The following is a 57,671-nucleotide window of genomic DNA, read 5'->3' as shown; positions in this document are numbered from 1 at the left end:
TTTCTACTTACGAGATAAACTTGATTTGTATCAGCACCCATGACACCTGTACCATCTAGTTGAAGAGAAATATCATTAGCAAGAATGAAATCAGCTCCTTTTTCAACACATTTTTTTTGCGCATTGGCAATGATATCACATGTTTCTGCAGCAAAACCAATGACCAGTGAGGGGCGGTTTGGAGCGTGTCCAATCGTTGCTAAAATGTCAGGATTTTCGACCATATGAAGGGATGGTGGTATTTTATGAGCATTCTTTTTAATTTTGTGTAAAGACTGCGTTTGACTGCGCCAGTCACAAACAGCGGCAACAAAGATGGCGCCATCAGCAGGCAATGCGGTTTGAACGGCTTGTAACATCTGTTGTGCTGTTTCAACATGAATGGTTTTTACTTCTTGTGGGTCTGCAAGATTAACAGGTCCACAAATAAGTGTTACTTTTGCACCCAAATGCGCAAGAGCGGTTGCGATGGCATGACCTTGTTTACCTGAAGACCGATTAGCAAGATAACGTACTGGATCAATTGGTTCATGGGTAGGGCCAGAGGTAACGATGAAATGGCGGTCAGAGAGAGGTTTTTCATGCCCATTCAAAAGAGCCTCTATGGTAGCAACAATAGTTAAAGGTTCGCTCATACGCCCATATCCTATCTCGTCACGTTCAGCCATATTTCCGATTTCTGGTCCGATGATATGAACGCCATCTGCGCGCAGTTGTGCAACATTGCGAATAGTGGCAGGATGCGCCCACATGGACGGATTCATGGCGGGTGCAATTAAGAGTGGACAGCGTGCCGCTAAAAGAATGCAATCAGTCAGATCATCTCCTATGCCATTGGCTATTTTTGCAATGCGATTGGCTGTAGCAGGGGCTAAAATAATAAGGTCAGCATTACGTGCTAATCGGATATGTCCAATATCATGTTCTTCTTCGCGTGAAAATAAATCAGTATATACAGTACCACCGCTTAAAGCTTCAGCGGCTAAAGGCGTAATAAATTTTTGCGCTGCTTTTGTCATTACAACTTTTAAGTGTGCTCCACGTTCTTGTAAACGGCGAATCAAATCAAGTGCTTTATAGGATGCAATACTTCCACCAATAATAAGAAGGAGAGATTTTGATTTCAATGATTTCACTTCAACAGCACTAGCATGAAGGGGTTGTGTGGTGAGAGGAGTGGGATTGCTTAAAAGGCGTCGGACTTCTTCTTCCATAGAAATACCATTTTGCGCGGCGCGTATGCGCAAAGCTTCTTTGGTTTCAGGAGACAGGTTACGAATGGTAATACTGGCCATAAAATACCTCCAAGAAATAAAATGATTGCAATGATTTCATTGTTGATATTTTTAGCATATTAAGGAGATTAGAAAAGATGAAAAAAGTAAAAAGTAAGAAAAGTGCAACAAAGTGCAATGATGAAAAGGCTATAACGACCATAACGGTTTCGATGACTTTGTTCCACAGCAAGTTGTTTGAGGGTAGTAGGAGAAAGATTAAAACCTGTTTTTCTCATTTGATTAAAATCTTCTTCTATCCGTTGGAAATTTTGAACCAATTGTGGTGTTTTGCGTGCCAGCGAAAGGAGAGCTTGTGCTCCTTCACTAAAGTCTTTGGCAACGCCTACGGGTCCTAAATTTTTACTAATCCATTCTTTGACAACGGGTTCAGAAGCTTTCCACATATTAAAAGTGGGGTCTAATGTGCGGGCAACGCCTTCCACAACAACCATCGTTTTTTGCAACAATAAAAGTTCAGGTCGCGTTTGCATGTCAAATAATTCAGTGACTTCAAACAATAAAGTGAGCAATTTAGCCATGGAAATGCTTTGTGCTGATTGTCCGTGAATTGGTTCACCAATAGCGCGGTTGGCTTGCGCAAAGCTTTCAATATTATGGTGTGAAGGAACATAACCTGCCTCAAAATGGGCGCGTGCAACCCGATGGTAATCGCGGGTAATAAAGCCATAAAGGATTTCAGCAAGGAAATGCTTTTCTTTTTTACCAAGCCTTCCTGTAATGCCTAGGTCAACAGCAACAATACATCCTTTTTCATCTACAAATAAATTACCAGGATGCATATCGGCGTGAAAAAAACCATCACGCAATGTATGGCGAAGAAAAGATTGAATAAGCGTAATAGCGAGCGCCTTCAAATCAAAACCTGCTTCTTTAAGTTTGGAAATTTCGGATATTCTTATACCATCAATCCATTCCATTGTAAGGACATTCCGTCCTGTCCGTTCCCAGTCAATACGTGGAACCCGAAAGCCTGTATCATGTTGAATATTTTCAGCCATTTCAGATATAGCTGCTGCTTCTAGGCGTAAATCCATTTCAAGCCGTGTTGTTTGTGCTAAAGTATCTACTACACAAACAGGACGAAGCCTTCGAGAGGCAGGGATATAGCGCTCTTGTAAATGAGCAATGAGATAGAATCCTCTAAGATCTTTAGAAAAACGTGCTCTGATATTGGGACGAATAACTTTTACAGCACATTTTGTCGTATGGCCAGTTTCATCACTGTATTCAGCTGGATGAACTTGAGCAATAGAAGCGGCGGCAATGGGGGGATAAAAATTTACGAATAAATCATCAATAGAGCGACCAAGAGAACTTTCAATTTGAGCAATAGCGGCGGTACAAGAAAATGTTTGGACGCGATCTTGTAGTTGTGACAAATCTTTCGCAATATCATGGCCGACAATATCAGGCCTTGTTGCAAGAAATTGACCAAGTTTTATGTAAGAGGGTCCAAGCTTATTAATGGCATACGAAATATTTTCAGATCGCTGTTTCTTTTTTGTTTTGCGTCTTGCTAATGCGCCCGCTATACGATGACATAGCGCTGGAAATCCTTGAAGATCATCATGAGGAAGAGCACTTAAAACACCTTCACGTGTTAAAACCCATCCTGCACGCATCAATTGAAAGTAAGGGGAAATTTGCACCATTTTTAAATTTTCCAACCTGAATGCAGCGCTGCAATCGCACCGGTGAGATTGCGGTACGATACCCGCGAAAACCCCGCATGCTTGATCATATGGGCAAAATCATCTTGCTTAGGAAATTTGCGGATAGATTCAACCAAATAACGATAAGCATCGCCATCATTTGCGATAAATTGACCCAGCGTAGGGATAGCATGGAAAGACCAAAGATCATAAATTTTATCGAGCCAAGGCATCTCGACATTTGAAAATTCTAAACATAAGAAACGTCCACCGGGCTTTAAAACACGAAAAGCTTCTCTAAGAGCTTGATCAATATGAGGAACATTGCGAATTCCAAAAGCAATCGTGTAAGCGTCAAAGCTTTGATCTTCAAAAGGTAGATTTTCTGCATTGGCTTCAACAAAATCAATCAGAGGGGCAAGACCATTTTTTTGTGCGCGTTTTTTGCCAACGCTGAGCATTGAGCCATTAATATCAAGTACTGTAGCATGGGCTTTTTGGCGTGAAGCATTAAGAATACGAAAAGCAATATCACCTGTACCGCCAGCGACATCAAGAACTTTCCAATGAGAAAGTGCTGGTGGGGAAAGCCAAGCAACCATGGAATTTTTCCACACACGGTGTAGCCCTAAGGATAAGATATCATTCATCTTGTCATAATTTTCAGCGACAGAATGAAACACACCATCCACCATGGATTGTTTTTGCGTTTCATCTACTCTTGTAAAACCAAAAGAGTGCTCCATGCCACCCTTGGTTCCTACACGTTCTGTTTCAATTGCCATGTATATGATCTTCCTTATTTTTCTTTTATCGTAAATGAAATAGAGAGGGAATGTTCAACTACGAAAAAACAACGTATAAAACTACGACATTTACACAGCCAAAAACAGAAGAGTACCTTTAGATATCAAGATTGGCAACGTTTAAGGCATTGTCTTGAATAAAAATACGTCTAGGTTCAACTTCATCACCCATGAGACGAGAAAAAAGTGAATCTGCATCGGTTGCATCATTAATTTTTACTTGTAAAAGAGAACGTGCATTGGGATCAAGCGTTGTTTCCCAAAGTTGTTCAGCATTCATTTCCCCAAGACCTTTATAACGTTGAAGAGTAACACCTTTTTTACCGTTTGTAAAAATGCTTTCTAAGAGGCTCATAGGACCAAAAATACGCTCTGTTTTATCTTTGCGACGTAAAAGAACAGGAGGATGATATATGTCGATAAAATTTTGGGAAATGCGATCAATTTGACGTGCATCAGTTGAATTTATAAGTCCCACATCAAGCGTAACAACATCTTTAACACCACGCAAAATACGCTCAAAACATAAACTTCCATCTGCTGTATATTGTCCACTCCAACCTTGTTCCATATCATCAGCAATCAGATTAAGGCGGTGTGCTATAGTATCTGCTATTTTTTGCGCTTTTTCTTGTGATGCAAAGACTTCAAGATTAAAAGCGCCAACAATTGCTGCTTGTTCAACAATATTACGATCATAACGGGTATGAAGACCATTTAAAAGTTGACGTAATATACGAGCATCTTTAGCGAGTTGATACAAATCAGCCCCTGCACGAACTTCTCCCGTTGAAAGCTCAAGCGTTGTTTCTTCTAATCCAGTATCGATCAAGAATTCTTCAAACGCTGCTTCATTTTTAATATATTGGGAAGATTTTCCACGCGATACTTTATAAAGAGGAGGCTGAGCAATATAAAGATGACCACGTTCAATCAATTCAGGCATTTGTCTAAAAAAGAAAGTAAGCAGCAAAGTTCGAATATGGGCTCCATCAACGTCCGCATCCGTCATGATAATAATCTTATGATAACGTAATTTATCCGGTGAAAATTCATCTTTACCGATAGATGTTCCAAGAGCTGTAATAAGTGTTCCAATCATATCAGATGAGAGCATGCGGTCGAAACGTGCTCGTTCAACATTGAGGATTTTACCACGAAGGGGTAAAATTGCTTGATTTTGACGTGAGCGCCCACTTTTTGCTGAACCGCCAGCCGAATCCCCCTCGACAATAAAGATTTCTGATTTTGCAGGATCACGTTCTTGGCAATCGGCAAGCTTTCCTGGCAGAGAAGTGATATCAAGTGCCCCTTTTCGTCTTGTGAGTTCACGTGCTTTGCGCGCTGCTTCACGTGCTGTTGCAGCTTCTACCACTTTACTAATGAGAAGTTTTGCTTCATGAGGATGTTCTTCCAGCCATACTGAAAGACCTTCATTGACCAAATTTTCAACAATAGGGCGCACTTCAGAAGAGACTAACTTATCCTTTGTTTGTGAAGAAAACTTTGGATCAGGAACTTTGACAGAAAGAATAGCTGTTAATCCTTCACGGCAGTCATCACCGGTTAAGTTCACTTTTTCTTTTTTAGCAATACCTGAAGATTCAGCATAGCCATTAATTTGGCGCGTAAGGGCACTTCTAAAACCTATCAAATGAGTTCCACCGTCACGCTGAGGAATATTATTGGTAAAACACAAGACCTTCTCATGATAGGAATCATTCCACCATAGGGCAACATCAACGCTCATACCATCCTTTTCACTTGCAATATAAATAGGATTATCAAGCAGGGCTTTTTTTGATTGGTCAATATATTTGACAAACTCCGTTAATCCACCTTCATAATGCAATTCAACTGATTTAATATCAGCATGACGCTCGTCAACAAGAAGAATATAAACCCCAGAATTTAGAAAGGCTAATTCCCGTAAGCGGCGCTCCAAAGTTTCAAAATCAAACTCAACCATAGTAAAAGTTTCAGAACTTGGTAAAAATCTGATTTCTGTTCCACTTTCTCTATCGCAATCGCCAATAACTTTTAATGGAGCATCAGCTACCCCGTGGGTAAATGATATTTCATGAATTTTACCATTGCGTTTGATTTGCAATTTAAGCCAAACGGATAATGCATTCACAACAGAGACACCAACACCGTGTAATCCGCCTGAAACTTTATAAGAGTTTTGATCAAACTTTCCGCCGGCATGAAGCTGTGTCATAATAACTTCAGCTGCAGAAATACCTTCTGTTGGATGGATATCTGTCGGAATTCCACGTCCATTATCACGAACAGAACAAGAACCATCAGCATGGAGCGTGACGTTTACAAGAGTAGCATGACCGGCTAGAGTTTCATCAATAGCATTGTCTACAACTTCATAGACCATATGGTGTAAACCCGATCCATCATCAGTATCACCGATATACATACCAGGACGTTTGCGTACAGCATCAAGACCTTTGAGAACTTTGATAGAAGCGGCATCATAGTTATTGCTTTGTACTGGTGAGGTTATTTCATCACTCATAAGTTAGTCCATTCCTGTGTTCAATTTACAATATTTTATCCGCTTTTTTCAAAGCTCAATGTTCTGATCAGTTATTTATGGAATAACCACATTAAATATTTACCGTATATCAGATCTAGATTCAATATCTGTCGATATATAATGGAGAGAATGATGAAATGATAGTGTACTGTTATGCTGTAAAACACGAGGGCGGTGATATAAGGCGAATAAACACTTTTGACTTATACAAAAAGTTGTTTCATAAAACGATGCTATTTACTTTGTTTATTTTTGCATATGCGTAATGTTTTAAAATTAGTTATGCATTTTTGTGTTACTCTAACAGAGGTCTTACTTGTTTTATCCATAAATCAATTTTCAATCCTAATTCTACCATATATTTAAAACAAAGGTTACGAGCTCTCTAAGCAGTTCAAACTTTTGTATGTTAGATTGAGGCGAAAATATTGTGTATATTGGTTTGTGTCATCTTTAAAATGTGAAAAAAGCCTCATTTGAGGAAAATATAAACGCGTAAATATAAAAATACGTTTCCACGATCATCTTTTATATTCAACTTTACAATTTTAAAAAACGTCTACGGTGATGTTTTTGAATAATGAGGGTGATGACGCATTGTCTTACGCTTTATGCTTTTCTCATTTCTGTAATGGAGGTTACGTCCCTCATTTAAAACAAAGCACCATTGCGCTGATATTCTCGCGCTTTTTTAAGGAACATCTCTCCATGTTTCCAAACTCATTTTACAACGATGTTTGAATAATATAGCGCAAAATACCCTGTGAATACTACAAGATTCATGTCTCCCACCTTTCCCATCTTGACAATAAAGCACAAACCAGAATCATCATTTTATTTTTCAACTCTTAAATGTTGATGCAACCTTAATGTTGAGAAAAACCTCGGCATTTGAGGGGTATTTTTACTCTTTTCTTCAATAGTATCTATATACTTCCCTAGTTGTGATACGCAAGGAAATGGTCTTAATATTTTAAGATACGCGAGATATTTTGATAAAATAAAGTGTGCCACTAAAGTATATACAGCCTATTTCTTATATTTAAAAAATTAAATCGCCTTTCTCTAAAATTACCTTTTATATATTTATTTTGGAAAATTAACATCAGAAATCTAAGCATTTTCAATGGTTTCAAAAAAAATATATGAAAACTGTTAAATTTTTTAACAGTTTTAAAAAATAGCAAGAATTTTATTTATTAAACGCCAGATATTTTGGTGAAGTGCGTTAGATAATAGTTAAGAAGAGTTGCATCTTAGTTTTGAAAAATGGGGGAGAGATTTTGAAAATAAAAAAATCTATATATGTAAAACATCTTCAATTGCGTTTACGGTATCTTTTATTCAATAATCCATACAATATTTTTATTCGTATTTTATTTGTAGCAGGGGGGGTTCTATTTTCCTCTTACGCAGAAGCTGAAAGGCTGCCTTCTTTTTTTGATTCGCATGAACACTTGGTACAACCTGATACAACGGATATCTTTCGTTTGCGTTTTGTAACAACTTTTGATTTTCCTCCTTTTAATTTTATTGATCAGACGGGGCATCTTGCAGGTTATAATATCGATTTATTGCGCGCTATTTGTTCAAAATTAAAATTAGAGAAGCTTTGTGAAGTAGAAGTGATTCCTTGGAAAGAGCTTGTAGAACATGTTGAAAATGGTGATGCGGAAGTCATTATTGCGGGTTTAAAAGCAACAAGTAAAACCCAGCAAGATCTTGTTTTTACAAAGTCATATTTACGTTTTCCAGCGCGATTTGTTGCTTCTCGACGTTTAAATCTCGATGAGCCAATAAGCGATCAATTGATACATTTAACCAGTGGTGTTTTGTCTAAAAGTGTTCACGAAAAACTCTTTCAACATTATTTTCCTAAAGCCAAATGGCAAGGATTTAAAAAGAGAGAAGAGCTCTATAAAGCGTTACAAGAGCGTAAAATTGACCTTATTTTTGATGATGGATTTGCTTTATCATTATGGTTCAAAAAACAAAAATCTGTTGATTGCTGCCATTTTGTTGGGGGGGCATATATGGCGCCACAGTTATTGGGGCAAGGAATGCAGCTTGCTGTTGCAAAAAAGAATGAAAAATTGGTTGATATACTCAATTATGCGCTGAAATCACTAGAAGAAGATGGTAAACTTACAGAACTTTATTTGCGTTATTTTCCAATAAGTTTTTATTGATGAATAGTTTTTTAATTAAGGGCTGTTAATCTTTCTGCGCCTAGTCGATAGGAAATAGCTTCTGCGAGATGATAGCGTGAAAGAGTATCTGATCCGTCAAGATCAGCAATTGTGCGTGCAACTTTGAGAATGCGATGATAAGCGCGTGCAGAGAGGTGCATTTTTTCACTCACATCTCGTAAGAGTATGGTCGCACTTTTATCAGGAATGGCAATCTGTTCTATAATTTTGGCAGGGCAATCGCCATTGGTACGAATATGATCAAACCCCATTGTTGAAAAACGTTTAGCTTGAATGGTACGGCATCGTGCGACGCGTTTGGCAACGTCGCAGCTTTTTTCTGATTGTTCTGGTTGCATAAGGTCCATAGCTGTCAAAGCAGGGACATCAATCCGTAAATCAATTCGGTCAAGCAGAGGACCAGAAATACGGGACTGATAATCGATTTGACAGCGTATTCCTTTAGGGCAAACATGGTCTTTTTCGCCTGCCATACCACATCGGCAAGGATTCATTGCGGCAATGAGTTGGAAGCGAGCAGGATAGCTAATATGGTGATTAGCGCGGGCGATAACTGACTCCCCACTTTCTAAAGGTTGACGAAGAGAATCAAGAACCTGCGGAGAAAATTCAGGCAATTCATCAAGGAATAACACACCATTATGGGCAAGGGAGACCTCTCCCGGTCGTCCTTTAAGCCCCCCACCAATCATTGCGGCCATGGAAGCAGAATGATGTGGGGAACGAAAGGGGCAATGAAGTGAAATGGTATTATGAACCGTTTCTCCTGTAATAGAAGCAATCAGAGAGACATCTAAAAGCTCACGGCTATCAAGAGGTGGCAAAATGGAAGGTAAGCGTTGCGCTAACATAGATTTCCCAGCACCAGGGGGGCCTACAAACAAAAGGTTATGGCGTCCAGCAGCACAAACTTCTAAGGCACGTTTGGCTGTTTTTTGTCCTTTGATTTCGCAAAGATCTGGAAGTTCAGTTTCGATAGTATATTGGCGCGGTTGTGGACGTTTTTGAATTTGGGTTCCTTTGAAATGGTTGACTATAGTGAGCAGAGTCTCTGGAGCAAGAATATTTATTTCTGCATTTGCCCATGCTGCTTCAGGTCCACATTGGAAGGGACAAATCAGCCCTTTATCGAGTGATAAAGCTGTCATGGCGGCTGGTAAAACACCATTAACAGCGGTAAGCGAACCATCCAGTGATAATTCTCCTAAAATGATATAGTCTTGTGCTACTTCAGGAGGGAGGATTCCCATAGCAAGCATTAAGCCTACGGCGATTGGCAAATCATAATGCGATCCCTCTTTAGGCAAATCAGCTGGTGCAAGATTAATCGTAATTCGTTTAGTAGGCATAGAAAGTCCACAAGCGTGGAGGGCTGCTTGTACACGTTCACGGCTTTCTGCAACTGCCTTATCAGCTAATCCAACAATAGCCATTCCTATTTTACCAGACGAAATCATAACCTGTACATCGACAGGGACTGCTTCTAGACCGCGAAAAGCAACAGTTGTAATACGTGCGATCATTTATTTATTTTCCCCCTTTAGACTTGGTAGAGACAATCATATCTATTTATAAAAATCAAGAAGCATCTCTATGGTTTTTTTTATAGAGAGATCTATATACATGGGCAGTTTTTAGCGTTCTCATGGAAAGTCATTTGTACAAATTTAACCATGATAATATGGGACGCAATAAAACATTTATAATAAGCTAAATAAATATGTTAAGAAAAAAAGAATGAGGCTGTTCGTGTTATACAACAGTGCAGAATTTTATGAAAATATAAGGGGAGGGTGACGTTATGTATCGCAGAGTGTTATTTGATGTGATAAAACGCGTAAAATGTGCAAAGTAATTATATTTACCTTTCTTATTTTTATATTATTTAAAGCGTAGTAGATGCAAAGTGTATTATAAGGTATCTGATTTTATGGTATACCAGACAAGAATTTTGTTAAAATCAGGGACTGTGCGCTGTGTCTTTATAGGCTTGTGTTTTTCTTTTTCTTTTCCACAGCCTCTTGCTGCATTTGATTTTTTCGGCATTCCTCTTTTTGGTAAAAAGAAAACAAATTCTCCTTCACATTATGCCAAAAGTACAGAGAGATTTTATAAAGTTGATGTTGTTGCACCGCCAGGTGCGCCATTAGAAGGTATAAAAATAGTTAAATCTGTTTCTTCTCTTGTTGCTGATAAAGAGAAAGCATCCGCCAGTTCTTCTGGTTTGCTAGCCAAGGCGCGTTCAGATTATCGAGCAATTCTTTCTGCTCTTTATGCTGATGGACGCTATGGTGGTGTTATTAGTATTAAAATTAATGGCTTAGAAGTCGCTGATTTAAGTCCGGTAACTCAACTTCCAGCACAATCGAATATCGTTATTACAATTAATGCTGGTCCACAATATGTTTTTAGTATTGCCAATATTGATAAAGTAGCTCCGTTTGAAAAACGTAAAGCGCATAAAATGTCCACAATTGAAGAATTGGGCTATAAAGTTGGGGCTATTGCTAAATCTGAAACCATTTTGAAAGCAGAAAAATGGGCGATAGAAGGATGGCGGCAACAAGGTTATGCTAAAGCTAAAATTATGAAGAGTGAAGTCGTGGCTGATCATGCTACATTGCGTGTTGAAGGACGGATTGTTGTTGGTCCTGGACAAAAGGCTCATTATGGTCCTTTAAGTGTGCGTAATATAAGTAAGAAACCACGTGTAGATTCAGCTTATATCGCGTGGATGACTGGATTGAAACCAGGGCAGATATACGATTCCGATGCGTTAGCTAAGGCAAATGAACGTCTTGCGCGCCTTGGTGTTTTTCGTGCTATCAATATACGTGAGGCTGATACTATTAATCTAGATGGTAGTTTACCGCTTATGCTTGTTGTACAAGAACGTAAACCGCGTCGTTTTGGTGTAGGCGGTAGCTATTCAACATTAGATGGTGCTGGTTTTGAGACTTATTGGATGCATAACAATCTTTTGGGTCATGCAGAGACTCTTAAAATTGAAACAAAAATAAGTGGTGTTGGTAGCAATAAAAAGCAATCATATAATTTTAAAAATTTTGATTATCTTTTCGGTGGCACGTTTATAAAGCCTGGGGTACTCACGCCAGATACAGATCTCAGGTCAGAATTAAAAATACAACAAGATGTTTTAGAAAATTATACGACAAAAGCCATCAAAGGAAAATTAGGTATTACGCATATTTTCAATGGTAATCTATCGGGACAGGCTGCTGTAGAAGTTTCAAATGGTTATTCACGTGATATCTATTTTGGGAGCCGTAATTTTACAACAATCGGTTTCCCTAGCGGCTTGATTTACGATAGTCGTAATAATAAGTTTAATGCAACAAAAGGTTTATATGGTGAAGTTTTCATTGAGCCTTTTTATGAGATGCGTTTTAGCAACTTTGTTGCAAAAGTAACAGCAGAAGGTCGTTCTTATTGGGCGTTGGATGAAGGGGATCGTTTTGTTGTTGCTGCGCGGGCAAAGCTTGGTACAATTCTTGGGAATGATACAGCACAAGTACCCGCAAATACGCTTTTTTTTGCTGGTGGTGGGGGCTCTGTTCGTGGTTATGCTTACCGTAATATTGGTATCAAAATAGAAAATGATGCGGTTGTTGGTGGACGGGCGCTTATTGAGGGATCGGCAGAATTGCGTGTTTCTTTAAATGATAAAATAGGGGTTGTCGGTTTTCTTGATGGAGGTTTAGTAGGGGAAAAGGCGAATTTTGATTTTTCTCAAAAAATTAAATGGGGAGCCGGTATAGGAGGACGTTATATGACGGGTCTTGGTCCTTTACGCGTTGATTTAGCCTTTCCTTTAAAGAGAGAGAAGGGTGACCCTCGCATTGGTTTTTATGTGGGTATAGGGCAAGCATTTTAATGAAAAAAGGTGTACGTTTATCAGCTTTCTTCTTTGTATTTTTGTTTTTTGGGGTGGGTGGTTTTGTTTTTGCGCAAAGAGGAGACATTCTTCCCTCTAGCGAAATGAAAACAGATGATCGCTCATGGTTTGTTTCTTTAATTGAACGAAAGCTTTCAGCGCCTAATCGTCAAGTTCGTTTACACAATATGCAAGGGACACTGTCTTCTCAAACATCAATTGATACTATTACTGTCAGTGATAAAAAAGGGGTTTGGCTTAAAATTACCAATGCTAAAATGGATTGGAATCGTCTAGCATTGCTGAGAGGGCGGATGGATATTAACCAGCTTTCGGCAGAACAGGTTACATTTTTACGCAAACCGCAAGGCAATTCTTCTTTTGTTTCTTCCCTTGAGACGGGTAAGTTTTCTTTACCAAAATTGCCGCTTGCTCTTTCTATCAATACGCTTACTGCTCAACATGTGACATTTGAACAGAATCTTTTTGGTTTTTCTGCTGATATGTCCTTAAAAGGCAATTTCACCTTGGCTAGTGGTAATTTTGATGTCGATATAGCGGCGCATCGTTTAGATGCACCGGGTTCTTTTTCTGTTCTCACCAAGATATCTGATAGTAATCGTACAGCTCAAATTGATATTTCTGCTAACGAACCACAAAATGGTATTTTGGCAAATATTTTTAACATTGAACAATGTCCAGCATTAAATCTCGTCCTGAAAGGTGATGGTACTTTTGATGATTTGGTTATCAAACTTTCTTTAGAGTCTGATCATCATTCTATTGTAGATGGTAATGTTATTCTTGCAAGTGTTCCAGAAGGACAGAGTTTTTCTACGAAACTAGAGGGAACACTGAGCCCTTTAATACCTTCTCAATATCGTAGTCTCTTCGAATCTAATATAACATTAAAAGCAAAGGCAAGAAGAACAAAAGAAGGTGTGACACACCTTGATCAGATGGTTATTCAGAACAAAGCAATGAACGTTATAGCCAATGCTGAAATAACCGCCGATGGATTTTTGCGACGGCTTTTTGTTGATGGAAAAATGGCTCTTGATAACGAAAAGGATTCTGTTCATTTACCTATATCAGACGTGCCAAAATCTGCGAATACTCTTGCTTTGAACATTGACTATGGTCGCGAAGGTCAACAATCTTGGAGTGGGCGGTTGGTTGTAAATCATTTAAGCAATAAAAATATTTATATTCGCGATGCAATTTTTGATATGGGAGGAGTAAGCGAAAATCTTGATAATGCAGCTTCTCGTCATGTTGGTGTTCAGGTTAAAGGGACGCTTCAAGGGGTTAAAAAGATTAAGGGAGCGTTAGTAGAAAATTTAAGCCAAGCGGTTCATGTGCATTTAGATACGGATATTGTTTCGAACAAACCAATTTTGATTCATGATCTGAGTGTTACGGCTCAGGGTTTTTCTTCTTGGTTAAAAGGGACAATGGAGAATTTTGTTTTTAAAGGCGATCTCGGTTTAAAAGCTCAAACATTAACTCCTTTGGAAGTGTTCAGTAAACAATCACTTTCTGGTAGTGCAGATATTAAAGCCAAAGGAACGATCAGTTTATTGAGTGGCATTTTTGATCTCCAATTATCAGGAATGGCTGACGATATGAAAATAGGCATGCAGTCTTTTGATCGTTTATTCAAAGGAAACATCACTCTTTCAGGTGGTGTTACTCGAAATACGAGGGGTGTCATTTTTCGTCATTTTAATTTGAAAAATCAATATACAAACATAGAGGCTAATGGTTATTTTTCAGATGAAAGCGCTAAAATGGATCTATCTGCTCAAATATCTGATTTGTCCAAATTAGATCCAAAGATAAGCGGTGCGCTTACAATTCAAAGTACGGCGAGAGGGCGCAATAGCCATATAAAACTAAATACACGTGCCCATATTGCTGAAGCATTAATTGTAGGGAAGAAACTTCAAAACACAACACTTAACATAGATGCATTTGTAGATAATACAGCACCAATTACTTCTTTAACGGGGGTGGTAAAAGGTGAAGGGATTTTTGCTAAGAAACCTTTGCATGTATCGGCCTCTTTTGAAGATTCTCATAAAATTCGAAAACTTAAAAATATCGATATTAGAGGGGGAAGTGCAAAAATAACGGGTGATCTTTCTCAACAACTTGGCGGTTTTTTGAAAGGAGCGCTGCATATTGATGCCGATGATATTTCCGTACTTTCAGCGTTATTTTTGCAGGATGGTAGTGGAAAAGTAAAAGGAGATTTTATTTTTGATGAACAAAATGGCAGACAAAAAACCAATGTGAAGGCGCATGTTAACCATTTGAATTTTTCCAAGAATAAAATAAAAAAATTGGCAATAGATGCTGACATATTCGATCCTTTTGGCATGACTCAGTTTGAAGGAGTTATCAATGCAGAACATATTCAAACACCTTTGGTAATGATCAATCGTTTAAATGCTCACGCTGATAGGAATAATGGACAAACGGTTTTTACTGTCCAAGCGATGTTGCATGATACTCTCAATGCACGGCTTTCTGGTCGTTTAATGGTTGAGGAACTTCCAGAAAGTATAAAACGAGAAGTGCAAATTGAAACTGTGGACTTAAAACAACATACTTTTCATGCAACATTGCCGAAGCCATCCATAATTGCTTTTGATAAAGATGGAATGACAATCAATGAATTAGGAATTGCAATAAATGGAGGCAACATCATCTTAGCAGGGAATATTCAAGATACCATGAATTTGCAACTTACAATGAATGCGCTTCCTGCTGCTTTAGTCAATCTGTGGAAATCCGATCTTGGAGCAGCAGGGAGTGTAACAGGGCAGGTTATGATTCGTGGTCATTTAAAAAAACCTAATATAACTTACGATATAAAAGGTGAGGGACTGACAACCGTTGCTTTTCAAGATAAAAAAATTATGCCTTTTTCTCTTTCTGCTACGGGGAACACTGTAGATCAAAATCTTACTTTGAATGCAAATTTAACAGGAGAAGGAGTACAAGCACAAGCTCAGGGGCATGTATCTCTAGAGAAAAATGCGCTTGATTTTCATATTAATTTGCAAAATTTATCTGCACGTTTGGCGAATGGTTTTATTGCAGGACAAGCGCTTGATGGGACAGTGATAGGTAAAGTTGATATTGGTGGAACAATGAAGGATCCATCTGCTCATTTTGAGCTTTCTAGTCAAAATTTAACCGCTATGACGCATAAAGGACCGATGTCAATCAATATAAATGCTCGTGGTTCTTATAAAAAATCGACATTTCATATTGAAAATATGATAGCTACTGGAGATAAAGGATTAGATCTTTCCATCCATGGGCCTGTGTCTCTTAATGGTTCAGAGGCAAAATTAGACGTTAAAGGGATAATGCCTCTTGATTTTGTTAATCTCTTATTAGCCAAGCGTGGTGCACATATAACGGGTACAGCAAGAATTGATACAGCTCTTAATGGGGCGTTATCAAAGCCACAATTGTTAGGAAATATTTCTATAGGCGACGGTAGCTTTTTTGATTCACAAACAAATGTAGGATTGAATAATATAAAGCTTGAAGGCAAATTGAAAGGTGATCATATCCTTATAGAGAAAGCTTCAGCTTCTTCGTTTGAGGGGGGGGGGGATTTCTGCTTCAGGTCGTATCTCTAATAGTCTAGAGACAGATTTGATATTTCATCTTGATAATGCCAATTATAATGATGGTTCTATGATTCTGGCAACATTATCAGGTGAGATGACAATGACAGGTCATTTTTTAAATAATCTTGTTCTTGGTGGTGATATCATCGTTGAAAAAGCTGAAGTTTTTGTTCCTGATCATTTTAAAAGTGCCAAGTTTCTTGATGTTAGAAATAAGAATTTAACTAAATCGATTCAAACAACACTTGAACGTGCTGATGTTAAGAACACGAACAAAAGCAAAAGCCGTATAGTTACACAAGAATCGTCATCTGTCGTGCTATCAAATATGCGTATTACAGCACGCAATCAATTTTTTGTACGCGGAAAAGGCTTAGATGCTGAACTGGGAGGACGCATTAATCTAGCAGGTCCATTGAATGATGTGCATCCAGTTGGTGAATTTAGAATGATTCGTGGACGTTTTGATATCCTGTCGCAACGTCTTAATTTTGATCAAGGACAAGCGAGTTTTAGTGGTAATCTTAATCCTACGGTTTATTTTGTAACCAACAATAACAGTGGTGATATTCGCGTCACTGTAACTGTAAGTGGGACGGTTGATAATCTTGATATTAATTTTTCTTCACAACCAAATTTGCCTCAGGATGAGATTTTGGCTCGTTTGATTTTTAATCGCTCTCTTAATGAATTATCACCATTTCAGATTGCTCAACTTGCAGCAGCAGCGGCTGATCTTGCAGGTGCTTCTAATACATCTTTGTTGAATACTTTACGAACTAAAATTGGACTTGATGATCTTGATGTTATCGTTAATGAGAAGGGTAATACAGGCTTACGTATTGGACGCTACATACACAATAATATTTATTTGGGCTTTGAAGCAGGGTCTGATGGAACGACGAAAGGGACAATTAATTTAGATATTTCGCGTCATCTCAAAGCTAAAGGTGCTATAGGAAATGAACAAAATTCTAGTATAGGTCTCTTTTATGAAAGAGATTATTAAAGATTGAATTTTAAAAAAACAATTTCTTCGTTTTTTGTCTTTCATTTCTAAATCTGAGGAAGGAGGCATAGACTAGAAATCCTATAAAAGAAGAAGCTTTTTGTTGAGGCGTGAAGAGATATATCTGAAATATTCGATTTTTTGTTATGCTATTCTCTAAAGGGACAAAATCTTCACGAAAGATAGTATGTTATTTTGCTGCTATATATTTATTTTAGAGAAATACCTTACCTTGTTTTCAAGCCCATATCGTGCTGTTGCCTAAAGAATGTAGTGTGTGCAATATATTGATTTATAAAGATAATTTATTGTTATTCAACTTGAATTAGAACTTTGAATATCGTACGAATCTCTTTCGTATTGAATCAATCAAAACCATTCGGCTTGTATGCTACAAGCGGGGAATCCTGTGTGGATAAAACTATTAAGAAATGACTAAAAATGCCTCTTATGAATCATCTCGAGAGCTAAGAGCTGTCGCAACATTAGGGACTGGCAGAATAGTGTGAATGGTGCCGGTTTATTACTCCATAAGCGTAAAGATAGAGGGGGTTAATGGATTTATCGTTATACAGTTCACGAATGTTATCGCGAAATGGGCTTAGGGAAGACTTTGAGAAAGGTCTCTTTAAAACAAGTACGTGAATTTGCAACACAATGGCATTCTGTTTTTACGTGAAGGACATGATTCCATTAAAGACCGTCAAAAGCATGAGGCAAGCAGAGAATTCATAAGATATCGATTTTATTGTCAAACGCATTTAAAGCAATATTTTTTAATAATAAAAATTACCTATTATTTTAGATTTTTGTTTATTGTGTCTTGAATGAGATCACTTTTCTTATAACGAATAGCTCCCCAAACAGAATACTCCAAAATATAACATTATTGTGTTGCAAGTTTATGTACTTGTTTTAAAGGAACATTTCTCAGTGTGCGCTTGAGTCTATTTCATAAGATTGCTTGTGAAATGGTATAAAGTACCTCTTATGAATGGTATAAAATTCATACTACCGTTATTAATAAAGGTATAAGTATTTGCTAAAGCTATAAGCCAGCATTATCATTCTATTTTCCAGCTTTTCATGTTGCTGACAATCTTTTCACTTGAAAGTGTAGAGGTATTTTTATTGCTTATCTTAAGAGTTTTTATGCATATACCAATATCTCTTATGACGTACAACAAGCGCTTTTGATTGATTCATCATAAATATAAAGAAAATTTGCAATAAGCAAATTACATCTTATCTTTTGCATTCAACAAAACAACGAGTAAAGTTTTCATCTAAATCCAAGAATTTTATTTTCAATAAACCATAAATTCTTTACCAATTCTTGATTGAAGTAATGCTTTTTCTTGATAACAAATCTTTTTTTATAAATGGAGCATTACCTTCTATCCATTTTTTATTTCAAATCTTATTTAAGGATCTAGAAATTAGGAGGTATGTTTTTTGAACTGGATATTATGAAGTTTTTTATAAAACCCATTTTCTTTTGCTAGCAATTCTTTTTGAGTACCTTGTTCAATTAGTTGTCCATTTTGTATGACCACAATTTTATGAGCACGAGCAATCGTTGAAAGGCGATGAGCAATAATGATCGTTGTGCGTCCTTTAGTAAGATGGTGAATGGCTTCATTAATTTGTGCTTCGGTGTGTGAATCGAGCGCACTTGTTGCTTCATCAAGAATCAGAATTTCACTATCGTGAATCATTGCTCTAGCGATAGCGAGTCGTTGTTTTTGCCCCCCTGAAAGATTACAGCCATTATCACCTATCTGTGTATCATAACCATTTGGCAAACTCATAATAAAGTCATGAGCATTTGCTGCTTTTGCTGCTTCGATAATTTCGTCATCACTAGCTCCTTCTTTTCCAAGCCCGATATTATATTTAACAGTTCCTTGAAAGAGAAAAGTATCCTGTCCTACATAGGCCATCAGGTTTCTCAGAGAGCGAAATGTTGTGTAGCGAATGTCTTGATCATTAATCAATATGCGTCCTTTTGTGGGGTCATAGAGGCGCATAATAAGGTTGATAAGGGTTGATTTTCCCGAACCGGATGGTCCCACCAATGCTGTCATTTTTCCGGCTTCTATTTCTAGGTTGATGTCTTTCAATATCATTTTGTTATTAGTGTATGCAAAAGAAACATGTTCGAAACGAATAGTTCCTTGCGTTTTATTCAGATCTTTAGCTTCTTTATGTTCTACAACTGTAAGGGGACAATCGAGTATTTCAAACATCGTACGGATATTGACCAAGCCAGATTCAATTTTAACACGTACATTTGCTAGTCTTTTTGCGGGTTCATAAGCTAAAAGTAAAGCAACAATAAAGGACATAAATTCACCTTGAACACCTGCGCGTTGGGTTGCAAGATAACCGGAAAAACAAATAATACCTGCAATGGCAACACCCGTGAGTGTTTCCATAATTGGATTGGTAATAGCTTCGAGTGTTGCAATACTGTTTGTTTGTTTTTCAACATCACAAATGGCTTTGTCCATCCGTTTTTTCATGACTTCTTCTAGTGAAAAGGCCTTGATGATTCGAATACCAACAGCCGTTTCCTGTACGATTTTGATAATTTCACCAAGTGAAAGGAGCTCTTTTTCCATCAAGCTGCGAACGCGTTTTAAAGCCATTCGAACGCCTAAAAAAGCTAGTGGTCCTACGATTAAAGTAATGGAGATTAACACAAAGTTTTGAATGAACATGACAAGCAACAGACCACTAACGGAAAGCAAATCACGTACAAAAGTTGTGATAATAGTATCAATTATATTACGTACGGCTGTTGCATTATGAGTTACACGAACAAGAAGATCAGATGAAGTATTATTATGATAAAAAGAGACTCCTTGTTCCATAAGTCGTGCAAAAATTTTACGCTGTTGTTCAGCAATGATACTGTTGCCTGCTTTGTTTAGAAAGTAAGTTTGGAAAAAAGTTGCAACTCCTTTGAGAATAAAGATAAAAGCAATGAAGCTAGAAATCAAAACAATCATAGGAAAATTTTGTGCATCAATAATCTGATTAACAACATCCCGCATAATCCATGCACTGGTTGCTGTGGTACAAGAAATGATGATCATTGAGAAGATAGCCGCACTGTACCAACGCATATGTTTACGAAAATTTTCTCGTAAAAGGCGGATAATAAGATGTTTGTCGAAAGAGGAAATTTGTTTTTTAGCCATGAAGTGCTTCTATATTCTCTCATTATTTTATGCAAGATTGAAACACTCTTAATTAAAAAGCCCCTTAATCTTTTTTACAAAAATAGTCTTTTCTTTCAAGGCTCATCATATCAATTTCACGACGGCGAGAGTGAAGAATGTAGTGCAAAGTTTCTGTAAAAGGTATAACGAAAATTCGTTGTTCATCATTATTTTTAGTTTTCAATAAAAGATACCGGCGAGTTTCACTATTGTATTTACCAATTTCCGTATTGTGATAGCCTTTGGCACTTGAAATGGCTCACAAAAAACATTTCTGCTTTTTTAATAATTTTTTATGTATCATCTCCATTTGTGATGTGTAAGCAAACAATTTCGCCGCATTGCATGATAAGAGTGCTTGAAATAAGAAGGCCTTACGATGTTTGAGCTTTCTCATTTAATATGCAAAATAACGAATTCTTCTTATAAATCGATCAAGCATTATTAAACTCTTAAAAGGCTTTATACACATTTATAAAACCTTAAAAGCACCACAAAAACTCTATGTGGTGCTTCTAAAAATACCATACGCCCATGCTAATGAGTTGCATGCGAATATTATTCCAATGCAAAACTATTTAGGTGCTATCACCATCATCATTTGCCGGCCTTCAAGCTTTGGCTCCAATTCGATTTTGGCAATTTCACTTGTATCTTCTTTCACACGCTGAAGAAGCTTTAATCCAAGATCTTGGTGAGCCATCTCACGACCACGAAAACGCAAAGTAATCTTTACTTTATCACCATGATCAATAAAGCGATGAACAGCCTTGAGCTTGACTCCATAATCATGGACATCAACATTTGGGCGCATCTTAATCTCTTTGATTTCGATGACTTTTTGCTTCTTACGTGTTTCAGCAGCTTTTTTTTGGGTTTGATATTTTAATTTTCCCAAATCGATGATTTTACATACGGGTGGCTCTGCATTTGGTACAATCTCAACCAAATCAAGTCCCGCATCTGCAGCCATAGCAAGAGCTTCTTGTATCGCAACAACTCCCTGATGTTGTCCCTCATCATTGATAAGCTGAACATGAGGTACCCGAATATCCTTATTTGAACGTGGTCCGTCTTTTTGGGTAGGTGTCATTTTAAACGGTTTACGAATGGTTTATGCTCCTTAAATTTTGATTCAACTACAGTTAATTTAATATACAATTATGCACCTAAAAACAACTATAATTCGTGTTATTTTCATTATTTGATTTATTACTTTTTGGAATGATTTAGATTATAAAAGTTTTCTCTTAATTTAAAGAAATTGTTTTATGGAGGATAAAGAATCATGGATCAACATATTCCTTGTCAGTTTTTTTCGTTTGAGAACACCACACTTGCAGTACGCTATCGCAAGGGGCGCCAATCTCCAGGTTTGGTTTGGCTTCCTGGCTATCAATCCGATATGTTGGGAAGTAAGGCAACGTTAGTTGATCAATTTGCTCAGAAGAATGATTTGTCTTGTTTACGTTTTGATTATTCTGGACATGGAGAATCTGAAGGTGATTTTTTTCAAGGAACAATTTCGCGTTGGGTTAAGGAAAGTTTAGCGACTTTTGAAACCTATTGTGAGGGTCCACAAATTTTGATTGGTTCCTCTATGGGTGGGTGGATTGCACTAAGGCTTGCTATGATGCTAGCACACAAAAATAAGAAGCTTGCTGGCATGATATTGATTGCTCCAGCGCCTGATTTTACACAAACATTGGTGGAACCAAAATTAGGCCCAGAAGAATGGAAGATTTTGGAAGAAAAAGGCTATATTGAACGACCTGCTGTTGATGATACAGAGCCAATGCCCTTTACAAAAAAATTAATTGAAGATGGGCGCGAAAATTGTGTTATGAAAGGATGCATTGATGTTGGGTGTCCAGTCCATATTCTACAAGGGATGGAAGATGAAGATATTCCCTATCAGCATACATTGACTTTACTTGATCATTTACCTCTCCATGATGTAACGTTGACACTTGTTCGTGATGCAGATCATCGCTTTTCTCGTCCACAAGATTTAGATTGCCTTGAAACAGTATTGAGATCTTTTATTAATCAGATTAATGCAAAATAAGGGGTACATTTATTGATGAAGATAAAAATATATGAGCATTTCTAAGCAGCATTTTATTTTTTCTGATCGCTCTGTACCTGTACGGGTGCGGGAAAATAAGTATGCACGCCGTCTTACCTTACGTATTGATGCCAGCAGTCAAGAGATTTGTGTAACAACACCACCAGCGATAAGTCTCTGTACGATTCAAAGTTTTATTGAAAAGCATCGATCTTGGATTGAGGCACGTCTTGCTCGTTTACAAATCTCTCATGAAAATGCTTATCTCAAAGAGGGGGCAATGATTCCTTTATTAGGTGTTTCCCATACCATAAAGCATAGAGAAGGGCGTGGGGTAACAGAAATCCTTACAGCAGATGCGGAGCAAGGACCTAAAATTATTGTTTATGGTCAATTAGAATACCTCCCAAGACGCATTGCTGACGTTTTGAAAAAACAAGCAGCACTTATTATAACACCTTTGGTGGCACATTATGCCCATAAAGTAGAGCGTAAAGTCAAATCAATTTGTTATAAAGATACGAGAAGTCGTTGGGGATCTTGTTCAATAGATAAGCGTCTTTCTTTTTCTTGGCGCCTTGTTATGGCACCAAAAGAAGTTGTGGAATATGTTGTTGCTCATGAGGTTGCTCATCTTGTTGAAATGAATCACGGACCGAGATTTTGGGCTCTTTGTGAAGAGCTATGTCCTGATAGTAAAACGTACCGTGCTTGGTTGAAGGAAAATGCCCATAGATTGCAAGCAATTAATTTTGATTCATATAATTTAGAGGCGTAAAAAACTTTCAAATGAAGGCAACATTTAACGGAACTTTTTGTTGAGTGTTTTGTTGTGTGTGTGCTTGCTCATGTATAATGAGGAAGCCATTGAAGCTCTCAGCACGATTGTTCTCCCCTGCTTGGTTTGCTGAGTGTCTTCAATGTTTTTTCTTTATCTTTTTTGTAATTCAGCGTAATAACCTTAAGTTCCGATGACTTATAAAAAATGGGAAGGGACCTTATGCCTGTTCTTACAGATCCACTTCAGCTACTAAAGAGACTTATCCGTTGTCCTTCTGTTACACCTCATGAAGCGGGGGCTTTATCAACTTTGGAACAATTTTTGAAAAAAATGGGATTTCACGTCGAGCGCCCTATTTTTACGGATAAAAATACAGATAATGTTGAAAATCTTTATGCAAAAATGGGAAATGAAGGACCCCATCTTATGTTTGCGGGTCATACAGATGTCGTACCACCAGGTGCATTGGAAGATTGGACTTATTCACCTTTTGAAGCTGTCATAGATCAGGGGAAATTATATGGGCGGGGTGCTGTTGATATGAAGGGCGGAATCGCTTGTTTTATTGCGGCGCTAGCGCGAGTTCTTGAGAAACGATCCATTAAAGGAATGGTAAGTTTTTTGATTACCGGTGATGAAGAGGGACCTGCTGTTAATGGTACCGTCAAACTTCTCAAATGGGCAGAAAAAAAAGGCGAAAAATGGACCGCGGCTCTTGTGGGGGAACCAACAAGTGTAAAGACTGTTGGGGATGTCATCAAAATCGGTCGCCGCGGATCGATTTCTGGTATCATTACCGTGAAAGGTCGCCAAGGTCATGTTGCTTTTCCAGAGCGGGCTGCTAATCCCTTGCCTTTGGTAAGTAAGCTTATTCAAGCATTGACACAAACTGCTTTAGATAAAGGGACAGAGAATTTTCAACCCAGTAATCTAGAGCTAACAAGCATTGATACTGGTAATTTAGCGGTCAATGTTATCCCAGCGCAGACAACAGTTCATTTTAATATACGCTACAATGATCTTTGGACAAAAGAAACACTGATGAAGGAAATTGAAAAGCGTCTTGCTTTGGTGCAATCAAAAAACAATGGTGACCAATATCCCTCTTATCAGCTTGAATGGATTCCAAGTTTAGGAGATGTTTTTTTGACCAAAAATGATAAACTCATTCAAACTTTATCCAATGCTATTAAAAGTGTAACAGGGAATATACCAGAATGTTCCACTTCTGGTGGTACTTCAGATGCGCGATTTATTAAGGATTATTGCCCAGTGATTGAATTTGGCTTACCAGGGCAAACGATGCATATGGTAGATGAGTGTGTGGCCCTTGATGCAGTGGAAACTCTTACTACTATTTATGAGCGTTTTATTATTGAATTTTTTGCATAAAGAAAAGATTTTTGGTTCAAAAATACCTTTATCTTGTTGAGCTATAAGATATTGACATTTAAGGTGTGGTGATATGAGTCTCGTAAGACTTAATATATTAAGTGGTTTTAGAGTAAGTGATGAATATTCTTAAGTTGGGATTCTTGCCTGTAGAGTTTTTAGTTAAGTGAATTACATAATTGGAAAGCCAAGAGAGACCTGCTGGAAGAAGTAGAACTGTTTAGACCATATTGGATTGAAAATATTCGTTCTTTAAAGTGTAGAAAGGAAGTCACACGCAATCATATATGGAAAACAATGAATATTATATCATCATTGTGTGATGACAGGTTGAAGCCATAAAGACACACAAAAACATGCTGCTATTGTCAAAAGTTCGTACAACATAAATGCGCTCATTCACAGCTCATGTTTTGATATGTTTTCTGCACTCTCATAAAAGGTACTTCTTGTTCCAATTAGACTCTCTTAGAATAAAGCCTATAGGAAAAGCGCTTTAAGTTTGTTTTATTTCATATATTTTGCCATGCTTTTTTTGTCCCCAAGAACTTCCGTTGCAAAATCATTACGAGATAGAAGGTGAGCTTATTTAATCAGCTTTAATCTTGGTTATGATAAAGATACACAGAATTTTTTGTAGCAGCACGTTGACTTCTTGAGCCAAGGATTGTCCTAGTATTATTCTCAATTTTTTAATAAAATAACCTTAAAGGACGCGTACAGATACTCATAAGCATTATGCATACAAGTAAGATTATATGGGATTAACGTCGTTTCGCTCGCTAACAAAGCAATCTCGATTCATATCGGGTATATTTGCCATTTGAGTGCATTATTTGTTTAATAAAGCTCGTGATTTTGCTGTGACCTATAAATCAATACCAATCATACAGCCGCGTATCTCAAATAAATATTGGTTCAGTACTTTTTGCGATAACCGCTTTTACATGCCAGAATAGGATAAAAGTATTGCGTATATCTATTTTTTATAATCTCTGAAACAGACATACAATTTCATTGAGGAAAAATATAAAGGTATAAAGGTGAAAATCAGCGTGCTTTTTTACTTTCTTTTTTATTCGGCTTTACGGTTTTCAAAAGTAAATAGAGTAAGATCTTTTTAAATAATCAGAAATTGATGCATGGCTTCATGCTTATTTCTATGGTTCTTTTAATGGTGCCACGATTTCATAAAGAAAAAATACATTATCGTGTTATGCATTCACGTATTTGTTTTAGAGAAATTTTCTCAATGTTTGTCACATTTGTGCTACTACGGTGCTTATGAATGTTGTAATATAAAATCTATAATGCCTCCCCATCTTTATGTTTATGAAAAATAAAGTTAGAGCACCATACACTTTCTAGCTCAAAATATTGCAATAGCTTTTAGCACTTAAGAGTGTTCATAAGAGGCCTTTTTACTCCTTTTTTATAGTTTTTATCCACATGCTTCTCTATTTTTAAGGTGTAAGCAAATGGCGATAACTAACTTGCTATAAATAGTTTTGAAATGAGAGAAGCTCACAATATTCTAATCTCACCTTGCTATGAAAAATGATAATTATGATTAAAATAAGTATGTTGTTATAAAAACTTTAATTTGCAAGTTGGCTGATGATGTGATCAAGAACAATACGTCCTTTGGTTGTTGCTTTTAAGCGTTGGTTATCCACCATTTCTATCAATTCTTGGTGTTGTAAATCGATCAGTTTTTCCATTGGGATACGTTTAGGGCTTAAGGTTTCATAGCGTATAAGTTCTAAGCCTTCGCAAAGGCGTAATCCCATAAGGAGCATTTCATTTGCCTGTTGTTCAGTGGTTAAATGTTCCGTTTCAATACAGCCATGTCCTGTTGTTTCTACCAAATTAAGCCACTGTTCGGGATGCTTTTCATTTATTGTGACATAACGTTCGCGGTTTTCAAGGTGTGATGACAATGTTTTTGAACAGAAAGAGGAATGATTCGATGCGTGCTCAATGAAACGTCCATGTGCTCCTGGACCAAAGCCTGCATATTGGTGATAACGCCAATAAAGAAGATTGTGTGCTGATTCGGCACCGGGCATTGCATGGTTTGAGATTTCATAGGCAGGAAGTCCATGTAGTGCCGTTATTTCTTGAGTAAGATGATACAGATCTGCTGCTAGCTCTGATGGGGGAAGGATAAGTCTTCCTGCATCATGAAGCCGTTTAAAGGCGGTTCCTTCTTCGATCGTCAATTGATAAAGAGAAAGATGGTCCGCTGCTAAATCAATTGCTTGTACAAGTTCAGATTTCCATTGTTCAAGGGTTTGTTCGGGGCGGGCATAAATGAGATCAAAGGATAAACGTGGAAAAATTTGTCGTGCTAAAGCAATGGCACAAAGAGCTTGTTCCACATTATGGAGTCGGCCAAGTTTGCGCAATGCTTTATCATTGAGCGCTTGTATCCCTAGAGATAAGCGATTAACACCTGCCGCACGGTATCCACGAAAGCGCTCTGCTTCCACACTGGATGGATTAGCTTCTAATGTAATTTCAACTTTATCATCGACTACCCATTTTTTTGCAAGTGCTTGCAATAGGGCATCGACAGTTTGCGGCTCCATAAGGGAAGGGGTTCCTCCACCAATAAAAATACTTGTAATATGGCGTGGGCCTATTTTGTGGTATTGCGTTTCTATTTCGCGCTTAAAGGCGGTGACAAAACGTGGTTGATCAACACCATGGATGCGAACATGCGAATTAAAGTCACAATAAGGACATTTAGCTGCACAAAAGGGCCAATGAATGTAAATGCCAAAAGGTTCATTCATGAGAATGCTAAAAGGTTTTCTGCCAAAAGTTTGAAAGCACGTGCGCGATGTGAGAGAGGGGGAATATCATTACGTTTCCAGTTGTGTTTTTGCTCTGTTGACATTTCTCCAAAGGTATTTTCACATCCATCGGGTAAAAAAATAGGATCAAAACCAAAGCCTTTATCTCCCCGTGGAGGCCAAATGAACGTTCCTTCAACGCATCCACGGAAGTAATCTGCATGAGCATCAGGCCATGCAATGCAAATGACGGATATAAAACGGCATTTCCGTTGACTTTTTTCTCGTGCTCCGACTTTTTGGAGTTCATTTTCTATTTTTTTCATAGCTTTTGGAAAATTACGTGTACCATCGGCTTGAATTGCCCAATCAGCGGTATAAACGCCTGGCGCACCCTCCAATGCATCTACCTCTAAGCCTGAATCATCAGATAGGGCAGGAAGTCCTGTTTTTTTTGCTGCTGAAAAAGCTTTAATATAAGCATTTTCTTCAAATGTTTTTCCCGTTTCTTTTGGTTCTGGCAAGCCCAGTTCTTTTGCCGATTGTATTATTAAACCGAAAGGCGTAATTAAAGTAGTGATTTCATGCAATTTTCCGGTGTTATGTGTAGCAATGACAAGTTTTTTATCTGCTATGCTTCTCATATAGATTTCTCCAAAAATGAAAGGGGAATTATTTTTGTGCTAAAAACCGACTTTAATGCTCATACACACACATTTTACATGATATGATTATTTTACACGTTTAATGATATTTTATTCCAATAAAATTTTTTATCTTGTATGAAGATAACCTTGCAAAGATATGAAAGACATCTCTTTATTTATGATAGCATTTTTATGGTAAATTTCCAATTTCCTGCTTGCTCTAAAGGGTGAAATTTTCTATCTACAACGGTTTTTAATCAATCTAGATTCTCTTGATAAGTCCCTACAGCAGACCACTTTACAGATCAACTCTTATCTTAAATATTTCTCACACACTCTAACAAAAAATATTTCCTGCGTAATTTATCAAGCATCACTCTGAAAGGTAGCATTTTACAGCTCAATAGGATAATATATTTTTATACTACTTTAGACTATTTGACCAAACCTTGACAAAACTTATATAAGAGATGAGGATTTTAAAAGTAGTGAAACAATTGTGATGAAGCACAAAACTATTGATAATGAACTAAAATATCTTGATGAACGTTCGCGTGATATTTTTCGCCATATTGTTGAAGCTTATCTTAATGATGGTGAACCTGTAGGGTCACGTAATCTTTCGCGGCTTTTACAACAGACATTATCGCCTGCGACGATTCGCAATGTGATGAGTGATCTTGAACATCTCGGTTTGATTTATGCACCACATGTTTCTGCGGGTCGAATGCCGACACAATCAGGTCTACGCTTTTTTGTTGATGCATTTATGGAAGCGGGTGATTTGCCAAACGAAGAGCGAGAAAATATTGAAATGCAAGTCAAAGAGGCTGGTCATGCACAATCGGTTGAACATTTTCTTGTTCAAGCAAGCCGAGTTCTTTCAGATCTTTCACGTGGGGCAGGGCTTGTTTTAGCAACAAAACAAGAAGGAACATTGAAACATATTGAATTTGTGCGCCTTGATAGGGAGCACGCTCTTGCCGTTTTGGTGACTCAACAAGGTGAAGTTGAAAATCGTATTGTTCATTTACCAGAAGGGGTTACCCATGCACAATTGACGGAAGCAACGAATTTTCTCAATGCCCATATTCAAGGGCGTACATTGAGTGAAGCTAAAGGGGAAATTGCCCGCTTATGCGCAGAAACAAGGGCCGCACTTGATGATTTATCACATCATCTTGTTGAAACGGGATTAGCTCTTTGGGGAGGAGAAGATGCTGATCATAAAATACACCTCATTGTTCGCGGGCGTAGCAATTTACTTGAAGATGTAAAAGCAGAAGAAGATTTAGAACGGTTACGCCATTTGTTTGATGATCTTGAAACGCGCGAGAGTATGGCACAGCTTCTCGATTTAACGGATGAAGGTTCTGGGGTTAGAATTTTTATTGGTTCAGAAAATAAGTTATTTTCTCTTTCTGGTTCTTCTTTAGTTGTAGCACCTTATCGAGATTCACAACAAAGAGTCATTGGTGCTTTAGGTGTTATTGGTCCTACACGGCTTAATTATGCAAGGATTGTGCCCATGGTTGATTATACAGCTCAACTTGTGTCACAGTTATTGCGTTAAAACGATGCAAGTAAGTATTTGTACTATAAAAGCTCATTGTATTATATACATCGCTACCCCTTGATTTTTGTCTGTAGAATTTCGATATCGAGAATAACGAATCTTATGAAGGAATAAAATTTTTATGTCTGATGAAAAAAACAAATTTACTGACGCTTCATTTGAAAATTGTGATTTAAAAAATCCAGCTGATCGTAATACACTTAAACAGGCAGCCGATGAATTTTTAAAAACACATAAAACAGAGGAACACGAAGTCGTTGAAACAGAAAGCAATGAGGTTAGTGATCTTTTAGCGTCTTTGCAGGATGAAAATAAAGAACTGAAAGATCAGCTTTTACGTCTTGTTGCAGATATGGAAAATCTTCGACGCCGTACTATGCGAGATGTGGCGGATGCAAGAGCTTATTCCATTGCTAATTTTGCACGGGATATGTTATCGGTTTCTGACAATCTCAATCGTGCTTTGGAAGCCATTCCAGAAGGTGCACGGGAGAGTGATGCTGGTTTGAAATCATTGGCAGAAGGCGTTGAAATGACTGAACGTGCCATGATGGCAGCATTAGAACGTCATGGGGTGCAAAAAATTCATCCAGAGGGGCAAAAATTTGATCCTCACTTTCATCAAGCGATGTTTGAAATTCCCAATGCTGATGTTCCAGATAATACTGTTCAACAAGTGGTTCAGGCAGGTTATATTATCGGGGAAAGGGTGTTACGTCCAGCTATAGTGGGTGTAGCTAAAGGAGGAGCAAAAGAAGCTTCTGTTGAAGCTGATTCGGCTTAAAACACATCAATAACAAACCTCTATCGTAAAATGCAGTATTCCCTGCAGTTTCATATATATAGGGTCTTTTCTCAAAGAGTTTTTAAAGGGTGTGACAAACACCCTTTTATTTTTGAAGTGGCCAATTTCCTTTTACAATATAGGGAGCCTTATTTAAGGGAGAGGCCGATAACAATAAAACAAAATGATCAACTTCAAAAGGAGGGACAAAAAAATCATTTTGAAAAGATAGATAAGAAGAAAGATCTTTAAGATTAATATCAAATATTCGTGCAAGAGTGATATGCGGAATAAACAGTCTTTCATCAGGCTTTAACTCTAATTTATTCCGAATATATTGCATCTTTTCATGTAAAAGAGTAAGCTTTTCACAAGGTTCAATGCGAACCACAAGAGAATGGGGAGCATTTTCTGAACCAAAAACTTCAAAACCCTTTATCTGTAGCGTAAAAGAAGGAAGTTCTATAGTGTTAAAGGTATGCATAATTTCATCTGCTGTAGAACTTTCAACTTCGCCAAAAAAAGATAAGGTGACATGAAAATTTTGCGGGTTGATCCATTGCGCTTTTGGTAAGCCATTTTGCAATGATACGAGGGCTTTTGTTGTTTGTTGAGGAATCTGGAGAGCACTAAATAGACGACCCATGATATTATCTCCTTATAATGAAAGATGCTATCCCAAGCGCAATATAGATAATAAGGGCGGGGCACGTACCACATAAAACAAGGCAATAGTATAGAAAAAGAATGTCTAAAAAATGCTTACTATAATTATGAGCGTACAAAGCTTATTCGTTTTAAGAAAATGGTTATGACATTGATAAGAATTGCGTTTTCATGATCTGTATCACAATGATGTGCAATGGAAGATTACTTGTGTATTATAAAGGCTACAAAGTTAGCAGAAAATAAGAAAAGTTGATAGATTGTTGATGTGCGAAATTATTTTGACATTTATCTTTAGCCTAAAATAAAGCATATTATAATACAAGGTGAAGAGTTCTCTTTTCTGTAAAGATTTAATTATATGATTAAGTCGGGGAATAGCCATAATACGCAAAACTATTCAAATTGGTCAAATAATATTAGGAAAGGAAGAAAAAAACCAGCATAACAAAATTACTATAAGCTTTTACATTTATGATAATTATACCAATCCATAATGGATATGAATATTGGTATAAAAGCGGGAAGAGAAATTAAAATTCAAAATAATGATGGAAAGTTCCTATTTTCTAAGAATTATCATCCTTGTTTATGATGAAAAAGCACTAGTTTTCCTCTCCAAAGTTGTTATTGATGAGCTTTTCAAGAGCATTAAGAGCATCTGTTGCTTCTGGTCCTGAAACACGAATGGTGAGGTTGCAACCGGATGAAGCCGCTAGCATCATAAGTCCCATAATTGATGATCCGCCAACAATTTTTCCATCTTTTTCAACTTCAACAGTAACATTAAAATTGTCAACAGTTTGTACAAATTTTGCAGAAGCACGTGCATGTAACCCACGTTTATTACAGATATTGAAATGACGACTTATACACGGGAGGGTATCTTTGGAAAACATTGGTATTTTATTATCCGCTAATCATACTTGGTACATTAATATATTTACGCCCTGCTTCTTGTGCTATTCTTAACGCGTCTGATAATGAAATATCCGGACATTTGCGAATAGAAATCAGTTTAATAAGCATGGGCAAATTAACACCCGCAATCATTTCAACGCGTCCTTTTTCAATAGCAGGAATAGCTATATTTGATGGTGTTCCACCGAACACATCTGTTAATATGATGACGCCATGATCCGTATCTGTATCGGTTACTGCGGCTATAATATCACCTCGGCGCTGATCTATATCGTCATCGGGATAAACGCATATTGTTGCGAACTTTTCTTGTACTCCAACAACATGTTCCACGGCATGTAAAAATTCGACAGCCAGCTCACCGTGCGTTACAAGCACGAGTCCAATCATTTACGCAAACTCCTGTTAACTAATAAGACCCAACCATATTGGTGGGAAAGACATTGTACAAGGCTTTATCTTGCTGCCAAGAAAAATTTGCAAAAAAAAGGCAAAAATTGTGATTTTTTTATCTTTAGAAAAAAATTAGACAGATTTTTGCCATATTTTTTTAAACAAAAATGCTTCAATAGCTTGACAAATGGCGGTACAATCGGCTTCACGAAGAGAGGGAAGTTTTAAAAGAGGAATGTGCAAATTTTCAAATTGAAAAGTTTTATTTGTGGAAAAACGTTCATATTCCGGACCGAGAAAAATAACACAATCGATAATTGTGTGCTTTTCAAATTCTATCATATAAAGACCAACGCCACGAATCTCGATGCCGCCCTCTAAATTATCGGGAGTGTATCCGTGAAGCTTTCCATTTTCCGCACGCAACATTGTATAATCATCACTGATAAGCTTCGCTTCACGTTTTGACCACTCAGCGCGGTCAAGCAAAGAAAGGGTGAGGGTTGATTTTCCTGATCCCGATGGACCTATAATTAACAGCCCCTTGCCGCCTAGTTGAAGGCAATTTGCGTGGAGTATTTCACATTTTGTTTTCATGTCTTTTACTTTGGATAAAAGATTTATTTAGCAAGCGGAAGCATAATAGTAAAACGTGCACCAGTTTTACACTTCCCAAGTGTAGGATCAATAATATTTTCGGCTGTAATTGTCCCATTATGAGCTTCGATGATTTGCCGACTAATAGAAAGGCCAAGTCCAGAGTTTTGCCCAAAAGCATCTTCATTTGGTCGATCTGTATAAAAACGTTCAAAAATGCGTTCAATATTTTCTGAACGAATACCTGGGCCATTATCTTCAATGGTTAAAATAAGGGTTGAAGCATGACTTTTCATAGTAATGCAAATTTTGCCACGATTCCGAGGAATAAAAGAACGCGCATTTTCAAGAAGATTTGAAATCACTTGTCCTAAACGGAGTTCGTGTCCCAATACAAGATAGGCTTTTCCATGAGGACGTGGGACAATATTAAGGCTTATATCAATGGTTTGCGTATTACGATACACTTCCTGAACAGCATGAACAAGACTTTCCAAAAGCGGTGTCATATCAACAATCTCTGCGGTTTCTCGTGCAAGCTCTGCATCGAGCCGTGATGCATCAGAAATATCTGTAATCAACCGATCAAGGCGGCGCACATCATGTTGAATAATTTCAAGCAATTTCTCTTGTGCTTCTTCATTTTTAGCCAGAGGGAGCGTTTCAACAGCACTGCGTAGAGAGGTGAGAGGATTTTTTAATTCGTGGCTTACATCAGCAGCAAAGCGTTCAATGGCTTCAATACGCATATAAAGGGCATTGGTCATATCACGAATAGAAGTTGAAAGGTGACCAATTTCATCTTCACGCATTGAAAAATCAGGAATTTCTACACGCTGATTATTGCCATTACGCACTCGATTAGCCGAGGCAGATAATTTACTTAATGGATGGGCAATCGTATGGGCCAAAAAGAGAGAAAGAACCAAAAGTACGCTACCTACAACGGCAAAAACTTTAAAGATAACCAGTCTTTCGCCTTTTACAATGTTATCAATATCGGAACCAGTGGTTGAAAGAAGAAGAGCTCCAACCACTGCGCGATAGCGTTGAACAGGAACGGCAACAGAAACAATTAATTGCCCTTGTCTGTTGCGTCTTTTTGCCGTAGCAAGAGATCCGTTTAATGCGCGGTACACTTCTGGATAAGCAATACCACTGGTTTTTGTTTGTTCTCTGTCAAGAGCAATACCTTTACCATAAAATGCGCTTGAATACCATGAAGTAAGGCGATCCCACATGTTTTGTTCTGTTTTAAGTGGGGGTAAATCATAACTAAAAACTTCTCCACTAGAATAAAGAACGCGCGAATCAAGAAGGAGAGTAGCATCACGATCATAGATACGTGCTCTTGTCGTTTTAGGTGTGATGAGACGCCGTAAAAGAGGGGCAACTTGCTCAGGGTTAATAGGAAAATCCCAAGAATCGGTTGATTGAGGGGCTGGTGTAACGCTTTCACCAGTCTGTAACTCTAAGAGTTTTTGGGGATCAATGAGGATAGAATTTGTATCTACTGTTGCAGAAGCAGCAATAGCCCCAGCAATAATTTTTCCTTGGGTACATAAACTTTTAATTTTTGCTTCAATTAAACCATCGCGAAATTGGTTAAGGTATAAAATGCCTGTAACTAAAACGGCAAGGGCAGCAATGTTTAATATAACAATGCGACGTGTAAGGCTGGAAAAAAGCAATTGTCTAAAGAGACGTTGTATTCGAAGATGCAAACGAGAAAACATAAGAAATGGCGTTGAGGATGTACCATTAACGGTTGTTTTTTGTAAAGTTTCCAGTTGAGAATTGTCTGTCATCGATTTGATTGCCGTTCAAATTTTTGCGACAAAGTAGTTTTATACCTCGTGGAAACGATAACCTACACCATAAAGTGTTTCAATCATTGCAAAATCATCATCCACTTGTTTAAACTTTTTACGCAGACGTTTAATGTGACTATCAATGGTGCGATCATCTACGTAGACTTGATCACTATAGGCAGCATCCATTAAAGCATCACGACTTTTTACAACTCCTGGTCTTTGTGCTAAGGTTTGCAGAATCAAAAATTCCGTAACGGTTAAAATAACAGGTTTATCTTTCCATGTACAGGTATGGCGTTCTTGATCCATCACAAGATCTCCACGTTTGAGAGAAGAGGTGGAAGAAGTTCCTGTAGAAAGCGGTTGGTTACGTGCATTAGAACGGCGCAAAATAGCTTTCACGCGTTCAATAAGAAGACGTTGGGAGAAAGGTTTAGTAATAAAATCATCAGCTCCCATTTTGAGACCAAATAATTCATCAATTTCATCATCTTTAGAGGTGAGAAAAATAACTGGAAGATCAGATTTTTGACGCAAACGACGCAAAAGTTCCATCCCATCCATTCGGGGCATTTTAATATCAAAAATAGCTAAGTGTGGAGGGTGAAGTGTGAGACCCTTGAGTGCAGATGCTCCATCTGTATAGCTTTCAACCCGATATCCTTCTGTCTCAAGCGCAAAAGATAAAGATGTCAAAATATTGCGATCATCATCAACAAGTACAATCGTTTGTGTGATTGTTGGTGTATCTTTCATGGTTTCTTAGACCTTTCTATTGCTGTGGTAGCAAATTACCCACACTTATTTATATGGGAGTTCATATTTTTTTTGCAAAACAAATATGATACAAATTGTAGCAAAGTAAAAAACCTTTTGTCATTACTGTAAAATCTTGTTTTGCTTTCATAATTTATAATGTTTCTATGTCTATTAAGATCCCTTCATTTGAGAGAAAATTTTCATAAAGGCTTTTTTTATCAAGGTTTATTACAAAGTTTATTATTGTGTTTGTCTCATAATTGAACAGATGTAGTTTTGATTGTTGAAGTTTAGAAAATCTGCCTATGTGTTTTAAGAGCAAAGAAAAGAATGTGGCAATATATGCACAAAAATTTGTTTCTGCTACACGAAAGGAGGTCGTAATGGGATTTTTTAATTTTATTAAAACTGTAGGGGAAAAGTTAGGTATTGGGGACCATGAACCAAAAGAAAAGGATTTTAAAAGAGCATTTGATGATTTTCAACTCGGTACAGAAAAAGTCAATATTCAAGTTGAAGACGGTAAAGCTATTTTAAGCGGTGAAGTTCCAGACAGGGAAACACTTGAAAAAGCACTGCTGGTTGTTGGCAATTCACAAGGTATCTCTTCTGTAGATGTTGATCAATTAAAGGTTATAGATACAACGCCTAGAAAAACTTCTCGCTTTTATGAGGTTAAATCTGGTGATAATCTTTGGAAAATTGCTGAAGAGGTTTATGGAAAAGGGCAAGGTAATAAAAACACATTTATTTTTGAAGCCAATAAGCCAATGCTAAAATCTCCCGATAAAATTTATCCTGGACAAGTTTTACGTATTCCTGAAATTGACCATAGTTAATTCATCAAAGAGGATAATTTTTTACTGATGGCATTAAACAAAAAATAAAGGAGCGTAAAAAAAATTCACGCTCCTTCATTTTATAAAGTGTGTATTTATTGTGTATTTATATAAAAGGAGCTTAGTGAACAAGAGAGGATTTAGAAGGTGATGGTACTTTCATAGCGTTTACAGAGAAATCAACATCAATGGTTCCTGCTTTCTCAAATGTCAATTTTGCGCTAATTTTATCACCTAACTTGAATGGTTTTGAAAGCCCCATAAACATAATATGATCACCGCCAGGCTTAAGCGTGATTTCTCCATTTCCCGGAATTTCAATGCCATTGTGCATTTTTTCCATTTTCATAATATCATTAACGACAGCCATAGAGTGTATCTCTGTTGTTTTTACTCCGTTTGTGGAAATAGAAACCAAACGGTCTGGGGTATTACTGTGATTAATAATGTAGAGATAACCGCTACCAACTCTTATACCTTTAGGTGTTTCTCGTGTCCAAGGATTGAGAATTTCTATGTCGCCAAGTTTATATTGCTGAGCACCTGCTGGCAGGGTTATACCAGCAAAGAGAAGAGCACACACGATATTTATGATAACCTTTTTGTATGGATATTGTGTATGGATTATATTCTTAAAGATGAGATTTGTTATTTTCTTAATAATAGATGTCATCATTGATTTACCCTCCTTCATAAGATTCATACTTTGAATATTTTTTTATTTTAGCAGAGCTTTTATTTAAAATAAAAGAAAGAAATACTAAAATGAAATTGATTTGAGTATGAGAATAAAAATCATAGAATTATTTGATTCTAAAGGAAGGCAGTAAGGTTTACAACGACAACACACCTCTCAACACTTCCGTATTCATCTCATAAATAATATTTGTAAATGGTATAAAATCTATGATGCACTACTATTTTGCTTAATAAAATATAATATAGAACAATCATCAACCACTTTACCAATTTTAATATTATAACAGCTCTTGGCATTTTAAAGCGTTTATACAGACGCATTTTTATATATTTTCAAAGTTCAAAATTATACAGTTAGGAAAAAACGCTTTAGGTGAGTTTAAAGCACAGATTTCAAATAGCAGTAAACAATGAGACCATTAGAAGGAGAATTTTTGAAAGGAGATTGATAGATAATATCTTTACTGATATGAGCATTAGATATGATGACTATTTTAGTCTGGGGAAAATTTGTAATATTTGTGATATAAATTATTCGCCTTTTAAAAAGCTTTTACGTGGGTATTTTTTATCAATGATGAGAAGATCAAGAGCGAGAGTGCAATCACTCTTTTATTTTTTTAATTTTTATAGAAAGATATATTTGTTGAGAATTGCAAGAAAAATATATTATAATCTCAAGTCTCTCATAAATATGGTATTTATGGGTCATTAGAGCGCCTATTTTAAAATAAATTTTTTATTTTGGAGATGTTTCTCTCATTATTCTCTTGTAGCAATAAAAGCCTGTTCTTATATACGAGGCAGCAAGGCTTGTTGCGACTTGCAGTTTATTATTATTTTATGTTGCTTGAAGCAATATACGGGCTTTAGGTGTTATGAGGAGCTATCTTAAAAAGATGCTTTATGAAGGTTGAGGTAGCTTGCTGAATGGAGATTATAATATGGCAAAAGTAATTGGTATTGATTTGGGGACAACGAACTCTTGTGTGGCTGTTATGGATGGCAAAAACGCAAAAGTTATTGAAAACTCAGAAGGAGCGCGAACAACACCTTCCGTTGTTGCCTTTACTGATGGGGGGGAGCGGCTTGTTGGGCAGCCTGCTAAACGGCAGGCGGTGACAAATCCTGAAGGGACAGTTTTTGCAGTTAAACGTTTGATAGGGCGCCGTTTTGATGACCCTATGGTTGAAAAAGATAAAGCACTTGTGCCTTATAAAATTGTTAAAGGTGACAATGGTGATGCATGGGTTGAAGAAGCGGGAAAGAAATATTCTCCGTCGCAAATTTCAGCTATGATTTTGCAAAAGATGAAGGAAACAGCAGAATCTTATCTTGGTGAAAAAGTTGAACAAGCCGTTATTACGGTTCCTGCTTATTTTAATGATGCGCAACGTCAAGCTACGAAAGACGCGGGTAAAATTGCTGGACTTGAAGTTTTACGGATTATTAATGAGCCAACAGCTGCTGCTTTAGCTTATGGTTTGGACAAAAAAGACGGAAAAACAATAGCAGTTTACGATCTTGGTGGTGGTACATTTGATATTTCAGTTCTTGAAATTGGAGATGGCGTTTTTGAAGTTAAATCAACCAATGGAGATACGTTTTTAGGTGGTGAAGACTTTGATATGCGCCTAGTTGGTTATTTTGCAGATGAATTCAAAAAAGAGCAAGGAATTGATCTGAAAAATGATAAATTAGCTTTACAGCGCTTAAAAGAAGCGGCAGAAAAAGCAAAAATTGAGCTTTCTTCGTCACAGCAAACAGAAATCAATTTACCATTTATCACGGCAGATCAATCAGGTCCCAAGCACTTAACAATGAAATTGACTCGGGCAAAATTTGAATCTCTCGTTGACGATTTAGTGCAGCGTACCATCGAGCCTTGTAAAGCTGCGTTGAAAGATGCTGGATTAAAGGCTGGTGAAATTGACGAAGTTGTTTTAGTAGGTGGTATGACACGTATGCCCAAGATTCAGCAAGTCGTGCAGAGCTTCTTTGGTAAGGATCCACACAAAGGTGTTAATCCTGATGAAGTGGTCGCAATGGGTGCTGCCATCCAAGGAGGTGTATTGCAAGGCGATGTCAAAGACGTGTTGTTGCTAGATGTAACGCCTTTATCTTTGGGTATTGAAACCTTGGGTGGGGTTTTCACACGCCTTATTGAGCGCAATACCACTATCCCAACAAAAAAATCGCAAGTTTTTTCGACAGCTGATGATAATCAGAGTGCTGTGACGATTCGTGTTTTCCAAGGTGAACGGGAAATGGCAAGTGATAATAAGTTATTGGCTCAATTTGATCTTGTTGGTATTCCTCCAGCACCACGTGGTATACCTCAAATTGAAGTTACTTTTGATATCGATGCGAATGGTATTGTTAATGTTTCGGCCAAAGATAAGGGAACAGGTAAAGAGCATCAAATTCGTATTCAGGCATCAGGTGGTTTAAGTGATGCTGATATTGAAAAAATGGTAAAGGATGCAGAAGAGCACGCGGCTGAGGATAAAAAACGCCGTGAAGGTGTTGAAGCTAGAAATCAAGCGGAGGCTCTTATTCATTCAACTGAAAAGTCGCTCAATGAATATGGCGATAAAGTATCAGCTGAAGAAAAGGGACAGATTGAAACAGCAATATCTGATTTGAAATCTGCGCTTGAAGGCAGTGATACGGAAGAAGTAACAACAAAGATGCAAAAATTAGCAGAAGTCAGTATGAAGCTTGGACAGGCTATGTACGAAGCCTCACAAGCAGCGAGCGCTGACACTGAAACAGAGGCAAAGAATGATGATGTTGTTGATGCTGATTTTGAAGAAGTTAATGATAAGAAGAAATAGTGTCAGCATATGTGTTGATTAATTTATAAACCCGGCCTTTGAAATATAAGGCTGGGCTTTATTATTTGAGATAAGTTGCAACTTTGTTGCTAAAAATATAAATTAAAAGCAATATTATCCATAAAGATGGATGACAGAAAAATTATCAGGAATACATGATGAAGGTTGACTATTATGAAATTCTTGGCGTGACTCGCGAATGTGATGATAAAAAGTTGAAATCTGCTTTTCGTAAGTTGGCAATGCAATATCATCCTGATCGCAACGCGGGGGATAAAGAGGCAGAGCGAAAATTCAAAGAAATTGGCGAAGCCTATGAAGTTCTTAAAGATCCTCAGAAGCGTGCTGCTTATGATCGATTTGGCCATGCGGCCTTTGAAAATAGCGGTGGTCAAGGGGGAGCAAATCCCTTTGGCGGTTTTGCTGCGGGTGGTGGATTTGCGGATATTTTCGAAGACTTTTTTGGTGAGATTATGGGAGGGACACACCGTAAGCGTGGTGATAGTCGCGAACGTGGTGCAGATTTGAGTTATAATATGGAAGTGACTTTAGAAGAGGCATTTTCAGGAAAAACTGCAGAAATTAATATTCCCAGTTCCGTCACGTGTGATGTTTGTGAGGGATCAGGAGCGAGAAAGGGCTCTAAGCCGCAAGTTTGTGGAATATGTCATGGATCTGGTCGTGTGCGTGCAGCACAAGGTTTCTTTTCTATTGAGCGAACATGTCCTTCATGTCATGGACGTGGTGAAACTATTACGGATCCATGTCCCAAATGTCAGGGGACACGACGCATAGAGAAAAAACGTTCATTGAGCGTAAATGTTCCAGCTGGTATTGAAGATGGAACGCGTATTCGCCTTTCTGGTGAGGGTGATGCTGGTATTCGTGGTGGCCCCAATGGTGATCTTTATATTTTCCTTTCCATTAAACCGCATGAGTTTTTTCAGCGAGAAGGAGCAGATCTTCACTGTCGCGTTCCTATTTCAATGGTAACAGCTGCTTTAGGAGGAGAGTTTGAAGTTTCCGACCTTGATGGTGTTAAAGCACGCGTTAAGATTCCAGAAGGGACACAAAATGGACGTCAATTCCGCCTTAGAGGCAAAGGTATGCCCATGTTGCGCCGTCAGCAAGCAAGGGGTGATCTTTACATCCATATCACGATTGAGACACCGCAGAAATTAACGCAAGAACAACGTGAATTGTTGCAAAAATTTGAAAAGCTCTCAAATCATGAAAATTCACCGCAATCACATGGTTTTTTTTCACGTATGAAAGAATTTTTTGAAAATATTTCTGGTTAAAATATGTGAATGTTCTCAGAATAATTAGAGAGAGCTGTAGGAAAGTTATTTTCATTAAGTTTTCTATTATCTCATTGTCTTTGAAAAGCATTTTTTCTTGAAAAGAAAAGAGAGAGACAGCTAATTTAGGATAAACTCCTGCTGCTGATAGTTTTTATATTTCATGAGTTTTATGGATAAGTCTTATTTTTGAGTGTCTATGACATTTTAAAAAGGGCTTATCCATATAAGAACGCAATTGAGTGATTGATAATAAATATTGCCAGTGTCATGATGACTGCCTTTATGCATTCAGTATTTTTTGTATTTCTTTTTAAAGGCTCTATAATAAAACTGTAAAATAGGTAGCAGCTTGCCAAGAAACGCTAAATAAGCTGTTAGGCAATCCATCTTTTTCAAATAAAGTATCAACTTCTTATAACCGATTTTATTTTTGGCATTTTTCATAGTTTTAATCACTGCTTCCTTTAAAATAAGGGTTATTTTATTTGGAATAGCTTTTACATGCCTCATCTTAGCTTTTAGCCGTAATCATGTCTTTTTAGATGCGGATTTAGTTTTGTATTTCTGATGTCATAAATAGTTCTTCCAGATAATAAAAAACGCTATAATCAAGTTTATTTTGTTCCAAAGAAATTGTGGAATGAGATAATGTGTGTTTAATGCTAAAGAATACATAACAAAACACGTTTTGAGGTATTTGATGTATCTCTCTTGTGGGAAAACAGATTCGATGGAATTCACTTAATTGAATTTATTGGCATAATAAAAAGTTGGTGGGAAGATAGAAGACGTTACCTTTAAAAAGAAAATATAAATACAATAAAAAAATAGCACAATATGCTTAGAAAACAGCACGACATATTATTGAAATTGTTAGTGATATGGAAAGAGAAGTATACGAAATGAATCTTTTTTCATAAAATAACATAATTAAAATAATACATTAAAAGAATTAACAATTCTAAAAAACATTGAATAATTCAAGCATGTATCGCTATGCAGAAAGAAAAACTTAATGACCGATCATGAAAAATGAGAAGTTTTATAAAACCTTACGAAGAGAGTAATCTAAACAATTAAATGCTTTTACGAAGATGCTTTTGAAGAGCTATCACAATATATGGATAATGTTGCAAAGCCTTTTTTCGATTTTACGATATAAAAAGATAAATTATTATTATAAATCAACTTATTATGATTCTCCATGAGGAGCGTTCAATCGACATTTCCTCATGTTTAATGATTGAGAAAAAGTCAAATTTTTAAAACCAAAGTTATAGTTTATTGGGATAAGCTATAAAGCAGTTGAGTGATTTCTTAATCTTGGGAATATGTTAATTTTATTATTATAAGAAACTTTATTTTTATCTTATAAAATCAATGGTTGTATATATTCCTATTCATTGTTAAGTATCCGTAGGGATAAACTAATGAGTTGAATGTGCAGCGTAGCTTCAAAATTTTGCTTTTCAATTTTATATATAAGATCATAAAATAATGACGTTTTTTACGCCTATTTTGTTTAATTTTTCGCTGTCAATTTTTAAAGGAAGTTTTTGTATTTCATTTCGCTATTCCTTTTTCGTAATTTAGAGGAAAATTGACGATTTTCAGGGGGGTGGATAGAGTAAAGTTTGGTTTTATTGTTTTCACTTTTCCTAAATTTCATTAAGAGATGGTAAAAAGTGATGAGGAGGCTCTATTGATGGATGATGCTAAAAACGGTGATGTAGATGTTTTGGAAAAACAAGCAGCATTTTTATCGTCTGCTTTACCCTATATGCAAAAATATGAAAATGAAACGGTCGTGGTAAAATATGGCGGCCATGCTATGGGTGATCCTGCTTTGGGGCGAGCATTTGCGCGTGATATTGCTCTATTAAAGCAATCGGGGATTAATCCTGTTGTTGTTCATGGTGGTGGGCCTCAAATTGCTGAAATTTTAATGAAAATGGGGATTGAATCGCGATTTGAAAACGGATTACGGGTAACCGATGAGCGGATCGTTGAAGTGGTTGAAATGGTTTTAGCGGGTTCCATAAATAAAGAAATTGTTGCTCTCATTAATGCTGAGGGAGAATGGGCAATAGGATTATGCGGCAAGGATGGCAATATGGTTTTTGCCGAAAAGGCTTATAAAACTGTCATTGATCCTGATTCGCATATTGAACGTGTTTTAGATTTGGGGTTTGTTGGTGAGCCTGTTGAAGTTGACCGCACATTGCTAGATCTTTTAGCATGTTCTGAAATGATACCGGTTCTTGCTCCTGTGGCTCCAGGACGCGATGGTAAAACTTATAATATTAATGCTGATATTTTTGCTGGAGCTATTGCTGGTGCATTAGAGGCTAAACGCCTTTTATTTCTCACTGATGTTCCTGGTGTTTTGGATAACCAGGGTAAACTTTTAAAAGAATTGACAGTTTCTGAAGCTGAGAAATTTATTAAAAATGGGACAATTTCAGGAGGCATGATTCCAAAAGTAGAGACTTGTATAAAAGCCCTTCAAAATGGCGTGGAAGGTGTTGTCATTTTAAATGGTAAAACTCCTCATTCTGTTTTACTAGAGCTGTTTACCGAACAGGGAGTTGGAACGCTTATTGTTTCATAAATTGTGGGGAAAATTGGAAGAGAAAGTTTTTCATGGTGAATCTAAAACAGTTTAAATATCCTTTATTAAGTAAGCCAGAATTGGCAATATTTACTGCGACAATATTGTGGGGCGTTACATTTTTAGTCATTCACATTGCGGTACGCTATAGTGGTCCTCTGTTTTTTGTTGGATTTCGTTTTATTGTTGCATCTCTTATATGTGGGGTAATTTTTTGGCGCTCTATAAAAGGTATAACTGTTTATGAAGTTTTCGCTGGGATGGCGATAGGTTTAGCCATGTTTTTTGGTTATGCTTTTCAAGCAGCTGGACTTCAAACAATTATTAGTAGTCAGTCAGCTTTTATCACAGCGCTTTATGTACCGATGGTTCCAATTTTGCAATGGATTGTTTTTAAAAAACCTCCCCGTTTAGCTTGTTGGATTGGTATTATTTTCGCTTTTATTGGGCTTGTATTTATTTCAGGGCAAAAGCCGGGAAATTTTGATTTTTCAAAAGGCGAAATTTTAACTTTGTTAGGCGCTTTAGCGATTGCTGGAGAAGTCATACTCATCGGAATTTTTGCGAACAAGGTTGATAGTCGGCGTGTAACCATTATTCAGTTATTTTTTAGTGGTTTTTTTTCATTTGCTTGTATGCCTTTGATGGGTGAAAGCATCCCTGAATTTTCGTGGGTGTGGTTTAATATTGGTATAGGATTGGCATTAATGAGTGCCATCATTCAATTAGCTATGAATTGGGCACAAAAGTCTATTTCCCCTACGCGTGCGACACTCATTTACGCAGGTGAACCGGTATGGGCTGGTATTGTTGGGCGTTTGGCTGGCGAACATTTATCTCCCTTAGCTTTATTGGGCGGTTTGCTTATTCTGATTGGGATAATTGTGGCTGAATTACAACCTTCACAATGGCGTAAAAAAAATAAAGCAATTAAAAAAATTGATTAGCTATACATTTTTTTATTATGATTTTATTGCATGAGATTTTTGCTTGTAGAGTTTTCATTTTTGAAGCTTTTTTAATATTAAGATGATTAAGAAGTTCTATAAGTTATTCCAGCTTTTGCATGTATCTGTTTGCCTAACTTCTGAAACGGGAAGACAACCTTTATTGAGCCAAAGCATGAGGTGATATAAAGGTAAAAATTAACGCTCATCTTTACGATCATGTTTAAATTTGGCTTTAACAACTTTCAAAAACATCTACGGTAATGTTTTTGAATAATGAGAATTACGCACTGTCGCACGTTATTTCTTTTGTCCTTTAATAGAGTTACGCTTCTCATGCAAAATAGAACGCCCAAAGTATCCCCATAACGTTGTACATTAAATCGTTTTTTAAAAGATAATTTTCTCAATATACATCATATTCATTGACAGTCCGCATGAAGTATAGAAAAACCACAGAGCATCATCATTTTACTTAAAATAAAGGGCACTAGCATTTTCTTTATCAGTTCTCAATATTATGATAGCCTTTGGCATTTAAAATGAGAGAGGCTCGCGATATTCAGAGTTTTAATTTAAATCGCAAAACAATAAACGATCATTATAAATCAATGTGTTATCCAATGAATCGAAGAGGATTGGTGTGCTTTATGCTTAATGGAGGAAGGAAGGAGTTATATAAAAAGTATATAAAAACATCACTCAATAGAGCATATTTCTAAAGTTTTAAAAATTGAGAAGAAACTCCCGCGATATTCATATTATTTTATATAAGATTACTAAAAAAGAAGATTATTGCGTACAAATAAAAAAGCATTTCTTGCGAATTTTATTGCAAGCCTAAGTGATATACACGCCCATCATATAAATATGATAATACATTGATTTATAATTATAATATAGCACTATTCACATTGAATTAGAACCCTGAATACTGTAAAATTTTCTCACTTCAAATCATTTTCATGTTAAATCAATCCAAATCACTTGCTTACACATCACAAGTGGGTGGGGGGCATGTGGGTAAAGACTGTACAAGAAAGGCATATCTCTTATAAACTTTTTCAAGTGTAAAGGATCGTCGTAATATTGGAGGCTGGCAAAGTGTGTGATGGTGCCGGCTTACTACAGCATATGAGTTATCAAATAAGATGTGAAAGGATCATTTTAGCACCCTTGGATTTAATTTAGCAAACAAAAGCCTCATTTTTTAGGCTATAAAAAGTTGTGTTTTGAGAAGCTTTTTAGGTTTATATTATTTTGATAGAAGCCGGAACATAATTGGTCTTTGCGTTTTGTATTATTCTTTGCTAAATCGCCTTATATGACAATAGATCGTAATTATATTCGTAATTTTTCCATCGTGGCGCATATTGATCACGGCAAATCAACTTTAGCTGATCGTTTGATTCAAATAACAGGTGGGCTTGATACACGTGAGATGAAAGAACAAGTACTCGATTCCATGGATATTGAGCGTGAACGTGGAATTACTATTAAAGCACAAACGGTACGTTTACACTATAAGGCAAAGAATGGTGAAACCTATATTTTAAATCTTATGGATACACCTGGTCATGTGGATTTTGCTTATGAGGTTTCGCGTTCATTGGCAGCTTGTGAAGGTTCTCTGTTGGTGGTGGATGCAAGCCAAGGCGTAGAGGCGCAGACGTTAGCAAATGTTTATCAAGCCATTGATAATTCCCATGAGTTGGTTGTTGTTCTCAATAAAGTTGATCTTCCAGCAGCAGAACCTGAGCGTGTTAAAGAACAAATTGAAGATGTAATAGGCATTGATACATCTCAAGCAGTAGAAATATCAGCAAAAACAGGTTTGGGTGTTCCTGATGTTTTGGAGGCAATTGTTGCACAATTACCACCTCCACATATAGGCGATGTTGCAAATCCCTTGAAAGCAATGTTGGTTGATAGCTGGTATGATGCATATCTTGGTGTTATTGTTTTGGTACGGGTGATAGATGGTATTTTAAAAAAAGGCCAAACCATTCGTATGATGGGTACAGGAGCAAAATATCCAGTTGAGCGCGTTGGGGTTTTTACACCTAAAATGGTACAGGTTGATGAATTAGGACCGGGCGAGATTGGTTTTATCACTGCTTCTATCAAAGAGGTAGCAGATACACGGGTTGGGGATACGATTACTGAAGAGCGCCGTCCTTGTGAAAATGCTTTACCTGGTTTTAAGCCTGCGCAACCGGTTGTCTTTTGTGGACTTTTTCCAATTGATGCTGCCGATTTTGATGATTTGCGTGCAGCCATGGGCAAATTACGCTTAAATGATGCGAGTTTTTCTTTTGAAATGGAAACATCTGCGGCTTTGGGGTTTGGTTTTCGCTGTGGATTTTTGGGACTTCTGCATCTTGAAATTATTCAAGAGCGATTAGAGCGTGAGTTTAATTTGGATTTAATCGCGACAGCACCTTCGGTTGTTTATCGCATGAATATGAATGATGGTTCTGTTAAAGAGTTGCACAATCCAGCGGATATGCCTGATGTGGTTAAAATTTCTTCCATAGAAGAACCGTGGATTCGGGCGACAATCATGACTCCTGATAATTATCTTGGGTCAATTTTAGAACTATGCCAAGAGCGGCGCGGGGTACAGGTTGGTTTGTCCTATGTTGGAACCCGTGCTATGGTAACGTATGATTTACCACTGAATGAAGTTGTTTTTGATTTTTATGACCGGCTAAAATCAATCTCAAAGGGTTATGCTTCTTTTGATTATCAAATGACAGATTATGCAGAAGGTGATTTAGTTAAAATGTCTATTTTGGTGAATGGAGAGCCTATTGATGCATTATCGATGCTTGTTCACCGCACGATTGCAGAAAAGCGCGGGCGTTCCATGTGTGAAAAACTGAAAGATCTTATTCCCCAGCATATGTTTCAGATTCCAGTTCAAGCGGCTATTGGTGGTAAAGTTATAGCGCGCGAAACGATTCGTGCTTTGCGTAAAGATGTAACAGCGAAATGTTACGGGGGTGATGTTACGCGTAAGCGCAAACTTTTGGAAAAGCAAAAAGAAGGCAAAAAGCGGATGCGCCAATTTGGAAAAGTAGAAATTCCACAATCAGCATTTATTCAAGCGCTCAAAATGAACAAATAATGAAAAAAGGAGTATTTTCTCTCATTGATTGCGCTTTTGCTTTTGTCGATTGGTTCAGGTGTTTAAAGGACACTTTAAATAGAATTGCGCCGTGCTTCATGTTTTTGTGTATTGCGTAAAGGTGTCACTTTCTCATGTAAAACAGAATGCTTTAAACAAAATGCGTTTGTGTTGCATATTTGTGCACGTATTTTAATAAATATCTCTCAATACACTCGACCTCATTTCACGATAGCGTGCGTAGAAAGTATAACGGTAAAGCTTCCGTGAATGACATAAAACTCATAACCATATTTATTGTCATAAAGACACATGGTGCTTGAGAAATTCATTAAAGACATTTTTATTCTTTCTTAAAGTGCTTCTTATCCATACACCAACAGTGTTTATGAGACGAGCAGGAAATGATAGTAATTGATTCACTATGAAAGGATTTGAAATGAGAGAATCCTTGTATTCGAGGTTATTATTCAAGTTAAAAAACGATGAAATATTATTATGCATTAATCTTGTGTCTAAGAACGTAAAAGATCATTAATGGATGTTTTTTCTCGTGTTTTTTGATCAACACGTTTTACAATAACAGCACAATAAAGGCTAGGTCCTGCTTCACCATTTGGTAAAGGTTTTCCAGGGAGAGAACCTGGTACAACCACTGAATAGGCTGGTACTTCACCAATAAAAATTTCACCTGTTGTACGATCAATAATCTTTGTTGATTTTCCAATAAAGACTCCCATTCCCAAAACAGCACCTTCACGGATAATACAGCCTTCAACAATTTCAGAGCGAGCACCGATAAAGCAATGATCTTCAATGATTGTTGGATTTGCTTGCAGTGGTTCCAAAACACCTCCAATACCAACACCGCCAGAAAGATGGACATGTTTACCAATTTGTGCACAAGAACCAACGGTGGTCCATGTATCAACCATTGTGCCCTCATCGATAAAAGCACCAAGATTGACAAAGGAAGGCATCAATATAACGTTGGGTGCAATGTAAGCAGAATGACGTACAATGGCTCCAGGAACGGAACGGAAATCAGCACTTTTAAAATCTGCCTCTTGCCAACCAGAGAATTTTGAAGGAACTTTATCCCACCAATGTGTCCCATTGATTCCACCAGTAATAATTTGCATAGGATTGAGCCGAAAAGAGAGTAAAACCGCTTTTTTCAACCATTGATGAACATGCCATTGTCCATTTTTGTGTCGTTCTGCAATACGAATTTCACCTTTATCAAGAAGGTTCAATGCATGTTCAACACTTTCACGTATTTCGCCTTTTGTGGTAGTATCGATAGAATCGCGATCATCAAAAGCTTGTTCGATAATAATTTCAAGTTGTGTGATATGGGTCATGACGAGAGTTCCGTTAAACAAGTTGAAAGCTTCAAGATTTATTCTCTATGAACTACGCGAAGAAATGTGTTCAGTCAATAAAACGATGAGGAAGTAGGACAGGTGTATGAAAAAAAGCTGTAAAGAAAAAAGAAAAGCAGAGCAAGAAAACTGGGCACCACTTCTCCATGCGAAGGATGCTCTACAACAAATACATAAAGTTTCTAATTCAGCACAAATGCGTTCGTCTACTTATCGTTTAGCCTATATCGATCAAGATTTTATGATGCGTCCAGAGCTGCGCTCACAACGTATTAGTCTTGAATTTTTAAAGCCGGAAATAACCCTTAAAGAATATGATATTCAATCAACAGTTGTTTTGTTTGGTGGTGCGCGTATTCCTGAACCTGGGCAAGCAGCGTGGGCTGCAAAAAATGAAATACAAAAGAAAAATTTGCATGCTATGTCACATTATTACGATGAAGCAAGAGAGTTTGCGCGTTTGTGCTCACTTTATTCTGCTACGACAGAATATCGTGAATTTGTGGTTGTTACGGGGGGCGGACCAGGAATCATGGAGGCGGGAAATCGTGGTGCTTGTGATGTTGGTGCCCCAACGATTGGCTTGAATATTATTTTACCACATGAGCAAGAGCCTAATTCGTATGTGTCGCCGCATTTGTGTTTCAATTTTCATTATTTGGGGATGCGCAAAATGCATTTTTTAGTACGAGCGAAAGCCCTAGCCATTTTCCCTGGCGGATTTGGGACTCTGGATGAACTGTTTGAGACGTTAACTTTAGTACAGACAGGGCGTATGAAACAGGTACCAATTTTATTGTTTGGCAAAGAATTTTGGAGCAATACTATCAATTTTGAGTATCTGTCTGCACAAGGTACAATCTCTCCTACTGATGTTAATTTTGTGAAATTTGTTAATACAGCAGCAGAAGCTTTTGAAGAAATTCGTTCTTTTTATAAACTGCCTTAACGACTTTTGAGACGCTCACTCTTGAAGGATCATTAATACTCTACTTTGGTTAAATAAAGTCCTGAGGGGGGGGCAACAACACCACAACGTTTACGATCTTTAGCATGAAGAGCTGCTTCGAGATCTTGAGCTGTCCAACGTCCAATACCCACTTCCATGAGGCTTCCTGCGAATGAACGGATTTGATGATGAAGAAAAGAACGAGCTTGTGCATAAAGAAAAATTTCTTCACCTTCTCTTTGAATATCGAGGCGTTCAAGGGTGCGAATAGGGCTTTTGGCTTGGCAATGTGCTGAACGGAAAGTTGTAAAATCATGTTGTCCTACAAGTTTTTGCGCAGCTTCATGCATGGCGTCAGCATTAAGAGGCTTTGGCAACCACCACACGCGTTTGGCATTTAAAGCTGGTGGAGAGCGACGATTGAGGATTTTGAAAAGATAATGGCGTTTGGTTGCGGAAAATCGTGCATCAAAGTCATCAGGGACATTTTCTACATTTAAGATTGAAATCGCCTCTCCCTGTTTACGTAAAAGAGCATTGAGCGCATCTCGCACAGTATGGGAGAGCCAGTTTTTTTCAAAATCAACATGCGCAACTTGTCCGGTAGCGTGTACGCCCGCATCCGTTCGTCCTGCTGTTGTTATGGTCAATTGTTGTCCACTAAAGCAAAAAATCGCTTGTTCAAGAGCTCCTTGTATCGTGTGAAGTTTTGCTTGACGCTGCCAACCAGCATAATTTGAACCATCATATTCAAGAGTGAGTTTAAAACGTGGCATCTTAAAAAACAGCAGAAATATGAGCACCTCGCAAAAAGGTTGCGCTATCAAGAATTTTACCGCCAGATCTTTGGAGAGAGGTTATTTCTATCCGTCCTTGCCCACAATGGATAATCAAAGAATCTGGTTCTATCCGTCCAATTTCAAGAGAAGGACCTGTTGTTAAACGACTATCAAGAATTTTTACACGTTCTTCTCGTCCACCGATATTCATATTGCACCAGCAACTAGGAGAGGGAGAGAGCGCGCGAATATGCCTATGAATAAACTCTGCTGGTTTTGTCCAATCAATGCGGGTTTCTTCTTTTCTAATTTTGGCGGCATAGGTGATGCCTTCTTCTGATTGTGGGGTCAGTTTAAGTCGTCCTTTTTCAAGAGTGGATAAAGTCTCTACCATAAGTTCTGCGCCAATATGTGAAAGTCTGTTTGAAAGCTCAGCAGTGGTGGTGTTATCCGTAATGGGGATGGAGCGAGAAAGAGCGATAGGCCCCGTATCAAGTCCTTCATCCATTTTCATGATCATGATACCTGTTTCTTTATCACCAGCCATAATTGCTCGTTGAATAGGCGCAGCACCACGCCAACGTGGTAAGAGTGAAGCGTGGGCATTAAAACAACCAAAACGCGGCGTTTCGAGAATAGCTTTGGGTAAAAGGAGTCCATAAGCCACCACAATAGCAGCATCAACAGAAAGTGCTGCAAATTGCTCCTGTTGTTCGATTGTTTTAAGTGTTTGAGGTGTAAAGATGGGTATAGATTTCTCTTTTGCTACGGTGTGAACAGCGGAGGGGATTAATTTAAGCCCTCGACGTCCTGCTGGGCGAGGGGGTTGACTATAAACAGCAACAACATCATGACCTGCATCCAGTAAAGCATGTAAAATAGGAACAGAAAAATCTGGTGTTCCCATAAAACTTAATCGTAAAGCCATTACAAAACTGCTTCCTGCATGTTTTTTTCTTTTGCGCGTTTTTTAAATTTTCGTATCACCATATCGCGTTTGATCTTTGAAATGTAATCAATAAAAAGGCGCCCATCTAAATGATCAATTTCATGCTGCAAGCAAGTTGCTAAGAGATCGTCTGCTTCAATTTCTGTTTGTTTTCCTTCACGGTTCTGATAGCGAACACGAAGGCGTTTAGGACGTTCAACCTCTGCAAAATAATCAGGAATAGAAAGACAACCTTCTTTGTAAATATTACGCTCATCTGAAAGCCATAAAATTTCAGGGTTGATAATAACAAGAGGTTTTTTCTGCTCATCTTCAGAATTTCCAGAGACATCTATAACCAACATACGTAGCGGTATACCAATTTGAATAGCAGCAAGACCAACGCCCTTAGCATTATACATGGTTTCCAACATGTCATCTGCAAGTTTTTGGAGAGATGAATCGACCTGCTCAACAGGTTTGGACACTTCCCGTAAAATCGGATCAGGTAAAGTAATTAAAGATCTCATTGGCATAGGCATAAGTAGAGATTAATCAATGGTTTGTTATTGGTCAATATTGAATAACGGATTCTTGCGTTTTTTTACAATAAGAGCGTTATATTACAATTTATGTTTGATTCGTTTTTTTCCATACTCGCTGGTGATTTTTTTTCTAAACTAGTGCTTTTGCTTTTATTTATACTTGTCTGTTTGGCATTTTTTATGTTGATACATTCTCATCGAAAAAAAGCATTTTTGGAAAATGAAATTGCTGAACGCGCACGTGAGGCACAAATGCAGATGGCTACCTTGCTGAAAACACAAGCTGAAATGCAAGGGCGAATGCAAACGATGGCGGAAATTTTTGGTCAACGGCAGGCTGAATTGAATAAATCACTCAGTGAGCAACTCAATGGGATGACAACAAGCTTAGGCCAAACACTTCAGGTACAGACTAAATCCACTTATGAAAATTTGAATCGTTTGCAAGAGCGTTTAGCAGTGATTGATGCGGCACAAAATAATATTCAATCGCTTACGGGACAAGTTGTTCAGTTACAGTCTATTTTAAGCAATAAGCAGACACGTGGTACTTTCGGTCAGGGGCGGATGGAAGCTATTATTGCCGATGCCTTACCAACAAATGCTTATGCTTTTCAGGCCGTTCTTTCTAATGGAAAGCGCCCAGATTGTCTCATTCATATGCCCAATAAAGCCCCTTCTCTTGTTATTGATGCTAAATTCCCTCTGGAGGCTTGGAATGCTATGCGTAAGGCAGAATCAGCGCAAGAGCGTCAAGAGGCAGAACGCCAATTTCGTACCAATATGGAAGTCCATATTCGTGATATTGCACAAAAATATTTGATTCCTGGAGAAACTCATGACACTGCTTTCCTTTTCGTGCCATCTGAATCGATTTTTGCAACAATTTATGAGGACTTTGAGGCATTGGTACAAAAATCCAATAGAGCTCATGTGATTATTGTTTCACCATCTTTGTTGATGCTCTCTGTCCAAGTGGTACAAACCATTATGAAAGATGCGCGGATGCGTGAACAAGCGCATTTAATTCAATCAGAAGTAGCAAAATTGATGGAAGATTTTGGACGAATGGATATGCGTGTTCGCGCATTACAGAAGCACTTTCACAAAGCAGGTGAAGATATAGAGGGAATTTTGATATCGTCCTCCAAAATTATGAAACGGGCAAATCGCATTGAAACTGTTGAATTAAAAGAAAATTACTCTGAACCAACAAAAATGACAACATTAGCTCAGTCGCAAGCATTGCGTTTTGCTGATGAGGAATAAAGCAAAGCAAGCTTCTTAAATATCACAAGTTAGATCATGTTCTTTATTGATTGGTAATCATTTTTTAGTATCTCTATCTTGTTTTATTTCTTAAACGAGAGGAATAGGAATATGCGACACCTTTTGTTTTTAGGGGCACTGGTGTTTTTGCTAGAGGGATGTGCAACAACCACTCCCATCCACACAAATAATGCTTGTGCTATTTTGGCACAAAAAAATGGTTTTTTTGACAATTGGGGTAAAGTGTCTCAAAGAGCGGAAATGCGCTATGGAATTCCTATGCCTATCATTCTTGCAACCATTAAGATGGAATCGAGCTTTCGTCACAATGCACGTCCTCCACGCAAAAAACTACTTGGTTTTATCCCATGGAAGCGTCGGTCGACAGCTTATGGTTATGCTCAAGCGCTTGACAGTACATGGGCAATGTATCTTCGCTCGACAGGAAAGTCTTTTGCATGGCGTACGAATTTCGCAGATGCTGCTGATTTTGTTGCTTGGTATCATCGCCAAAGTGTTCAACGCAATGGGGTGAGATTTGATGATGCATATAGCCTTTATTTAAATTATCATATGGGACATGGTGCTTATGCGCGTAGTGGCGGGCATGCCACTACGGCACTCTCACAGGCAGCACAGCGCATGGCAAGGATATCGAGGCTCTATGAACAGCAATTAAAAAGATGTGGATGGCATTAGGGAAGATTTTTGAAAATCTCAATCAGGGAATTGATGTGGTAAAATCATTTGAGGGAAAAATTTTTTATGATACGACAAGGCTGTCTCGTTTTTCTGATCATTCAATGAAATAAATTGTTATTTTTTAGAATAAACTCAAGTAACAGAAAGCTTTTGCAATACACAATATATTTGAAGATACTCTCGACATTTTTACCTCCTTTGTTTAAAAAATTTACAATGGAAACTATCTTCTATTTAGCGCTGGCATTTCGCATTGGGCTAAGTACTAGAGGTTATTGAAGAAAAATTTTAAAATATAATATCATTTTTTATTTTCATTATGCGTATTACTGGCTGATTATTATATGAATATTTTCTTTGTTAAGCGTATAAAATAGCAATTAAAACAAATGCAATTCGGGCATCATAAAAAGGGTAAAATATTCAATATAAAAAAACGAGAAATGCATTAAACGAAAAAACGTTGTTTTGTATAAAGAGGGCGCTACAGTCCTCAAAAGAACTAAGTATATTTAGTATTGTATGAAATAAAACATACTCGTCCATCCAGTCCATTTTAATTGAAAGAAGTTATCTTATTGTATTGTAAAAACACTATCGTTTATAGGATGATAAGGTATATGCAACTTTACACACAATGAATATTCAGGGTAGGGAGTATTCAGAGAAAGATTTGTAGCGCCTATGAAGTAACAAGTCAGTCTCCAATGTTGTGATAGCTTTTGCATTTGGGAATATTTATGAGAAGCATTTTTATTCTTTTTCTTAATTGTTTAAGCATATTGATTTATAAAGATAATATATCGTTATTCATATTAAAGTAAGAATTTCGAATGACGTAGGGTTTTATCGTTTCAGATCTCTTGAGGTTGAATCAATAAATCCATTGGCTTGCACATAACAAGCGCAATTGGCATGTGGATAAAAACTGTGAAAGAAAAGACTAAAAATGTTTTTTATGAACATTCTAAAATGTAAGAATTATCGCCAACATTGGGAATTAGCACAATAAAGATGGCGCTACTTTGCTCTCACACCTCAACCTTTCTTGTGGTGCGCAAGGAAAAAAATAATTGATTCAATATATTATTTAAGCGTTAATATACCTTAGTATTGAGCAGGTAGATGCTAATCAAAGTGAGTAATTTTTTTGGCAGGACATCTGATCAGATTAAAAATACTCAAAAAAAGCTCTAATTTTCAATAATTGAGAAGTATATTTTAATATTTTATTCTCTACTCTTTGTTTAAGTACTTCATACCTTTTAAAAAGATATCGGTAGCCAACATATTATGATTTTGTGGAAATATTGTGGTAAAGGAAATTCAAATTTTGTCCTTTAAGACAAGGCATAGGTTAAACAGCTCATTTTCTATTTCTGTGCAAAGCATAAAAAATTATCTACTTTCACGGTTACGACAGTAAAATTTTATAATCCAACAAATGATTAAAAATGTATTATAATATCATTAAATGCAAGGAACAGGCGCTATTGGAATTATGATTAAATAGCACATAAACCTTTTAAATTGATATACACATCCTTTATTATAATTGATTCCCTTGATAGAACAGTTTGTCCTTTTGGTGGAGCTAAGCGGGATCGAACCGCTGACCTCTTGCATGCCATGCAAGCGCTCTCCCAGCTGAGCTATAGCCCCTATAAAAACAAATTTTTCCAAAAGGACAGTATACAATTCCAACTTTTCTAGAACGATCAAAGTTGAAGATCAAGAAGAATTTACATTCAATGGAAAAGATGTCCTTTTTTATTTCTCTTAAGCATCGTCATCATTAGAAACACCGCCTCCGAGAATATTAGTAACGTCATCATCTTCATCGTCACCATCATGAGATAAAAATGTATCATCATCATCACCAAGATCTACATCACTATCTTCTAAATCAGGAAGATCGTCATCTTTAGAATCCTCATCATCCTCTTCAAGAAGCATAAAAGCAGATTTTTCAAGTGCTGTATCAAGCTCTTCAGTATCAACTTCTTCCTCATTGTTTGCTTCAGCTGCTGCAACTTCAAAGTAAGAACGCGGATAAGAAATTCCTGTATAGGGCGACACAATAGGATCGCGATTTAGATCGTAAAATTTTTTTCCTGTTTCTGGATCAACACGTTTAGTTCCAAGTTCTTGTTTTGCCATAAACCGTGCCTCTTTGATTAACTATTATTCCATTAAAAGATAAATTTTATGGTGCTTAATCGAAAAATAATACCTTTGTCAAAGATAAATACACTGTTCCACAGTGATTTTTTCATGACGTCTTTTAAAGCATGTGCTAAAGGATGCACAATTTCATAAAAGTTAGATAGAATTAAATAGAATTTCCATGCAAAAAGCAATCCCTATAACCACCTATAAATCGAGTAGTCTCTCTGGAAAAATTCAAATACCAGGAGATAAATCAATCTCTCACCGCTCTCTTATATTGGGAGGATTAGCAAGTGGTGAGACATATATTCATGGATTACTTGAAAGCGCTGATGTACTCAATACAGCTGCTGCTATGCAAGCTATGGGTGCCTGTATTATTAAAAAAGATGACTTCTGGATCATACGAGGAACAGGGAATGGTTGCCTTTTAGCAGCACAAAAACCTTTAGACTTTGGAAACGCTGGAACAGGTGCTCGTTTGGTTATGGGAATGGTTGGTCCGTATCATATGAAAACAACCTTTATTGGTGATGCTTCTCTCTCTAAACGTCCAATGGGACGTATCCTTGATCCACTGCGTCTCATGGGGGTTGAAATTGAGGCAACGCGCGACGATCATCTTCCTTTAACGCTTTATGGTCCGAAAATGGCTAATCCGATTCGTTACCGTGTTCCAATAGCTTCCTCCCAAATTAAATCAGCAATCCTGCTTGCGGGACTCAATACCGCTGGCATTACAACTGTTATTGAACCAGTTCTGACACGAGATCATACGGAAAAAATGTTAAAAGCATTCGGTGCGCAACTTGAAATAGAAAAAGATAACGAAGGTGCGCGTTTGATTCATCTTAATGGTCAACCCCATCTTACTGGACAAACGATTCATATTCCGGGGGATCCTTCTTCTGCTGCTTTTCCAATTATCGCAGCCCTTCTTGTAGAAGACTCTGATATCACCATTGAAAATGTTTTGATAAATAACTCTCGAATAGGACTTATCGAAACATTGTGGGAAATGGGTGCTCAAATTGAATTTTTGAACCGACGTCAAACAGGTGGAGAGGATGTTGCTGATCTACGG

39 protein-coding genes, 1 tRNA gene and 1 pseudogene (2 of these 41 running past the window's edge) are annotated in these 57,671 nt (G+C 37.3%); 19 read left to right on the top strand and 22 right to left on the bottom strand.

Annotated features, from left to right (window positions below; genetic code table 11):
* From coaBC to gyrB, 4 genes are all read right to left on the bottom strand, one after another.
* Window positions 1-1,295: the 5' portion of a bifunctional phosphopantothenoylcysteine decarboxylase/phosphopantothenate--cysteine ligase CoaBC gene (coaBC, locus tag ACFILN_RS05560; RefSeq protein WP_375630590.1), read on the bottom strand. It extends 127 nt beyond the left edge of the window; 1,295 of the gene's 1,422 nt are visible here — the first part of the coding sequence; it begins with the start codon at window positions 1,293-1,295; the stop codon falls past the left edge of the window.
* Window positions 1,296-1,363: 68 nt separating this feature from the next.
* Window positions 1,364-2,950 (bottom strand): 2-polyprenylphenol 6-hydroxylase, encoded by a 1,587-nt coding sequence (gene ubiB, locus ACFILN_RS05555; RefSeq protein WP_375671049.1) that lies wholly within the window; start codon window positions 2,948-2,950, stop codon window positions 1,364-1,366.
* A gap of 2 nt (window positions 2,951-2,952) precedes the next feature.
* The gene (gene ubiE / locus ACFILN_RS05550; RefSeq protein WP_273790210.1) at window positions 2,953-3,735 is read right to left on the bottom strand and encodes a bifunctional demethylmenaquinone methyltransferase/2-methoxy-6-polyprenyl-1,4-benzoquinol methylase UbiE; all 783 of its coding nucleotides are present in this window, start codon (window positions 3,733-3,735) and stop codon (window positions 2,953-2,955) included.
* A gap of 118 nt (window positions 3,736-3,853) precedes the next feature.
* Window positions 3,854-6,286 carry a DNA topoisomerase (ATP-hydrolyzing) subunit B gene (gene gyrB / locus ACFILN_RS05545; protein ID WP_273790211.1) on the bottom strand — a complete coding sequence of 811 codons (2,433 nt, stop codon included), beginning with the start codon at window positions 6,284-6,286 and terminating at the stop codon, window positions 3,854-3,856.
* A 1,304-nt stretch (window positions 6,287-7,590) separates the two neighbouring features.
* Here gyrB and ACFILN_RS05540 point away from each other — a divergent pair.
* Window positions 7,591-8,496, top strand: coding sequence for a transporter substrate-binding domain-containing protein (locus ACFILN_RS05540; RefSeq protein ID WP_375671047.1), 906 nt, complete (start codon window positions 7,591-7,593; stop codon window positions 8,494-8,496).
* Between the two features lie 11 nt (window positions 8,497-8,507).
* Here ACFILN_RS05540 and ACFILN_RS05535 read toward each other — a convergent pair whose 3' ends face one another.
* On the bottom strand, window positions 8,508-10,040 hold the full coding sequence (locus ACFILN_RS05535; protein WP_375630585.1) for a YifB family Mg chelatase-like AAA ATPase: 1,533 nt from the start codon (window positions 10,038-10,040) through the stop codon (window positions 8,508-8,510).
* Window positions 10,041-10,447: 407 nt separating this feature from the next.
* Here ACFILN_RS05535 and ACFILN_RS05530 point away from each other — a divergent pair, with 407 nt between their 5' ends.
* Complete coding sequence (locus ACFILN_RS05530) at window positions 10,448-12,412, top strand: autotransporter assembly complex family protein (RefSeq protein ID WP_375671045.1); 1,965 nt, start codon at window positions 10,448-10,450, stop codon at window positions 12,410-12,412.
* Window positions 12,412-17,071 (top strand): annotated as a pseudogene (locus tag ACFILN_RS05525) (translocation/assembly module TamB domain-containing protein). Before ACFILN_RS05530 ends, ACFILN_RS05525 begins: the two are co-directional and overlap by 1 nt.
* Before the next feature lie 1,439 nt (window positions 17,072-18,510).
* Here ACFILN_RS05525 and ACFILN_RS05520 read toward each other — a convergent pair.
* A complete protein-coding gene (locus ACFILN_RS05520; protein ID WP_273790216.1) occupies window positions 18,511-20,277 on the bottom strand; it encodes an ABC transporter ATP-binding protein in 1,767 nt (588 codons plus the stop codon).
* A 595-nt stretch (window positions 20,278-20,872) separates the two neighbouring features.
* Window positions 20,873-21,391 (bottom strand): translation initiation factor IF-3, encoded by a 519-nt coding sequence (gene infC, locus ACFILN_RS05515; RefSeq protein ID WP_273790218.1) that lies wholly within the window; start codon window positions 21,389-21,391, stop codon window positions 20,873-20,875.
* Between the two features lie 195 nt (window positions 21,392-21,586).
* Between infC and ACFILN_RS05510 the strand changes: the two genes are divergently transcribed.
* The 3 genes from ACFILN_RS05510 to dapE all read left to right on the top strand — a co-directional run bounded on the left by ACFILN_RS05510 (window position 21,587) and on the right by dapE (window position 24,539).
* Entirely contained in the window at window positions 21,587-22,366 is a 780-nt protein-coding gene (locus ACFILN_RS05510) for an alpha/beta hydrolase (protein WP_375671044.1), read from the top strand.
* A 31-nt stretch (window positions 22,367-22,397) separates the two neighbouring features.
* Complete coding sequence (locus ACFILN_RS05505) at window positions 22,398-23,144, top strand: M48 family metallopeptidase (protein ID WP_273790220.1); 747 nt, start codon at window positions 22,398-22,400, stop codon at window positions 23,142-23,144.
* A gap of 222 nt (window positions 23,145-23,366) precedes the next feature.
* Window positions 23,367-24,539 carry a succinyl-diaminopimelate desuccinylase gene (gene dapE, locus ACFILN_RS05500; RefSeq protein WP_375659788.1) on the top strand — a complete coding sequence of 391 codons (1,173 nt, stop codon included), beginning with the start codon at window positions 23,367-23,369 and terminating at the stop codon, window positions 24,537-24,539.
* A gap of 1,598 nt (window positions 24,540-26,137) precedes the next feature.
* Here the strand turns inward: dapE and hemW are convergent.
* Entirely contained in the window at window positions 26,138-27,337 is a 1,200-nt protein-coding gene (gene hemW, locus ACFILN_RS05495) for a radical SAM family heme chaperone HemW (RefSeq protein ID WP_375643001.1), read from the bottom strand.
* Window positions 27,334-27,981 carry an RdgB/HAM1 family non-canonical purine NTP pyrophosphatase gene (gene rdgB / locus ACFILN_RS05490; RefSeq protein ID WP_273790223.1) on the bottom strand — a complete coding sequence of 216 codons (648 nt, stop codon included), beginning with the start codon at window positions 27,979-27,981 and terminating at the stop codon, window positions 27,334-27,336. The genes hemW and rdgB overlap by 4 nt, the downstream gene beginning before the upstream one ends.
* 505 nt (window positions 27,982-28,486) lie before the next feature.
* On the opposite strand from rdgB, the gene hrcA reads away from it, so the two are divergent.
* Both hrcA and grpE read left to right on the top strand, forming a co-directional pair.
* Entirely contained in the window at window positions 28,487-29,557 is a 1,071-nt protein-coding gene (hrcA, locus tag ACFILN_RS05485; RefSeq protein WP_273790224.1) for a heat-inducible transcriptional repressor HrcA, read from the top strand.
* A 124-nt stretch (window positions 29,558-29,681) separates the two neighbouring features.
* Entirely contained in the window at window positions 29,682-30,344 is a 663-nt protein-coding gene (gene grpE / locus ACFILN_RS05480) for a nucleotide exchange factor GrpE (RefSeq protein WP_375611384.1), read from the top strand.
* Between the two features lie 106 nt (window positions 30,345-30,450).
* On the opposite strand, the gene thpR is transcribed toward grpE, so the two are convergent.
* The 6 genes from thpR to ACFILN_RS05450 form a co-directional block, all read right to left on the bottom strand.
* Window positions 30,451-30,990, bottom strand: a complete 540-nt coding sequence (gene thpR, locus ACFILN_RS05475; RefSeq protein ID WP_375630573.1) for an RNA 2',3'-cyclic phosphodiesterase — start codon at window positions 30,988-30,990, stop codon at window positions 30,451-30,453.
* Window positions 30,991-31,615: 625 nt separating this feature from the next.
* Window positions 31,616-31,909, bottom strand: coding sequence for an HPr family phosphocarrier protein (locus ACFILN_RS05470; RefSeq protein WP_012754483.1), 294 nt, complete (start codon window positions 31,907-31,909; stop codon window positions 31,616-31,618).
* A gap of 10 nt (window positions 31,910-31,919) precedes the next feature.
* Complete coding sequence (locus ACFILN_RS05465) at window positions 31,920-32,321, bottom strand: PTS sugar transporter subunit IIA (RefSeq protein WP_273790227.1); 402 nt, start codon at window positions 32,319-32,321, stop codon at window positions 31,920-31,922.
* Between the two features lie 135 nt (window positions 32,322-32,456).
* On the bottom strand, window positions 32,457-32,921 hold the full coding sequence (locus tag ACFILN_RS05460) for an HPr kinase/phosphatase C-terminal domain-containing protein (protein ID WP_273790228.1): 465 nt from the start codon (window positions 32,919-32,921) through the stop codon (window positions 32,457-32,459).
* 23 nt (window positions 32,922-32,944) lie between these two features.
* The gene (locus tag ACFILN_RS05455; protein WP_273790229.1) at window positions 32,945-34,729 is read right to left on the bottom strand and encodes a sensor histidine kinase; all 1,785 of its coding nucleotides are present in this window, start codon (window positions 34,727-34,729) and stop codon (window positions 32,945-32,947) included.
* A 39-nt stretch (window positions 34,730-34,768) separates the two neighbouring features.
* Complete coding sequence (locus ACFILN_RS05450) at window positions 34,769-35,491, bottom strand: response regulator transcription factor (RefSeq protein ID WP_005774392.1); 723 nt, start codon at window positions 35,489-35,491, stop codon at window positions 34,769-34,771.
* 386 nt (window positions 35,492-35,877) lie between these two features.
* Between ACFILN_RS05450 and lysM the strand changes: the two genes are divergently transcribed.
* The gene (lysM, locus tag ACFILN_RS05445) at window positions 35,878-36,333 is read left to right on the top strand and encodes a peptidoglycan-binding protein LysM (RefSeq protein WP_273790230.1); all 456 of its coding nucleotides are present in this window, start codon (window positions 35,878-35,880) and stop codon (window positions 36,331-36,333) included.
* Between the two features lie 121 nt (window positions 36,334-36,454).
* Here lysM and ACFILN_RS05440 read toward each other — a convergent pair whose 3' ends face one another.
* Entirely contained in the window at window positions 36,455-37,009 is a 555-nt protein-coding gene (locus ACFILN_RS05440; RefSeq protein ID WP_273790231.1) for a copper chaperone PCu(A)C, read from the bottom strand.
* A gap of 967 nt (window positions 37,010-37,976) precedes the next feature.
* On the opposite strand from ACFILN_RS05440, the gene dnaK reads away from it, so the two are divergent.
* The 5 genes from dnaK (at window position 37,977) to lepA (ending at window position 47,861) form a co-directional block, all read left to right on the top strand.
* Window positions 37,977-39,869 (top strand): molecular chaperone DnaK, encoded by a 1,893-nt coding sequence (dnaK, locus tag ACFILN_RS05435; protein WP_273790233.1) that lies wholly within the window; start codon window positions 37,977-37,979, stop codon window positions 39,867-39,869.
* A 158-nt stretch (window positions 39,870-40,027) separates the two neighbouring features.
* Complete coding sequence (gene dnaJ / locus ACFILN_RS05430) at window positions 40,028-41,170, top strand: molecular chaperone DnaJ (RefSeq protein ID WP_273790234.1); 1,143 nt, start codon at window positions 40,028-40,030, stop codon at window positions 41,168-41,170.
* 1,708 nt (window positions 41,171-42,878) lie between these two features.
* Window positions 42,879-43,784, top strand: a complete 906-nt coding sequence (argB, locus tag ACFILN_RS05425; RefSeq protein WP_273790235.1) for an acetylglutamate kinase — start codon at window positions 42,879-42,881, stop codon at window positions 43,782-43,784.
* Window positions 43,785-43,816: 32 nt separating this feature from the next.
* Window positions 43,817-44,731, top strand: coding sequence for a DMT family transporter (locus ACFILN_RS05420; protein WP_273790236.1), 915 nt, complete (start codon window positions 43,817-43,819; stop codon window positions 44,729-44,731).
* 1,324 nt (window positions 44,732-46,055) lie between these two features.
* Entirely contained in the window at window positions 46,056-47,861 is a 1,806-nt protein-coding gene (lepA, locus tag ACFILN_RS05415; protein ID WP_375643000.1) for a translation elongation factor 4, read from the top strand.
* Window positions 47,862-48,376: 515 nt separating this feature from the next.
* Here the strand turns inward: lepA and dapD are convergent.
* Window positions 48,377-49,225 carry a 2,3,4,5-tetrahydropyridine-2,6-dicarboxylate N-succinyltransferase gene (dapD, locus tag ACFILN_RS05410; protein WP_375671042.1) on the bottom strand — a complete coding sequence of 283 codons (849 nt, stop codon included), beginning with the start codon at window positions 49,223-49,225 and terminating at the stop codon, window positions 48,377-48,379.
* Between the two features lie 106 nt (window positions 49,226-49,331).
* On the opposite strand from dapD, the gene ACFILN_RS05405 reads away from it, so the two are divergent.
* On the top strand, window positions 49,332-50,195 hold the full coding sequence (locus ACFILN_RS05405; protein WP_375637222.1) for an LOG family protein: 864 nt from the start codon (window positions 49,332-49,334) through the stop codon (window positions 50,193-50,195).
* Window positions 50,196-50,227: 32 nt separating this feature from the next.
* Here ACFILN_RS05405 and truA read toward each other — a convergent pair whose 3' ends face one another.
* From truA to def, 3 genes are read right to left on the bottom strand one after another with little or no spacing between them, the layout of a single operon-like run.
* Window positions 50,228-50,971 (bottom strand): tRNA pseudouridine(38-40) synthase TruA, encoded by a 744-nt coding sequence (gene truA / locus ACFILN_RS05400; RefSeq protein WP_375630555.1) that lies wholly within the window; start codon window positions 50,969-50,971, stop codon window positions 50,228-50,230.
* A gap of 1 nt (window position 50,972) precedes the next feature.
* Window positions 50,973-51,902 (bottom strand): methionyl-tRNA formyltransferase, encoded by a 930-nt coding sequence (gene fmt, locus ACFILN_RS05395; protein ID WP_375630553.1) that lies wholly within the window; start codon window positions 51,900-51,902, stop codon window positions 50,973-50,975.
* Entirely contained in the window at window positions 51,902-52,438 is a 537-nt protein-coding gene (gene def / locus ACFILN_RS05390) for a peptide deformylase (protein WP_273790310.1), read from the bottom strand. Before def ends, fmt begins: the two co-directional genes overlap by 1 nt.
* Window positions 52,439-52,534: 96 nt before the next feature.
* Here def and ACFILN_RS05385 point away from each other — a divergent pair, with 96 nt between their 5' ends.
* From ACFILN_RS05385 to ACFILN_RS05375, 3 genes are all read left to right on the top strand, one after another.
* The gene (locus ACFILN_RS05385; protein ID WP_375671041.1) at window positions 52,535-53,716 is read left to right on the top strand and encodes a DNA recombination protein RmuC; all 1,182 of its coding nucleotides are present in this window, start codon (window positions 52,535-52,537) and stop codon (window positions 53,714-53,716) included.
* 111 nt (window positions 53,717-53,827) lie between these two features.
* Window positions 53,828-54,415 carry a hypothetical protein gene (locus ACFILN_RS05380; protein ID WP_273790243.1) on the top strand — a complete coding sequence of 196 codons (588 nt, stop codon included), beginning with the start codon at window positions 53,828-53,830 and terminating at the stop codon, window positions 54,413-54,415.
* Window positions 54,406-54,528 carry a hypothetical protein gene (locus tag ACFILN_RS05375; RefSeq protein WP_375630550.1) on the top strand — a complete coding sequence of 41 codons (123 nt, stop codon included), beginning with the start codon at window positions 54,406-54,408 and terminating at the stop codon, window positions 54,526-54,528. The genes ACFILN_RS05380 and ACFILN_RS05375 overlap by 10 nt, the downstream gene beginning before the upstream one ends.
* Before the next feature lie 1,476 nt (window positions 54,529-56,004).
* Here ACFILN_RS05375 and ACFILN_RS05370 read toward each other — a convergent pair.
* Window positions 56,005-56,080, bottom strand: a tRNA-Ala gene (locus ACFILN_RS05370).
* Between the two features lie 117 nt (window positions 56,081-56,197).
* Window positions 56,198-56,578 (bottom strand): TIGR02300 family protein, encoded by a 381-nt coding sequence (locus ACFILN_RS05365; RefSeq protein WP_273790244.1) that lies wholly within the window; start codon window positions 56,576-56,578, stop codon window positions 56,198-56,200.
* A gap of 187 nt (window positions 56,579-56,765) precedes the next feature.
* Here ACFILN_RS05365 and aroA point away from each other — a divergent pair, with 187 nt between their 5' ends.
* Window positions 56,766-57,671, top strand: partial view of a 3-phosphoshikimate 1-carboxyvinyltransferase gene (gene aroA, locus ACFILN_RS05360; protein ID WP_273790245.1) — the 5' portion only. Its footprint extends 423 nt past the window's final position; only the first 906 of its 1,329 coding nucleotides appear in the window; the start codon lies at window positions 56,766-56,768; its stop codon lies off the right edge, out of view.

Origin of the sequence: Bartonella sp. CL434QHHD (assembly GCF_042195145.1) — a bacterium.
Lineage (GTDB): Bacteria > Pseudomonadota > Alphaproteobacteria > Rhizobiales > Rhizobiaceae > Bartonella.
The sequence above is the reverse complement of the archived record's forward strand: the minus strand, read 5'-3'. Positions and strand labels throughout refer to the sequence as shown.

What these genes read in the sequence shown, in the direction of transcription:
- ubiB (WP_375671049.1), bottom strand. Translation starts at nt 2,950, where the DNA reads ATGGTGCAAATTTCCCCTTACTTTCAATTGATGCGTGCAGGATGGGTT.
- ubiE (WP_273790210.1), bottom strand. Translation starts at nt 3,735, where the DNA reads ATGGCAATTGAAACAGAACGTGTAGGAACCAAGGGTGGCATGGAGCAC.
- gyrB (WP_273790211.1), bottom strand. Translation starts at nt 6,286, where the DNA reads ATGAGTGATGAAATAACCTCACCAGTACAAAGCAATAACTATGATGCC.
- ACFILN_RS05535 (WP_375630585.1), bottom strand. Translation starts at nt 10,040, where the DNA reads ATGATCGCACGTATTACAACTGTTGCTTTTCGCGGTCTAGAAGCAGTC.
- ACFILN_RS05530 (WP_375671045.1), top strand. Translation starts at nt 10,448, where the DNA reads ATGGTATACCAGACAAGAATTTTGTTAAAATCAGGGACTGTGCGCTGT.
- ACFILN_RS05520 (WP_273790216.1), bottom strand. Translation starts at nt 20,277, where the DNA reads ATGGCTAAAAAACAAATTTCCTCTTTCGACAAACATCTTATTATCCGC.
- infC (WP_273790218.1), bottom strand. Translation starts at nt 21,391, where the DNA reads ATGACACCTACCCAAAAAGACGGACCACGTTCAAATAAGGATATTCGG.
- ACFILN_RS05510 (WP_375671044.1), top strand. Translation starts at nt 21,587, where the DNA reads ATGGATCAACATATTCCTTGTCAGTTTTTTTCGTTTGAGAACACCACA.
- ACFILN_RS05505 (WP_273790220.1), top strand. Translation starts at nt 22,398, where the DNA reads ATGAGCATTTCTAAGCAGCATTTTATTTTTTCTGATCGCTCTGTACCT.
- dapE (WP_375659788.1), top strand. Translation starts at nt 23,367, where the DNA reads ATGCCTGTTCTTACAGATCCACTTCAGCTACTAAAGAGACTTATCCGT.
- hemW (WP_375643001.1), bottom strand. Translation starts at nt 27,337, where the DNA reads ATGAATGAACCTTTTGGCATTTACATTCATTGGCCCTTTTGTGCAGCT.
- rdgB (WP_273790223.1), bottom strand. Translation starts at nt 27,981, where the DNA reads ATGAGAAGCATAGCAGATAAAAAACTTGTCATTGCTACACATAACACC.
- hrcA (WP_273790224.1), top strand. Translation starts at nt 28,487, where the DNA reads ATGAAGCACAAAACTATTGATAATGAACTAAAATATCTTGATGAACGT.
- grpE (WP_375611384.1), top strand. Translation starts at nt 29,682, where the DNA reads ATGTCTGATGAAAAAAACAAATTTACTGACGCTTCATTTGAAAATTGT.
- thpR (WP_375630573.1), bottom strand. Translation starts at nt 30,990, where the DNA reads ATGGGTCGTCTATTTAGTGCTCTCCAGATTCCTCAACAAACAACAAAA.
- ACFILN_RS05470 (WP_012754483.1), bottom strand. Translation starts at nt 31,909, where the DNA reads ATGTTTTCCAAAGATACCCTCCCGTGTATAAGTCGTCATTTCAATATC.
- ACFILN_RS05465 (WP_273790227.1), bottom strand. Translation starts at nt 32,321, where the DNA reads ATGATTGGACTCGTGCTTGTAACGCACGGTGAGCTGGCTGTCGAATTT.
- ACFILN_RS05460 (WP_273790228.1), bottom strand. Translation starts at nt 32,921, where the DNA reads ATGAAAACAAAATGTGAAATACTCCACGCAAATTGCCTTCAACTAGGC.
- ACFILN_RS05455 (WP_273790229.1), bottom strand. Translation starts at nt 34,729, where the DNA reads ATGACAGACAATTCTCAACTGGAAACTTTACAAAAAACAACCGTTAAT.
- ACFILN_RS05450 (WP_005774392.1), bottom strand. Translation starts at nt 35,491, where the DNA reads ATGAAAGATACACCAACAATCACACAAACGATTGTACTTGTTGATGAT.
- lysM (WP_273790230.1), top strand. Translation starts at nt 35,878, where the DNA reads ATGGGATTTTTTAATTTTATTAAAACTGTAGGGGAAAAGTTAGGTATT.
- ACFILN_RS05440 (WP_273790231.1), bottom strand. Translation starts at nt 37,009, where the DNA reads ATGATGACATCTATTATTAAGAAAATAACAAATCTCATCTTTAAGAAT.
- dnaK (WP_273790233.1), top strand. Translation starts at nt 37,977, where the DNA reads ATGGCAAAAGTAATTGGTATTGATTTGGGGACAACGAACTCTTGTGTG.
- dnaJ (WP_273790234.1), top strand. Translation starts at nt 40,028, where the DNA reads ATGAAGGTTGACTATTATGAAATTCTTGGCGTGACTCGCGAATGTGAT.
- argB (WP_273790235.1), top strand. Translation starts at nt 42,879, where the DNA reads ATGGATGATGCTAAAAACGGTGATGTAGATGTTTTGGAAAAACAAGCA.
- ACFILN_RS05420 (WP_273790236.1), top strand. Translation starts at nt 43,817, where the DNA reads ATGGTGAATCTAAAACAGTTTAAATATCCTTTATTAAGTAAGCCAGAA.
- lepA (WP_375643000.1), top strand. Translation starts at nt 46,056, where the DNA reads ATGACAATAGATCGTAATTATATTCGTAATTTTTCCATCGTGGCGCAT.
- dapD (WP_375671042.1), bottom strand. Translation starts at nt 49,225, where the DNA reads ATGACCCATATCACACAACTTGAAATTATTATCGAACAAGCTTTTGAT.
- ACFILN_RS05405 (WP_375637222.1), top strand. Translation starts at nt 49,332, where the DNA reads ATGAAAAAAAGCTGTAAAGAAAAAAGAAAAGCAGAGCAAGAAAACTGG.
- truA (WP_375630555.1), bottom strand. Translation starts at nt 50,971, where the DNA reads ATGCCACGTTTTAAACTCACTCTTGAATATGATGGTTCAAATTATGCT.
- fmt (WP_375630553.1), bottom strand. Translation starts at nt 51,902, where the DNA reads ATGGCTTTACGATTAAGTTTTATGGGAACACCAGATTTTTCTGTTCCT.
- def (WP_273790310.1), bottom strand. Translation starts at nt 52,438, where the DNA reads ATGCCAATGAGATCTTTAATTACTTTACCTGATCCGATTTTACGGGAA.
- ACFILN_RS05385 (WP_375671041.1), top strand. Translation starts at nt 52,535, where the DNA reads ATGTTTGATTCGTTTTTTTCCATACTCGCTGGTGATTTTTTTTCTAAA.
- ACFILN_RS05380 (WP_273790243.1), top strand. Translation starts at nt 53,828, where the DNA reads ATGCGACACCTTTTGTTTTTAGGGGCACTGGTGTTTTTGCTAGAGGGA.
- ACFILN_RS05375 (WP_375630550.1), top strand. Translation starts at nt 54,406, where the DNA reads ATGGCATTAGGGAAGATTTTTGAAAATCTCAATCAGGGAATTGATGTG.
- ACFILN_RS05365 (WP_273790244.1), bottom strand. Translation starts at nt 56,578, where the DNA reads ATGGCAAAACAAGAACTTGGAACTAAACGTGTTGATCCAGAAACAGGA.